General features: G+C 64.7%; 36 protein-coding genes, 3 tRNA genes and 2 pseudogenes. 19 read left to right on the plus strand and 22 right to left on the minus strand.

Annotated features, from left to right (window positions below; genetic code table 11):
* From G6034_RS20515 to rpmH, 12 genes and pseudogenes are all read right to left on the minus strand, one after another.
* Window positions 1-248, minus strand: a pseudogene (locus tag G6034_RS20515) (hypothetical protein); the annotation flags it as partial.
* Window positions 249-344: 96 nt separating this feature from the next.
* Window positions 345-464 (minus strand): annotated as a pseudogene (locus G6034_RS20520) (IS110 family transposase); the annotation flags it as partial.
* A gap of 188 nt (window positions 465-652) precedes the next feature.
* On the minus strand, window positions 653-910 hold the full coding sequence (locus tag G6034_RS16995) for a hypothetical protein (RefSeq protein ID WP_176636301.1): 258 nt from the start codon (window positions 908-910) through the stop codon (window positions 653-655).
* Between the two features lie 13 nt (window positions 911-923).
* Window positions 924-2,084 carry an integrase catalytic domain-containing protein gene (locus G6034_RS17000; RefSeq protein WP_176636302.1) on the minus strand — a complete coding sequence of 387 codons (1,161 nt, stop codon included), beginning with the start codon at window positions 2,082-2,084 and terminating at the stop codon, window positions 924-926.
* Between the two features lie 3,194 nt (window positions 2,085-5,278).
* Window positions 5,279-6,301 (minus strand): ParB/RepB/Spo0J family partition protein, encoded by a 1,023-nt coding sequence (locus G6034_RS17005; RefSeq protein ID WP_176636331.1) that lies wholly within the window; start codon window positions 6,299-6,301, stop codon window positions 5,279-5,281.
* A gap of 103 nt (window positions 6,302-6,404) precedes the next feature.
* Window positions 6,405-7,478: a ParA family protein gene (locus tag G6034_RS17010; protein ID WP_343038133.1), complete on the minus strand. Its 1,074-nt coding sequence runs from the start codon at window positions 7,476-7,478 to the stop codon at window positions 6,405-6,407.
* A 74-nt stretch (window positions 7,479-7,552) separates the two neighbouring features.
* Window positions 7,553-8,191, minus strand: coding sequence for a 16S rRNA (guanine(527)-N(7))-methyltransferase RsmG (gene rsmG / locus G6034_RS17015; protein ID WP_176636304.1), 639 nt, complete (start codon window positions 8,189-8,191; stop codon window positions 7,553-7,555).
* Window positions 8,192-8,273: 82 nt separating this feature from the next.
* The gene (locus tag G6034_RS17020) at window positions 8,274-8,804 is read right to left on the minus strand and encodes a Jag family protein (protein WP_176636305.1); all 531 of its coding nucleotides are present in this window, start codon (window positions 8,802-8,804) and stop codon (window positions 8,274-8,276) included.
* Window positions 8,804-9,766, minus strand: coding sequence for a membrane protein insertase YidC (gene yidC / locus G6034_RS17025; protein WP_176636306.1), 963 nt, complete (start codon window positions 9,764-9,766; stop codon window positions 8,804-8,806). Before yidC ends, G6034_RS17020 begins: the two co-directional genes overlap by 1 nt.
* Window positions 9,767-9,775: 9 nt before the next feature.
* Window positions 9,776-10,186, minus strand: a complete 411-nt coding sequence (gene yidD / locus G6034_RS17030) for a membrane protein insertion efficiency factor YidD (RefSeq protein WP_425485540.1) — start codon at window positions 10,184-10,186, stop codon at window positions 9,776-9,778.
* 16 nt (window positions 10,187-10,202) lie between these two features.
* A complete protein-coding gene (gene rnpA / locus G6034_RS17035; protein WP_176636308.1) occupies window positions 10,203-10,613 on the minus strand; it encodes a ribonuclease P protein component in 411 nt (136 codons plus the stop codon).
* 56 nt (window positions 10,614-10,669) lie between these two features.
* Window positions 10,670-10,807, minus strand: a complete 138-nt coding sequence (gene rpmH, locus G6034_RS19960; protein ID WP_011776797.1) for a 50S ribosomal protein L34 — start codon at window positions 10,805-10,807, stop codon at window positions 10,670-10,672.
* 550 nt (window positions 10,808-11,357) lie between these two features.
* Between rpmH and dnaA the strand changes: the two genes are divergently transcribed.
* The 12 genes from dnaA to G6034_RS17095 all read left to right on the plus strand — a co-directional run bounded on the left by dnaA (window position 11,358) and on the right by G6034_RS17095 (window position 24,337).
* Window positions 11,358-12,794: a chromosomal replication initiator protein DnaA gene (gene dnaA / locus G6034_RS17045; protein WP_176636309.1), complete on the plus strand. Its 1,437-nt coding sequence runs from the start codon at window positions 11,358-11,360 to the stop codon at window positions 12,792-12,794.
* A 471-nt stretch (window positions 12,795-13,265) separates the two neighbouring features.
* Window positions 13,266-14,390: a DNA polymerase III subunit beta gene (gene dnaN / locus G6034_RS17050; RefSeq protein ID WP_176636310.1), complete on the plus strand. Its 1,125-nt coding sequence runs from the start codon at window positions 13,266-13,268 to the stop codon at window positions 14,388-14,390.
* A 47-nt stretch (window positions 14,391-14,437) separates the two neighbouring features.
* Window positions 14,438-15,325: a phosphogluconate dehydrogenase (NAD(+)-dependent, decarboxylating) gene (gnd, locus tag G6034_RS17055; protein WP_176636311.1), complete on the plus strand. Its 888-nt coding sequence runs from the start codon at window positions 14,438-14,440 to the stop codon at window positions 15,323-15,325.
* Window positions 15,326-15,368: 43 nt separating this feature from the next.
* Window positions 15,369-16,622: a DNA replication/repair protein RecF gene (gene recF / locus G6034_RS17060; protein WP_176636312.1), complete on the plus strand. Its 1,254-nt coding sequence runs from the start codon at window positions 15,369-15,371 to the stop codon at window positions 16,620-16,622.
* Window positions 16,612-17,205: a DciA family protein gene (locus G6034_RS17065; protein ID WP_425485541.1), complete on the plus strand. Its 594-nt coding sequence runs from the start codon at window positions 16,612-16,614 to the stop codon at window positions 17,203-17,205. Before recF ends, G6034_RS17065 begins: the two co-directional genes overlap by 11 nt.
* A 405-nt stretch (window positions 17,206-17,610) precedes the next feature.
* Window positions 17,611-19,644: a DNA topoisomerase (ATP-hydrolyzing) subunit B gene (gene gyrB / locus G6034_RS17070; protein WP_343038139.1), complete on the plus strand. Its 2,034-nt coding sequence runs from the start codon at window positions 17,611-17,613 to the stop codon at window positions 19,642-19,644.
* A gap of 75 nt (window positions 19,645-19,719) precedes the next feature.
* Window positions 19,720-22,374 (plus strand): DNA gyrase subunit A, encoded by a 2,655-nt coding sequence (gene gyrA / locus G6034_RS17075; protein ID WP_176636313.1) that lies wholly within the window; start codon window positions 19,720-19,722, stop codon window positions 22,372-22,374.
* Window positions 22,371-22,928, plus strand: a complete 558-nt coding sequence (locus G6034_RS17080) for a DUF3566 domain-containing protein (RefSeq protein WP_176636314.1) — start codon at window positions 22,371-22,373, stop codon at window positions 22,926-22,928. Before gyrA ends, G6034_RS17080 begins: the two co-directional genes overlap by 4 nt.
* 113 nt (window positions 22,929-23,041) lie before the next feature.
* Window positions 23,042-23,115: transfer RNA gene (locus tag G6034_RS17085), tRNA-Ile, on the plus strand.
* A 37-nt stretch (window positions 23,116-23,152) separates the two neighbouring features.
* On the plus strand, window positions 23,153-23,272 hold the full coding sequence (locus tag G6034_RS19595) for a DLW-39 family protein (RefSeq protein WP_343038135.1): 120 nt from the start codon (window positions 23,153-23,155) through the stop codon (window positions 23,270-23,272).
* A gap of 23 nt (window positions 23,273-23,295) precedes the next feature.
* Window positions 23,296-23,371, plus strand: a tRNA-Ala gene (locus tag G6034_RS17090).
* Window positions 23,372-23,467: 96 nt separating this feature from the next.
* Window positions 23,468-24,337, plus strand: coding sequence for an EamA family transporter (locus G6034_RS17095; RefSeq protein WP_176636315.1), 870 nt, complete (start codon window positions 23,468-23,470; stop codon window positions 24,335-24,337).
* A gap of 111 nt (window positions 24,338-24,448) precedes the next feature.
* Here G6034_RS17095 and G6034_RS17100 read toward each other — a convergent pair whose 3' ends face one another.
* Window positions 24,449-25,360: a hypothetical protein gene (locus G6034_RS17100; RefSeq protein ID WP_176636316.1), complete on the minus strand. Its 912-nt coding sequence runs from the start codon at window positions 25,358-25,360 to the stop codon at window positions 24,449-24,451.
* Window positions 25,361-25,500: 140 nt separating this feature from the next.
* On the opposite strand from G6034_RS17100, the gene G6034_RS17105 reads away from it, so the two are divergent.
* Both G6034_RS17105 and G6034_RS17110 read left to right on the plus strand, forming a co-directional pair.
* The gene (locus G6034_RS17105; protein WP_176636317.1) at window positions 25,501-26,043 is read left to right on the plus strand and encodes a peptidylprolyl isomerase; all 543 of its coding nucleotides are present in this window, start codon (window positions 25,501-25,503) and stop codon (window positions 26,041-26,043) included.
* 113 nt (window positions 26,044-26,156) lie between these two features.
* A complete protein-coding gene (locus G6034_RS17110) occupies window positions 26,157-27,017 on the plus strand; it encodes a rhomboid family intramembrane serine protease (RefSeq protein ID WP_176636318.1) in 861 nt (286 codons plus the stop codon).
* Between the two features lie 33 nt (window positions 27,018-27,050).
* Here G6034_RS17110 and G6034_RS17115 read toward each other — a convergent pair whose 3' ends face one another.
* Complete coding sequence (locus tag G6034_RS17115) at window positions 27,051-27,605, minus strand: flavin reductase family protein (protein ID WP_176636319.1); 555 nt, start codon at window positions 27,603-27,605, stop codon at window positions 27,051-27,053.
* 565 nt (window positions 27,606-28,170) lie between these two features.
* Here G6034_RS17115 and G6034_RS17120 point away from each other — a divergent pair.
* Window positions 28,171-30,825, plus strand: a complete 2,655-nt coding sequence (locus tag G6034_RS17120; protein WP_176636320.1) for a helix-turn-helix domain-containing protein — start codon at window positions 28,171-28,173, stop codon at window positions 30,823-30,825.
* Window positions 30,826-31,212: 387 nt separating this feature from the next.
* The gene (locus G6034_RS17125; RefSeq protein ID WP_176636321.1) at window positions 31,213-31,533 is read left to right on the plus strand and encodes a hypothetical protein; all 321 of its coding nucleotides are present in this window, start codon (window positions 31,213-31,215) and stop codon (window positions 31,531-31,533) included.
* Between the two features lie 3 nt (window positions 31,534-31,536).
* Here G6034_RS17125 and G6034_RS17130 read toward each other — a convergent pair whose 3' ends face one another.
* Window positions 31,537-31,791, minus strand: coding sequence for a cell division protein CrgA (locus G6034_RS17130; RefSeq protein ID WP_176636322.1), 255 nt, complete (start codon window positions 31,789-31,791; stop codon window positions 31,537-31,539).
* A gap of 233 nt (window positions 31,792-32,024) precedes the next feature.
* Between G6034_RS17130 and G6034_RS17135 the strand changes: the two genes are divergently transcribed.
* Together G6034_RS17135 and G6034_RS17145 are read left to right on the plus strand one after the other, a co-directional pair.
* A complete protein-coding gene (locus tag G6034_RS17135; RefSeq protein WP_176636334.1) occupies window positions 32,025-32,786 on the plus strand; it encodes a class E sortase in 762 nt (253 codons plus the stop codon).
* Between the two features lie 169 nt (window positions 32,787-32,955).
* Window positions 32,956-33,594, plus strand: coding sequence for an anthranilate synthase component II (locus G6034_RS17145; RefSeq protein WP_176636324.1), 639 nt, complete (start codon window positions 32,956-32,958; stop codon window positions 33,592-33,594).
* 12 nt (window positions 33,595-33,606) lie between these two features.
* Here G6034_RS17145 and pknB read toward each other — a convergent pair whose 3' ends face one another.
* The 7 genes from pknB to G6034_RS17180 are packed head-to-tail and all read right to left on the minus strand — an operon-like array spanning window position 33,607 to window position 43,163.
* A complete protein-coding gene (pknB, locus tag G6034_RS17150) occupies window positions 33,607-35,514 on the minus strand; it encodes a Stk1 family PASTA domain-containing Ser/Thr kinase (protein ID WP_176636325.1) in 1,908 nt (635 codons plus the stop codon).
* Between the two features lie 52 nt (window positions 35,515-35,566).
* Window positions 35,567-37,342, minus strand: coding sequence for a protein kinase domain-containing protein (locus G6034_RS17155; protein WP_176636326.1), 1,776 nt, complete (start codon window positions 37,340-37,342; stop codon window positions 35,567-35,569).
* Window positions 37,339-38,796, minus strand: a complete 1,458-nt coding sequence (locus tag G6034_RS17160; protein ID WP_176636327.1) for a peptidoglycan D,D-transpeptidase FtsI family protein — start codon at window positions 38,794-38,796, stop codon at window positions 37,339-37,341. The genes G6034_RS17155 and G6034_RS17160 overlap by 4 nt, the downstream gene beginning before the upstream one ends.
* Window positions 38,793-40,163, minus strand: a complete 1,371-nt coding sequence (locus tag G6034_RS17165) for an FtsW/RodA/SpoVE family cell cycle protein (RefSeq protein ID WP_176636328.1) — start codon at window positions 40,161-40,163, stop codon at window positions 38,793-38,795. The genes G6034_RS17160 and G6034_RS17165 overlap by 4 nt, the downstream gene beginning before the upstream one ends.
* Window positions 40,160-41,869 carry a PP2C family protein-serine/threonine phosphatase gene (locus G6034_RS17170; protein ID WP_176636329.1) on the minus strand — a complete coding sequence of 570 codons (1,710 nt, stop codon included), beginning with the start codon at window positions 41,867-41,869 and terminating at the stop codon, window positions 40,160-40,162. The genes G6034_RS17165 and G6034_RS17170 overlap by 4 nt, the downstream gene beginning before the upstream one ends.
* Window positions 41,870-41,871: 2 nt before the next feature.
* Window positions 41,872-42,357: an FHA domain-containing protein FhaB/FipA gene (locus G6034_RS17175; RefSeq protein ID WP_343038136.1), complete on the minus strand. Its 486-nt coding sequence runs from the start codon at window positions 42,355-42,357 to the stop codon at window positions 41,872-41,874.
* The gene (locus G6034_RS17180) at window positions 42,354-43,163 is read right to left on the minus strand and encodes an FHA domain-containing protein (RefSeq protein ID WP_176636330.1); all 810 of its coding nucleotides are present in this window, start codon (window positions 43,161-43,163) and stop codon (window positions 42,354-42,356) included. Before G6034_RS17180 ends, G6034_RS17175 begins: the two co-directional genes overlap by 4 nt.
* Window positions 43,164-43,562: 399 nt before the next feature.
* Here G6034_RS17180 and G6034_RS17185 point away from each other — a divergent pair.
* Window positions 43,563-43,645: transfer RNA gene (locus G6034_RS17185), tRNA-Leu, on the plus strand.
* Window positions 43,646-43,911 lie beyond the last annotated feature (266 nt).

Genomic DNA, 43,911 nt, shown 5'->3' on the forward strand with positions numbered 1-43,911 from the left:
AAACGGGTGTGGACCGGGCGGATGTCCGGTCCACACCCGTTTAACCCCTTCGCCCAGAGCGATCCTAAGCGCCAGATTTCGATACCCAGTCTTGCCGCTTTACGCCGCCAAACCCGTTCGAGCTGACAATCTCCCCGGCGTTCGACGTATTTTCCGATGGTTTCATCGAAACGCATGCGGGTCTTGGCGATGATGTCCAGGGCCCTGTTCAGGTGCCGGTCGCCGTGGCGGTCGTGTCGGTGGAGCATGGTGTTCCCGCAGGAGGCCGGGGGCGAATTGTTCGCCGAGCCCGGTCAGGCGTGCCCGGATCTGCTTGGCTCAGGCGGCCGCGGCGTCGATGGCACGGGGAACGCTTCGCCGCCGGTGCACGCCCCGGTCGCGTCGGCTGTGATGGCGTAGGTGTGGGTTCGTGCGTGGGTGTCCACACCGATGACGTAAGCGTACCCTTCCGCAACGATGGACATTGCGGAGATCCTCCATTCCATGACGCTGGTGAACAGGGCGGACGTGTCAACGGAAAGGCACTCGCGCAAAACACCAGGCCAGAGATTGGACGAGTCACACCGCAGCGGCCCTGCATCAAACCTGCCAGCGGGCTCCAGGCCCGCCAATGACCGTTAGAGAGGTTCGAGATGACGACGCCTCCACCGTTTCACGTGAAACTACGGGGCCGCGGGCTGGCCGCTTCCGACTCCATGGCAAGGACGGCAAAGGCAGCCCGGTGGACCCGCCCGAGCGGCTTGTCCGCCACCAGCCGCTCCAGGGACTCATGGCCCAGCGCATACCCACGCAGCGCCATGGACAGCCTGTGGCCCACCTTCCTGTCCCACGGCCTGTCCGGCTCGGCGGGTTCGATCCATTCCTGTTGCCTCAAATCAATGCCTCCGCCTAGCTCGATACGTTGTCTCATTTGATTTCCTCCGCTAGCCCTTGTTGTTCCAGCGGGTGTTGACGGGTGGTTTTGGTGGGGGCGCGTTCTTGTTCAGGGAGAGTTTTTCGAGTTCTCCGGTGAGGTGGAGGATGTCGCGTTGGAGGTGTGCCGGGCGGATGCGCTTGAACGCGGCGTTCATGGTGATGATCGGGCGCTTGCGGACCTGGGGGTCCTTGATGGCGCGCTGGTGCGGGGTTGCCGGGGCGTCGTAGTGCTTGATGACCTTGGCCCCGTAGCGTTGCTTCGTTGCCACTTTCTGCTGCGGGAGCAGGTAGTTGGTGAAGAGCCGGTCAAGCTCCCAGATCTCATTGAGTTTGGCCAGCTCGGCCGCAGTGTCGTAGCGGAGGTAGCCGACGAGCTGGCGGACCCGGGCCCAGTTCTTTTGCTCCACATGGGCGCCGTCGTTTTTGTTGTACGGCCGGGACCGGGTGAAGGTGATCTTGTGCTCGAGGCAGGACCGGTAGAGGTGCGCGTTGATGAACTCACTGCCATTGTCGCTGTCGATTCCAATGACGGGGAACGGGAAGACGGCCATGACGTATTGCAGGGCATCAAACACCCATTTTTCGGCCTTGTTCCGCACTGACCGGTTGACCGTCCAGCCCGTGGATATGTCCGTCACCGTCAAGGTGAAGCAATACTCGCCGGAGGCGTTCCCGCCGTCGTGGGCGATCAGGTCGATCTCGACAAAGCCGGGCACGGCATCGTTCCATTCGGCCCAGGTCCGCATCGGAATCTGGGACTTCACCAAGGATCCGGGCCTGGTGTGGGTCCGCCCGTCCGGGAGCATCGTGGATGCGCTCATCCGCACCAGCAAGGCGGCCTGGGCATCGGTGACCACAAGCTCCTTCTCGCGGCGCAGCAGTGGCACCAGGGCCGGCATCATCGGTGCCAGCGGCTTCCCCGCCGGGGCCCGCAGCACCGACCAGCATAAGACCAGCCCCGGGAGCAGGTCGGGCCCATACAACGGTCTCCTGCCCGTCCTGGGCCGCCGCGGCGGAGGGTTCAGCGCCTGCCGCAACGCCGCCCTGGCATGGTCCCGGTGCGAGCCCGTCAACTCGACCAGCTCATCCAGAATCCGGGCCTTCACCCCCCGCGGAGCCCGTTTGTATGACAGCGCCCGCTCCTTCACCACTGCCTGTCTTTGCGCCATCGTCAGCTCCATGAAAACGGGCATAGCCGGAATCCCGAAACCGACACTGACACCACGCCGCAGCGGAGCAAATCAAATGAGGCAACGAATCGAGCTACGCGGAGGCTTTCCATGAGTCAACGCGCCATTTGGTCCCGTGGATGATGCGCAGGTGGTCTCGCCCACGAACGCTATGTTCCGGTGCGCATTCCCCCGCCTTCCCCGCGTGGGGTTGCCACATGGCTTGACCGTCGTGGCGGGTGGCACCAACAGCCGCGTAGCCGGCCCAGCACATACCCGCGCGTTGAAGGACCACGGCGGGTACACAGCGACGCGAAGCATCCAGCCCGCGTCCGGCGCCACCCCCAGTCTTGCGCGTCGCACGGCGTCGTCCAGTCCCGAGTCGTCCGGCCCCGTCAGGAAGCGGAGCGCCTGAGCGGGCCCAAGGAATGGCCTGCCCGTCCGAGCGTCGACGGTGCCGCGTCATCGCTACGCTGCACCGAACCGCGATGCATTCCGGGTAGCGCAGGGCCGACGGCCTGCCGCCAAAGGCAGCGCCAGGGTCCAGGCACCTGGTCCCGCTAATCCACTCTCCCTCCAGCGTGGGCGTGTGGCCGTAGGGCACGGTTGGCGCCCCCCGTAATCCGCTGCCCAAGGCAGGCGCGCCGGGAGAGAGGCCGTACACGCGCCCGCGTCGCCCGTGGTGTCGTCGTAGAGGGCAAAGCGGGCCCCGGCCGATGCAGGCCCGTGACAGGCCTCCAGCGGTCCCGCATGGGTCCCAACCAGCCTGCCGCCGTCCAGCACGAGTTGGGAAACGAGTCCAACACGAAAGGATCGCACCTCGCCCTAAAATCTGCCGGTTCGGCGGCGAGCTGTATCAGGGTCCCTGGCAGCCCATGTCCGGTCACAAGACGCCGGGAGTGTCGGGGCCTGGTCCGTCCGGTCCGCCTGGTCCCCGACAAACACTGCCTCCGCCCCAGCGGACGGGGCGCGTCGACGGCCCTGCCCTGACTCTGTCCGTCGTGATCGCCTGGCCTGGGACATCCAGGACGCTGAGCGGCTCACCGAGGCATCCGTGGACGTCGGCGATTACGTCGAACGGGCCCGTGTCCTCGAGGAGGTCGTTGAGCGGCGGCTCGCGCTTGAACAATTCCGCCACGATATGTGCCCTGCCGCGAAGCACGTGGACCCTGCGGACGCCCTCCCGGCGAAGGAACCGGAACGGCCGGTACAGCTGGTGAGGCCGCCGGCGCGCCACGCGTGCATCAAGCATCCACCCTCTGCGCTGGCCGTTCCTTGGCAGGCGCACGGCGTAGCTCACGTCCAGCACCACCGCAGCAGGGAGCACGTCATGCTCCCGGGACAACTTCACCAGGGCCCGCCGTGAGTCCGCCTGCTCGTTCGTGGCATGGATGACAGTGAACAGCCCGGCGTCGAGCGGGTGGCTCCGACAAGGGCCGGAAGGCGGTGGCCTGGAATGCCACGCTCAACCTTGATCATGCCCTCCTGAAGAGTGCCAGTTGTGTGGGCCATCCCAGCCTTGGATACTTGGCGCCCACTCCATGGAACTCGACGGCATACCCATCGTCGACGGACATTTCCTGGGCCCAGTCCATAAATTCCTGCCAAGGCCAATCAATCTGGTGGTCCCCGTGCCGCCGCGCCCACCTGCCGCAGCTGCGGACATAGAGGTTTGTTCTCCGCTTTGGGCGTCGTCACGATGACTGAAGCCGGAGCGGCCTGCCCCGAGACATTCGCCTGCAGCACGGGGAGAGGTTCGGGCTTCACGTGATTCTCCACCCCCATGAGGACCATTGCGTCCTTGCCTGTGATTTTGTCATCCTGAAACCTCACCAAACTCCGAATGAGATGTGTCCGTTGACGTGGGGGCTCGACCGGGGCGGATCTACCGTCCCGTCCGGGGCAAGCTGCTTCGAAGAGCTTGCCTGCCAGGTCCTGCCCGCCCGTGACCGGCACGATGGTACGCGAGCTGGCCGGGGCGGTCTGAGTCCCCGCCAGGCGCATCCCAGCCGTGCAGCGGTGCTTGATCCCTCCCGATGGAAGACATGCGCCCCGCCATCGCTTGTCTATGGCATCTTCATCCTGGCAGGGTGTTTGTGGAGCAGGTAGCCACGATCGGTGGCATTGGATCACGTGTGCGTGATGGTGAGGAGCAACGTGTCTCCCCCACGGCAGAATGATCGGCTTGATGCCTTCACGACCTCCGCCCCGCCGGGCCTACGCGGACTGTCTGTGTACAAGCCTTGGGCCAGCTGCCCTTCATGTTTCACGTGAAACCCCCGCGGCAGGTCTCGTGCCACCCCCTGACATGTTTCACGTGAAACGAAGAGCAGAACGTGCTTGGCACCGGGCACCCACCCCGCGGCCACAACCGCCATTTGTGACGGCCTATATCTGGGCTGCTGCATAAGGGCAAAACAGGGCCGGGGCCCGTCCGAGTCAGGGAGGCGCACGGTCCGGGCGGAAGTCCCGCGCAGCACGGGACCACATCTGCCGTAGCTGCCCCACCCAGGCGTCACCGCGCACCTGGCGATACCTTGATGTCTCGAGATGGAGACCTCGGCTATCGTCTCTTTCCACGGCAATCTCTCACAGGAATCCCTGACGAGAGCGATTGGAGGGGTCGGGGCTGCCCACCTAAGGCAATTACTCCGATGTGATGCCGGACCGCGTGGGCGGTGTTGCAATGGCTTCGCTCGGTGCTGTTCCAGTGTGGCCGGTTACTGCTCTGGGGTCGGGTAGAGGTTGAGGCGACCAATATCGGCGCCGAGGATTCTCTGCCGGCCGGAGCGCGGGAAAGGGACCGGGAAGGCGCCGACGGAGGACATCGACAGACTGTTGCCCGGTGTGCACGGCGCCGACTCGCCGCCCAAACGGCAGCTATTGTCCACCCATCAGGGGGCCGTTGGTTGCCGTGGGCCCGGAATCGCGCCCAGCTACCGGCGACTCAGACGGCTGGCCCAAAAGTTGAGCCTTGTCAGGGATCAATGGTGACTCTTTCGCCTGACCCGTGCACCTGTCTCCGCGCCTCGGGAACTATTCTCCGCGCTTCTCAGACGGCCTATGCGGCTCCGTCGAATCCCCGGCGCTTCTCCATGCATCCCTCTGTTGTCCCTGGACCACCCGAGGCGCTCCAGCCCCCTCACCGGGAGTTGGGGTTTGCGAACGGCACTCGCGGCCGCCTTCACCAGGTCCTAGTTCGAACCCGGGCTCAAGACATCCATGATCCTGTTGAGGTCCTCCACCGAAGCAAACTCAATGCTGACCTTGCCCTTCCGTGCACCCAGCGAGATCTTCACATTGGTATCGAGCCGGTCGGACAAGGAGCTGGCGAGGAAATCAAGACGCTCATGCCGCGGGCTGGGCGCTGCCAACCGCGACTTGTGGTCCTGAACCGGGGCTTGATACAACTGCACGGCCTCTTCAGTGGCGCGAACGGACATCCCCTCGGATACGATCTTCTGCGCAAGCTGCTCCATGGCCTCGGCTCCGGGCAGCGAAAGCAGCGCCCGGGCATGCCCTGCGGAAAGCACGCCCGCGGCTACGCGCCGCTGCACAACCGGGGGGAGCTTCAACAGGCGCAGGGTGTTGGAGACCTGGGGGCGGGAGCGGCCAATCCTGTCAGCAAGCTGTTCATGCGTAGTGCTGAAGTCCTCCAGGAGCTGCTGGTAGGCGGCGGCCTCCTCCAAGGGGTTCAGCTGGCTGCGGTGCAGGTTTTCCAGAAGTGCGTCCCGCAACAGGTTGTCGTCGGTTGTTTCCCGCACGATGACGGGGATCGTCGCAAGTCCTGCAGCCTGGGAGGCGCGCCAACGGCGTTCACCCATGACAAGTTCATAGGGCTGGTCGCCGGTCTCGGTCGATTTGCGGACCACAATCGGCTGCAGGATGCCGATTTCCTTGACGGAGTGGACCAGTTCGGCCATCTCGTCCTCGTCGAAGACCGTGCGGGGCTGCTTGCGGTTGGGGTGGATCTCCCCGACCGGAAGCTCCATGAAACGGGCGCCAGGCACTTCGACCAATTCGGGTTCAGGGGCAGGCGATGCTGTGGCCTTGTTGGCAGCCGTGCGCGCGGAAGGCGGCGTCTTTCGTCCCTTTGGCTCCGGAAAAAACAGGTCCACGGGCCGGCTTGGCAGGGATGAAGATCCAGAGTCGTCCTGGGTCGAGTTGGGAATCAAGGCCCCTAAGCCGCGACCAAGGCCCCTACGCTTGTCGGTCATCGATTTTTCCTCCATAGAACGAGCCCCGGCGGTTGCGGGCCTGGTGAATTGCGTGGTGAACGGAAAGGAACACATCTTGCCATCGTGTTCCCCCAGCAGAAGTCTAGCGTTCCGCGATCTCCGCCGCCGCCTCCAGGTACGACAACGCGCCGGTGGATGATGGATCGTAGGTCATCACGGTTTGCTGGTAGCTGGGAGCTTCGGAGATCCTGACGGACCGCGGTATGAGCGCCCGCAGGACCTGGTTTGGGAAATGCTCCCGTACATCGGCCGCGACATGGGCCGCCAGGTTTGTCCGCCCATCGTACATTGTGAGCAGGATCGTTGAAACGACCAAATCGGAGTTCAGGTGTTTTTGGATCATTTCGATATTTTTCAACAACTGACTCAGCCCCTCCAGCGCGTAATACTCGCACTGAATGGGGATCATGACCTCATTCGCCGCGCAAAAGGCGTTGACAGTCAAGAGTCCCAGGCTGGGTGGGCAGTCAATAAAGATGAAATCGAGGCGTTCCTCACCGTTTTCTTCGCGGTGCCTGACGTATTCGTCGATCGCGCGGCGCAACCGCTGTTCGCGCGCAACGAGCGAGACCAGCTCGATCTCAGCCCCGGCAAGATGGATGGTGGCCGGCGCGCAATACAGGTTTTCAATGTCAGGGCATTTTGCGACAACGTCGGCCAGCGTGAAGTCGTTGATGAGCACGTCGTAGATGCTGTCAATTTCGGCATGATGGGGCACGCCCAAGGCGGTGGAGGCGTTCCCCTGGGGATCGATGTCAATCACCAGGACCTGCAGTCCGGCCGATGCGAGGGCGGCCGCAATGTTCACCGTGGTCGTTGTCTTGCCGACGCCGCCCTTTTGGTTGGCGACCGTAAGAATCCGTGTCCGCCGGGGGCGGGGAAGCCTCCGCCCAAGAAGCCGCTCACGCCTTTTGGTTTCGTTCGCCAGCTGACTGGCGATGGGGCTGCTGTCGTCGAAGTCGTCCTCACTGGTGGCCCTCCCCGTCGGGGATGTTTCACGTGAAACATGGAAATTAGCCGTTTGGTCAACCCTTTTCGGTTGATTCGAGGTGTGTGAAACCATTCGCGTCCCGATGCTGCCCGTTGCATCTGCCCGTGCCGACCCCAACGACATAAAAGGCGGTATCCGTTGCGAAGCTGCTTCACTGCTCGTCACGCTGGCACTCTCACTTTCATTTGGCCGGGATTGCCAGTCACTAGCCTATCGGTTCATCCATGGCCTGCGGTGGATCAGCGGCGCTGCACCTTGACGCGGACCACCGTGGTGGGTTCCGCCAAGACACCTGCACCGGCAGTCAACACTTCGGTTTGGACCCCGCCAAGTTTCCTGATGACCTTGGCCGCCTTGGCGATCTCTTCCCCTGCGGTGCGCCCCTTGATGGCCAGCAGTTCTCCTCTGCCCCCGAGAAGGGGAATGGTCAGGGGTGCGAGGGTACTCAGCGCCGAGACCGCGCGGGCGGTCACCACCTCACATTCGACCTTGTCCACGGCCTGCTCAGCCCTGGCGCGGACTATCTCCACATTGTCCAGCCCGAGGTCGGCCACCACCTCCTCCAGCCATACCACCCGGCGCTCCAGCGGCTCGATCAAGGTCAGGTAGAGGTCGGTACGGGCGATGGCCAGACAGAGGCCGGGCAGGCCCGCGCCACTGCCCACATCGGCGACCTTGGCGCCGTCGACAATCAACTCGGCGACGACGGCACAGTTGAGCACGTGTCGGCTCCACAGTCGGGGAACCTCTCTGGGGCCGATCAGCCCGCGTTCGATTCCCGACGTGGCCAGGTGTTCCACATAGCGTTTGGCCAGTGCCAAGCGGGCGCCAAAAATTTGTTCGGCGGCGACGGCTTCTTCAGCACTCAGATCTGCCACTACAGGTGTCCCCTCGCAAGCGGTCCCGTTAACCTGCCCGAAGGCAGGTTAACGGGACCTTTGGTTGAAAAGCGTTTGAACTTTACTGCCCGGCCGTGACCACGATGTGGCGGCCGGGACCTTCGCCCTCGGACTCGGATTCCAGGCCGAGTTCGGCAATGGCATCGTGGACGATCTTCCGCTCGTAGGGCCCCATGGGTTCCAGCGCCACGGATGTGCTTCCAGCCTCGATTCGTTCGGCCGCATCCTTCGCCATCCGCGTCAGCTCGACAGCGCGCTGCTCGCGGTATCCGGCAATGTCCAGGACCAGGCGCGAACGGTTGTCCGTGGCCGACAGGACGCTGAGCCGGGTAAGTTCCTGGAGCGCGTCCAGCACTTCCCCGTCGCGCCCCACCAATTCCTGGAGGGCATCCGATTCCCCATCCGAGATGATGGAGATGTAGGTCCGCCCGTTCCGGACCTCAATGTCGATGTCGCCGTCAATGTCGGCGATGTCCAGCAGCTCTTCCAGGTAGTCCGCCGCGATGTCGCCCTCTTCCTCGAGGCGGCCGGCCCCGGAGGAATCGTCCTGGACATGCGTTTCTTCGGCGGCAATGTCAGTTTCAGCAGGCATTATTTCTTCTTCCTGTTCTTGCGTTGTGGCTGGCTGCGCTGGCCCTTGGGCTCCGGGACTTCTTCCACTTCAGGGACTATGGCCTTCTTCGAGGCCCCCAGCAGCGGAAGGCCCTTGGCCTCGCGGCGCTTCTGGTACTCCTTATACGCGGGAGAGCCGGGCGTGGGCATGCGTCGGATGACGAAGAACTGCTGTCCCATGGTCCAGATGTTGGTGGTGGTCCAGTAAATCAGCACACCGATGGGGAAGTTCACGCCGCCAATTCCGAAGACCAGCGGCAGCACGTACAGCATCATCTTCTGCTGCTTCATGAACGGCCCCTGCATGGCCTCTTCGGACATGTTCTTGGACATGATCTGCTTCTGCGTGATGAACTGCGACGCAATCATGGCAATGATCATGATCAGGGACAGCACCACCACGGCAACGGAAAGGTCTCCGCCCTGGAGCTGGGGCAGGAAGGCCGCCGAGAGCGGGGCCCCAAAGATGGTGGCGTGGTCAAACTGCGCCACCTGGGCGTGGCTCATCCCGCCAATCCCCTTGCTTTCGGCATTGGCCTTGGCCACGCCTGAAAGCACCCGGAAGAGGGAGAAGAAGAACGGCATTTGGATCAGCATGGGCAGGCAGGCCGAGAACGGGTTGGTGCCGTGCTCCTTGTAGAGCGCCATTTGTTCCTGCGCCATCGCCTGGCGGGAAAGCTGGTCGGTCTTGCCCTTGTATTTGGCCTGGAGCTTCTTCATGTCCGGCTGCAGCGCCTGCATCCCGCGCTGTGCCTTGATTTGCTTGACAAAGACGGGGATGAGTGCGGCCCGGATCACGAGCACCAGGCCGATGATGGAAAGGGTCCAGGTGATGCCGGATGCTGCGGGCAGCCCGATGAAGGTCAGGGCGTCATGGAACAGCACCATGATCATTGACACGAGCCACTCGAAGGGCGTCAGAATCGTCTGGAGGAAATCCATATTTCTTTTCTATTCTCCTGAAGCCGTCGGGCGGCTTGGTGTCTCCGCCTGAACCGCCAGAAAGTAGTCGGGATGGTTCAGTTGGACAATGAGGGGGACCGCGGACGGATCATCCCAGTGGACGTGAGCCGGGGCGGGCACCGGATCGAGGCCGCCGGCATTCCAGGGATGGCACCGCAGGATGCGGCGTGCCGCGTACCAGCTGCCCTTGACTGCGCCATGAACGGTTACCGCCTCCAGGGCGTAGGCCGAACATGATGGAAAAAACCGGCACACCTGCCCGTAAGCGGGTGAGATGAAGCGCCGGTAGGTTTTCAGGACAGCAATCAGGATGTTGCCGGGAAGGTGCCACAGGAACAGCCCGGCAACGGACAGCTGATCGAGTGTGCGACGTTCAAGGCTGGCTTGTGTCACAGGCACCTCCTCCTTCAATCCGTCAGGCCTCGTCCACTGCGGCAGCGGTGTCCGGCCGGCCGGCGTCAACCGGCGGTTCCACAGTTTGTCCCGGTATCCGGGAAACAACCTTGGAAAATGCCCTTTGGTAATCATTGACAAGTTCCCCCCAGGAGGCTGTGGCGGCGGGGGCCAGGGCCCTCACCACAACGTTTACCCCATGGGGATGGCGGCGAACAGTCTCAACGGCTATTTCCCTTAGTCTCCTCTTAACGAGGTTTCGGGTCACAGCGTTCCCAATGGCCTTCGACACGATGAACCCCACCTGGCTGGGCTCGTCGGGCAAAGTTGACACCACATATAAGACTACGTTCCGGCGTCCGCAACGGACGCCGGAACGTACAGTATGTGAGAAGGCAGCGGATGTCCGCATTCTGTTTCTGGTGGCCAGCACCCTGCGATCAACCGCTGCTTCCCTAAGGCTCGACGGATCGTCAAGCAGTTATTGGTTTAGGCCGACAGCTCGACGCGACCCTTGCCACGGCGGGCGGCCAAAATGGCGCGTCCGGCGCGGGTGCGCATGCGAAGGCGGAAGCCGTGCTTCTTGGCACGACGGCGGTTGTTCGGCTGAAAAGTCCGCTTGCTCACGGTGATTACTCCAAGACAATCTAAAGATGCGCCTTGCCCGAAGCTAAGTAAAGGGAAGAACAGGCCGACGCTAAGTTTGTGGATGCCCGCCATTTCCTCCTTCGTTCAAGGAGTCGCGCCGGAGCGCAAAGCAGACACATGGGACTTCACAACGTTAGGTCATGGCAGCACTGCTAGTCAAACCGCCGACGCTTCCTGGGCTTCTGTTTTGCGCGCCACTTCCCGGAGAGTGCTGGTGCAGCAGCCGGCGCCTGTGCACCGCCCCGTGGATAACCCGTGGATAAACTGTGCGGACAGGGGTCCCCTGCGCCCACCCGTGTGACATTTATCCACAACCCCTTTTCCTCGCTATCTTCTGGCCTTTTCATCCCTTAGGCTAGGCCCGTGGCAGGTTATCCACGGCTGTGAATAACTCTGTGGATGACGATGCCTGGTTCATCCCCTCCGGGGCCGGAAGCAACCGGCAGTGTAAGGGAAGTCACGCAGGCACGATTGCGCAAATACGAGATTCCGGCGGCACGACCCGCCGGCAGTGAAGGTGGAACAGTCAATGAGCACTGAGGAAATCAATGACGTTGGTAGTTCCTGGCGCCGGGTCATCCGCATTCTGGAACAGGATGAACGGGTGTCACCGCGGCAGCGGGGCTTCGTTGTCCTCACGCAGCCGCAGGGGCTCATTGGAAACACACTGCTGGTGGCCGTCCCCAACGAACTGACCCGTGAGGTCCTGCAGACACAGCTCAACAAGGCCTTGGTTGACGCGCTGCGGCAGGTTTTTCCCGACGAAATCAGCTGTGCATTCAGTGTCAACGCCGACTTGGTTCCCCCTGCCAAGGAGGACGAGGCGGTCCCGGCACCCGCACCCGTCCGGCCCGAGCGGATTGAACGCAACGAGCCTGGCGAAATCGCCTCAAAACCGTCGCCGATGCTCCCCAGCACGTCCCAGGAATTCGGCCGCCTCAATCCGAAATACATCTTTGACTCCTTTGTGATCGGAGCGTCCAACCGCTTCGCCCATGCGGCCGCAGTGGCCGTGGCCGAAGCACCGGCCAAGGCGTACAACCCGCTGTTCATCTACGGCGACTCGGGACTGGGCAAGACCCACCTCCTCCATGCCATTGGCCACTACGCCCGCCGCCTCTACACGGGCATCCGCGTCCGGTACGTCAATTCGGAGGAGTTCACCAACGACTTCATCAACTCCATCCGCGACGATGAAGGTGCCAGCTTCAAGCAGCTGTACAGGAACGTAGACATCCTCTTGATCGATGACATCCAGTTTTTGGCCAACAAGGATGCCACCCAGGAGGAGTTCTTCCACACCTTCAACGCGCTGCATAACCACAACAAGCAGGTGGTCATCACCTCGGACCTGCCACCCAAGCGGCTGCAGGGCTTTGAGGAACGCATGCGCTCACGGTTTGAATGGGGCCTGCTCACGGACGTCCAGCCGCCGGAACTGGAAACCCGCATTGCGATCCTGCGCAAGAAGGCCATCGGCGAGGGGCTCTCCGCCCCCGACGACGCACTCGAGTACATTGCCTCCAAGATCTCCACCAACATCCGCGAGCTTGAAGGGGCACTGATCCGAGTGACTGCGTTCGCCAGCCTGAACCGCCAACCGGTGGACGTGGGCCTGGCTGAAATGGTCCTCAAGGACTTGATCACCGACGACGGCGCCCAGGAGATCACGTCGACGTCGATCCTGGGGCAGACGGCAGCCTACTTCAACATTTCCATGGAAGAACTGTGCAGCAAGTCCCGCACCCGGACGCTGGTTACCGCCCGCCAGATTGCCATGTACCTGTGCCGTGAGTTGACGGACATGTCCCTGCCCAAGATCGGCCAGGAATTCGGCGGCCGCGACCACACCACGGTGATCCACGCCGACCGCAAGATCCGGGAGCTCATGGCAGAGCGTCGGGCCATCTACAACCAGGTGACCGAACTGACCAACAAGATCAAGCAGCAGCAGCGGGAAGGGTGAGGACCGCTGCGCGGGCGCAAGAATCTTCACTAATTAACAGCTGTGGATAAGCCTGTGGATAGTTAAGTGCACAACCAGCATTTCCCTGCGCATAACTACCCTGCCCCCTGTGGATCCCTTAGTAGGTGCGGAAAGTTCTCCACCGCCGCCCACAGCCGCAAGCGGGCTGGCCCCACACCTTGTGCACAGGGCACATTCCCGGAATCGCGCAGCCCAGGCAGGTTACCCACAGTATCCACAGGACTTACTAACACTACGAATCCTAAGAATTCTTCGTTTCAAACAACATTTTCCTTTCCCTTCCCCAGACCGGCAGGACGGGCTCCGGGCAATGTCCGCCTCGGCTGGTCAAGGGGCTAAGCTGTCTGCAAGCATGTAATTTCACAATGGCAACACCGGCGCCCATCCAGCCCGTCCTTTGCCACCACCGGCACCACACACTTTTCGCATGATGAAAGGCGGCACCCTTCCGTGAAGTTCCGAGTCGAACGGGATGTTCTGACCGAAGCAGTCAGCTGGGCCGCACGTTCCTTGTCACCCAGGCCGCCCGTGCCGGTGCTGTCCGGGCTACTTCTCAAGGCGGAAGCAGGGACCCTCAGCCTGGCCAGCTTTGACTACGAAATTTCAGCCCGGCTGGAAATTGCCGCGGACATTGCCGAGGAAGGCACCATCCTGGTCTCCGGCCGCCTGCTGGCGGACATCTGCCGCAGCCTGCCTACCGCTCCGGTAGACGTTGAAACCGACGCTTCCAAGGTGACACTGACCTGCCGGAGCAGCCGGTTCCACCTGGCCACCATGCCCGTCAACGACTACCCGGAACTGCCGGCCCTGCCCGAACTGAGCGGGACCATAGACGGCGAAGCCTTCGCCCAGGCCGTGTCCCAGGTCATCATTGCCTCGAGCAGGGACGACACCCTCCCCATCCTGACCGGCGTCAAGATGGAAATTGAAGGCGATCTCATCACCTTGCTCGCCACCGACCGCTACCGGCTCGCCTTGCGGGAAGTCCGTTGGCACCCGACCACGCCCGGAATCTCCACAGGTGTCCTGGTCAAGGCCAAGACCCTTAGCGAAGTCGCAAAGACGCTGGGTGGTTCGGGAAACATCAACATCGCGTTGTCGGACAACAGCGAATTGATTGGTTTTGAAAGCGGCGGCCGCCGCACCACGTCCCTGCTGGTCGATGGCGACTACCCCAAGATCCGTTCGCTCTTCCCGGAAAACACCCCGATTCACGCGACGGTGGAAACCACCTCGCTGGCCGAGGCGGTCCGCCGGGTGTCCCTCGTTGCGGAACGGAACACTCCGGTCCGCCTGATGTTCAGCGACGGCCAACTGACCTTGGATGCCGGAACCGGCGAGGACGCGCAGGCCTCGGAAAACCTTGAAGCCTCCCTGGTCGGTGAAGACATCACGGTGGCCTTTAATCCCCACTACCTCAGCGAGGGCCTGAACGCGTTTGACAGCAAATACGTCCGGTTCTCCTTTACCTCCGCCCCCAAACCGGCGATGCTCACGGCCCAGGACGACCTTGACGGGGAAAACAGCGATGACTACCGCTACCTTGTCATGCCCGTGAGGCTGCCAAACCAATAGCGGTCCCGCTTTCGTTCCATCCCACCCAAGCAGAAAAGAGAAACGCCGTGCACGTCGGACTTGTCGGACTGGGAAAAATGGGCTTCAACATGCGGGCACGCCTGCGCGCGGCGGGCATTGAGGTCACCGGCTATGACCGCAACGCCGATGTGACGGACGTCCCCGACCTTGCCGGCCTGGTTGCCGCCGTCCCGGCGCCGCGGCTTGTCTGGGTCATGGTGCCCTCAGGGGAGATTACAGATTCAGTCATCACCGAACTGGCCGGGCACATGGACGCCGGAGACCTCATTGTTGACGGCGGCAACTCGCGCTTTACCGAGGACCAGCGGCACCGGGCCCAGCTGGCCGAGAAGTTGATAGGCTTCATGGACGTCGGCGTGTCCGGCGGTGTCTGGGGACTGAAGAACGGCTACGGCCTGATGGCCGGCGGCTCGGACGAGCATGTGGCGTGGGCCATGCCCATCCTTGATGTGCTGCGTCCGGAGGGGGACCGCGCGGACAGCTTCGTCCACGTGGGTGACGTAGGTGCCGGGCACTACGCCAAGATGGTGCACAACGGCATCGAATACGGTCTCATGCAGGCCTACGCCGAAGGCTACGAACTGCTGTCCAAGAAGGAGATCATCAAGGACCTTCCCGGGACCTTCCGCGCCTGGCAGAAGGGCACCGTGGTCCGTTCGTGGCTGCTGGACCTGATGGTCAAGGCCCTGGACGAAGACCCGGGCCTGGTATCGATTGACGACTTCGTTGAAGACTCCGGCGAGGGGCGCTGGACAGTGGAAGAGGCCATCGCCAGCGCCGTGCCTGCCCCGGCCATCACGGCAGCGCTTTTTGCCCGCTTCTCCTCCCGTGAGGACAACTCCCCGGCCATGAGGATGGTCTCGGCCCTGCGCCACCAGTTTGGCGGCCACGCCACCAAACCGGCAGGCTCCTGAACCTCGCCTTCACAACAAGCACCTGCGAAGCCAAGCCGTACCCGTGTTCCTTGAACATCTTTCCCTGACCGATTTCCGCAGCTATGCGCAGGTCGACCTAGACCTTTCCCCCGGGGTCACCGTCCTGGTCGGTTCCAACGGGCTCGGCAAGACGAACCTGGTGGAGGCCATCGGCTACCTGTCCAGCCTTTCCTCGCACCGTGTCAGCTCCGACAGTCCGCTGCTGCGGTTGGGGACTGATCGGGCCCTGATCCGGGCCCAGCTGGTGAGGGGCTCCCAAAAGCTCGTGGTGGAGGTGGAAATCAATGCCGCCCGGGCCAATCGGGCCCGCATCAACAGGGCCAATCCGATCCGGGCCAGGGACGTGCTGGGACTGTGCCGCAGCGTGCTCTTTGCCCCGGAGGACCTGGCGCTGGTCAAGGGGGACCCGGCCAACCGGCGTCGTTTCCTGGACGAGCTGCTGGTGGTCCTGACGCCACAACACGCAGCCACCCGGCAGGACTACGACAAAGTCCTCAAGCAGCGCAACGCCCTCTTGAAGTCCGCGCGGGCGGCACACTTTTCCCGCAGCGGCGTCACCGTGAGCCAGCTGGCCACCCTTGAGGTATGGGACGCGCACCTGGCGGCGGCCGCCGCGAACCTCCTGGCGGCCAGGCTTGAACTGCTCACCATGCTGCGCCCGCACATGGCCGAGGCCTATGCCCGATTGACCGACGGCTCCAAGGTGTTGCGGGCCGCCTACCGCAGCAGTCTGGAGACGTCCCCGGATCCGGGGGACACGTACGACGCCGGCCCCCCCGACGCCGCTGTCCTTTTCCGGGCTCCTTCCGGCAGCGGGGAGGAGGAACTGTCGCTGTGCAGCGTGGCAGAGCTCACCGCGAGGTATGTCGCTGCCCTGGCTGCTGCCCGCACCCGGGAACTGGAACGGGGCATGTCCCTGGTGGGGCCGCACCGCGACGAACTGGAACTGCTCCTGGGCGACGCGCCAGCGCGCGGATACGCTTCACACGGTGAGTCATGGTCGGTGGCGCTGTCCCTGAGGCTGGCGTCCTTCCACGTTCTGGGCGAGGATTCCCACATTCCGGGCAACCAGCCCATCCTCATCCTTGACGACGTGTTTGCCGAACTCGATGCGCAGCGCCGCAGGAAGCTGGCTGCCATGGTGGGCAGTGCCGAACAGGTCCTGGTGACGGCCGCCGTGGCCGCGGACATTCCCGAGGAACTGGCGGGCGCGCAGGTGCGGGTCATTCCCGGCGGCGTCCTTCCCTTGGGGGAAGGTGGTTCCGGTGGTGAATGACCCCTCCGGCGACAGCCGCGGGGGCGACGCAGGGGACGGGTGGCAACGCCGGCTGGGGCCGCCGGCCGCGGACCATGTCACCGAGGTGGATGCCGCGCAGGCCGCACTGAACCGGATGCGGACCATCGCCAAGAGCCGCGGTGAATTGCGGATTCCGCGCAGCCGCCTGGGGGCGAAGACCGTGCCCAAGGCTAAGCGCGCGCCCTTTCTGGACGCGCCGGGCGGCGGGCGCGACCCACAGGGCCTGGGGCGTGTGGTGAGCCGGCTGGTATCCGACCGCGGCTGGAGTTCACCCCTGGCAGTCGGATCGGTCATGGCTCAGTGGGACACCCTGGTAGGGGCGGACATCGCCGCCCACTGCCGTCCGGAAAGCTTCGAGGTCACCACCTTGCACGTCCGTTGTGATTCCACGAGCTGGGCCACGCAGTTGAGGCTCCTCTCGTCGTCGCTCCTGGCCAAGTTTGACGCCGAGCTGGGCGCCGGCGTCGTGACCAGGATCCTTGTCCTGGGGCCGGCCGCCCCCAATTGGCGCAAGGGCTTCCGCAGCGTCAAGGGACGCGGCCCGCGCGACACCTACGGTTAGGGGCTCCGGCCCGGTCCCAACCGCCGGCACGGAATTGCCAGTTGCGCTGCAGGGCGTTTTAAACCCCCTTGGGCGTATGTCCCCTCATCCGGGGGCGAATGATTCGATTCCAGGGCGCATCTCGAGCGTCCCAGGGCATGTTTGTGCCCGGTTGAGTGCTGGCGCAAGGTAGAATTGGACGCAGGACCGCCTCTCCGCGGCGCCACGGCACGTCCTGTGGCTCCCGTTGGAGCGGTAAAGACCAGCCTTCCAGGGGAAATTACGTGTACGGCCAATCGTTTCCGTGCCCTGCCTCCCGGCGGCAATCCAGCGAACTATCTAAAGGGGTCGAACGCGCCTGTGACTGAGAACAATCCGGAAAACCCGGGCAACGCCAATAGTGCGGTCGTGGAGGATGCCGCCACTGTGGTTGCCGTCGACGTCCAGGCGTCCCCGGACAACAACAAGCCCCACTACGATGCCAGCGACATCACCGTGCTCGAAGGTCTGGAAGCAGTCCGGAAGCGCCCCGGCATGTACATCGGCTCCACGGGCCTGCGCGGGCTCCACCACCTGGTCTATGAAGTGGTGGATAACTCGGTCGATGAGGCCCTGGCCGGATATTGTGACCACATCGAAGTCACGCTGACCGCCGACGGCGGCGTCCGTGTCGTGGACGACGGCCGCGGCATTCCGGTGGACATACACCCCACCGAACACAAGCCCACGGTCGAGGTGGTCATGACCATCCTGCATGCCGGTGGCAAGTTTGGCGGCAGCGGCTATGCGGTTTCCGGCGGACTGCACGGCGTGGGCATCTCAGTGGTGAACGCGCTGTCCCGCCGGGTCGACACCGAGATCCGGCGCAAGGGCCATGTGTGGCGCATGCGCTTCGCCGACGGCGGCAAGCCCCAGGGCACGCTGGTCAAGGGTGAGACAACCACCGAGACCGGGACCACGCAGACGTTTTACCCGGACCCGGAAATCTTCGAATCCGTCGAGTTCGACTTTGAAACCCTCCGCGCCCGCTTCCAGCAGATGGCCTTCCTGAACAAGGGCCTGAAGATCACGCTCACCGACGAGCGCGTGCCGGACGTGGTCGACGAGGACCCCGACCTGGATGCCATCCCCGAGGGCAAGGACGTGGCCACCGGCAGGCGCGAGGTGGTCTACAGGTATGTTGACGGACTGCTGGACTATGTCAAGTACCTCAACTCCTCCAAGAAGTATGAGCCGGTCCATGAAGACGTCATTGCCTTTGAGGTGGAGGACACCACCCGACACATGGCGGTGGAACTGGCCCTTCAGTGGACCACCTCCTTCTCCGAAAGCGTCCACACCTACGCCAACACCATCAATACCCACGAGGGCGGAACGCACGAAGAGGGCTTCCGCGCCGCCATGACCTCCTTGATCAACCGCTACGCGCGGGAAAAGGGCATCATCAAGGAAAAGGATGACAACCTCACGGGCGACGACATCCGTGAAGGCCTCACGGCCGTGATTTCCGTCAAACTTTCCGAACCGCAGTTCGAGGGCCAGACCAAGACCAAACTGGGCAACTCCGAGGTCAAGGGCTTTGTCCAGCGCGTGGTGACGGATGGACTGGGCGACTGGCTCGAACGCAATCCCGGCCCTTCCCGCGACATCATCCGCAAGGCCATCCAGGCGTCGCAGGCCCGCATGGCCGCGCGCAAGGCGCGTGAAAACACGCGACGCAAGGGGCTGCTGGAATCCGGTGGCATGCCAGGAAAGCTCAAGGACTGCCAGTCCAAGGACCCGGCCCTGTCCGAGATCTACATCGTGGAGGGTGACTCCGCCGGTGGCTCGGCAGTCCGCGGCCGGAACCCAACCACGCAGGCCATCCTGCCGCTGCGGGGCAAGATTCTCAACGTGGAGCGGGCGCGCCTCGACCGGGCCCTGGGCAACGCCGAGGTCCAGGCCATGATCACGGCATTTGGCGCCGGCATCGGCGAGGACTTTGATGTCGACAAGGCCCGGTACCACAAGATTGTGCTCATGGCCGACGCCGATGTTGACGGCCAGCACATCACCACCTTGCTGCTGACGCTGCTGTTCCGCTACATGCGCCCCTTGATCGAGAGCGGCTACGTGTATCTCGCGCAGCCGCCGCTGTACCGGATCAAATGGTCCAACGCGCCGCACGACTACGTCTACAGCGACAAGGAACGTGACGCCGCACTTGTGGCAGGGGCCGCGGCAGGCCGCCGCATTCCCAAGGACAACGGCATCCAGCGGTACAAGGGACTGGGTGAGATGGACTACTCCGAGCTGTGGGACACCACCATGGATCCGGCCCACCGCACCCTGCTCCAGGTCACCATGGACGACGCCGCCGAGGCCGACCAGATCTTCTCCATCCTCATGGGCGAAGATGTTGAATCGCGACGAAACTTTATTCAGCAAAACGCCAAGGACGTCCGGTTCCTCGATATTTAGGCTCACGGGAACCCGGCGTTCCCGCACGCGAATATTACGATCCAGGCATATGTTGGGAATGGAATTTAAAAGACTATGAGTGATGAAACCCCCGAAAATCCGGGCCTTGGGAACGACGAAGGTTCCTCTGACGGCGTTCTGACGGGCGAGGTCCGCAGCGACCACGACAAGGTTGAACAGATCGACCTGCAGGACGAGATGAAGCGGTCGTACCTGGACTACGCCATGGCCGTCATTGTGGGCCGCGCGCTTCCCGACGTCCGGGACGGACTCAAGCCCGTCCACCGCCGCGTGCTCTACGCCATGTTCGACGGCGGATACCGACCGGAACGCTCCTTCAACAAGTGCGCGCGCGTGGTGGGCGAGGTCATGGGCCAGTACCACCCGCACGGAGACTCCGCCATCTATGACGCCCTGGTCCGCCTGATCCAGGACTGGACGATGCGCTACCCGCTGGCGTTGGGGCAGGGCAACTTTGGCTCACCCGGAAACGACGGCGCGGCAGCCCCCCGTTACACGGAAACAAAGATGGCCCCGCTGGCCATGGAAATGGTCCGGGACATCGACGAGGATACCGTCGACTTCCAGGACAACTACGACGGCAAGAACCAGGAACCGACCATCCTGCCGTCCCGCTTCCCCAACCTGCTGGTCAACGGCTCCTCCGGCATCGCCGTGGGCATGGCCACCAACATCCCGCCGCACAACCTGCGCGAGGTGTCCGAGGGCGTCCAGTGGTTCCTGGCCAACCCGACCGTCGGCCGCGAGGAACTCCTGGAAGCCCTCATCGCACGGATCAAGGGGCCGGACTTCCCCACCGGAGCGCAGATCCTGGGCCGCAAGGGCATCGAGGACGCCTACCGCACGGGCCGCGGCTCCATCACCATGCGGGCCGTGGTCAACGTCGAGGAGATCCAGGGGCGCACCTGCTTGGTTGTCACCGAGCTGCCGTACCAGGCCAACCCGGACAACCTTGCCATCAAGATTGCCGAACTCGTCAAGGACGGCAAGATCTCCGGCATCGCCGACCTGCGTGACGAAACGTCCGGGCGCACGGGCCAGCGCCTCGTCGTCGTCCTTAAGCGCGACGCCGTGGCCAAGGTGGTGCTCAACAACCTCTACAAGCACACTCAGCTGCAGGAAAACTTCAGCGCGAACATGCTGGCCATCGTGGACGGCGTGCCGCGCACCCTGCCCCTGGACGCGTTCATCCGCCACTGGGTCACCCACCAGATGGACGTCATTGTCCGCCGCACGCGGTTCCGCCTGCGGAAGGCGGAAGAGGAAGCACACATTCAGCGGGCCCTGTTGAAGGCGCTCGACGCCCTCGACGAGGTAATCGCGCTGATCCGCCGCTCCTCCACCTCGGAGGAAGCCCGCGACGGATTGATGGCGCTGCTGGAGATCGACGAGATCCAGGCCAAGGCCATCCTCGACATGCAGCTGCGCAAGCTCGCCGCCCTGGAACACCAGAAGATCCAGGACCGCGCCGATGTGCTGGAAACGATGATCACCGAGTTCAACAGGATCCTGGCCGACCCTGAGGTCCAGCGCGGCATTGTCAGCGACGAACTTGCCGAAATCACCGCCCGCTTCGGCGACGACCGCCGCACCGAGATCATGATGGGCTACGACCCCAACATGAGCATGGAAGACCTCATCCCGGAAGAGGAGATGGTGGTCACCATCACCCGCGGGGGCTACGTCAAGCGGACGCGCAGCGACAACTACCGCACGCAGCACCGCGGCGGCAAGGGTGTCAAGGGGGCGCAGCTGCGCGGCGACGACGTCGTGGAGCACTTCTTTGTGACCACCACGCACCACTGGCTGCTGTTCTTCACCAACCTGGGCCGCGTCTACCGCGCCAAGGCGTATGAGCTGGCCGAGGCCGGGCGCGACGCCAAGGGCCAGCACGTCGCGAACCTGCTGGCGTTCCAGCCCGACGAAAAAATTGCCCAGGTCATGGAGCTCAAGGACTACCAGCAGTCGCCCTATCTGGTGCTGGCCACCCGCAACGGCCTGGTCAAGAAGACCCGCCTGGAGGACTATGACACCAACCGTTCGGCCGGCGTCATCGCCATCAACCTGCGCGACGACGACGAACTGGTTTCCGCCCAGCTGGTCTCCGACACGGACGATCTCCTGCTGGTTTCCCGCAAGGGGCAGTCCATCAGGTTCACGGCCACCGACGAGGCGCTGCGTCCCATGGGCCGGGCAACCTCCGGCGTCACCGGCATGAAGTTCCGCGACCGGGACGAGCTGCTGGCCGCCAATGTGGTCACTGACGACTCCTTCGTGTTCATCGTGACCGAGGGCGGCTATGCCAAGCGGACGGCCGTGGAGGAATACCGCCTGCAGGGCCGCGGCGGGCTGGGCATCAAGGTTGCCAAGCTGGTCGAGGACCGCGGGGACCTGGTGGGGGCCCTGATCGTCCGCGAAGACGACGAAGTCCTGGTGGTGATGAGCGGCGGCAAGATTGTCCGCTCCAACGTCTCCGAGGTTCCGGCCAAGGGCCGTGACACCATGGGCGTCATCTTTGCCAAGCCCGACAAGAACGACCGGATCATCGAAGTGGCGCGCAACAGCGAACGAGGCCTTGAGCATGACGAGGACCTGGAAGACGCCGAAAACGGGGCTGACGTGGCGGCCGGCGGCGCTTTTGAAGCAAACGTCCAGACTGATGAAGTACCGTTAAGCGACCATGACGCATCAAATGGAGGTACCGATTGAGCACGAATAACCCGAATCCGCGGCCAGGTACCGCCCCGCGGGTAAGTGCACCGGCCCGCCCCGCGCAGCGTCCCGGAACGGTGGGTGCGTCGAAATCCGCACCCACGGCAAGCAAATCCGCGCCCTCCGCCGCCAAGCGGCCGGCACCGGCACGGCCGCCGCTCGTCAAGCCGGCGCCCAAGGCCAAGGCGCGACGCGCGCGACTGCTGGTCAGCAAGGTCGAGCCGTGGTCCGTGCTGAAAATGGCGTTTCTGCTGTCCGTTGCCCTGGGCATCATCACCGTCGTTGCGGCCATTGTGCTCTGGTCCGTCCTGGACGTGATCGGCCTCTTTGACAAGGTCAACGCCCTCATGACGGACATCCAGGGCTCCGAAGGCGGTTCGGCCTTCGACCTGATGAAGTTTGCCTCCCTCGGCCAGGTGGCCTCCTACTCGACCATCATTGCCGTCGTCAATGTGGTGCTCTTGACCACGCTGTCAATGTTGTCCGCAGTGCTCTACAACATCTCCGCCACGCTGGTGGGCGGCATCGGCGTAACCCTCACCGATGACTAGAAATCCCTTGAAATCCTTGGACCGGCGGGCCCGAATACAACCCGGACCCGCCGATTTGGGACTTTGGGATTGTGTGGGGTAAAGTTTTGTCTCGGCCCGATGCGGGCCAGAGGGGGCGTATAGCTCAGGCGGTTAGAGCGCTTCGCTGATAACGAAGAGGTCCCAGGTTCAAGTCCTGGTACGCCCACGGAGCAAACCCGGTTCTTGCGTAAGGCAGGTGCGATGTGAAGAAGTTGCTGGTGGTCATGGCAGCTCTTGGTGCCGCGGCCTTTCTGAACAAGAAGTGGCAGGATTCCAAGGTTGCGAAAGCGGCCTGGAGCAAGGCGACAGACACGGTCAACTAGCCTCCACACATGAACCACCCCATGGGGGCATGGCGCAATTGGTAGCGCACCTGCTTTGCAAGCAGGGGGTTCGGGGTTCGAGTCCCCGTGCCTCCACCATGGAAGAACACCCCGGCCCGCGCGGCCGGGGTGTTTTTGCTTTCAGCACCCTCGGCCCCGGCGGGATGCCGCCCGCCCATGACCTAGTGTTGAGTCGTGATCTTGATCCTGGCCGTAGTCGGCATTTTGGGTGTTTCGGCTTCGGGGCCCATCATGGCCGCCACGGCCGCACCGGCACTGACCATCGCCTTTTGGCGCAATGCCATAGGTGCCGCGGCCATGGGCACGCCCGTGCTGCTGCGCAATCGGGCGGCCCTCAAGGGGCTGACACGCGCGGAGCTGAAATGGTCCGGCATTGCCGCCGCCGCCCTGGCCCTTCACTTTGCGTGTTTTGTCACCTCGGTGAAGCTGACCAGCGTTGCCGCCGCAACGGCCCTGGTATGCCTGCAGGCGGCCTGGATTGCGCTGTTCCAGTGGACGCGCGGACGCCGCCCCGCCCGGGCCATCATCCTGGGCCTGGGCGTCTCGCTGCTTGGGGTGGTGGCCATTACCGGATTCGACGTGGGAGTGTCCTCCGCGGCACTGACCGGCGACGTCCTGGCCCTGGCGGGCGGCGCGCTGGCCGCCATTTACACCCTGGCCGGCTCCAAGGCCCGCAAGAGCATGTCCACCACCTTGTACACGGGGCTTTGCTACTCCATGGCCTCGGTGCTGCTGCTGGCCATGTGCCTGGCGGCCCGCCAGCCCTTGATCCATCTGCCCCCCGAAGCTTGGTGGGGGATCATCGCCGTGACCGTGGCGGCCCAGCTCCTGGGCCACACCATCTTCAACCACCTGCTCGCCACCATTTCCCCCTTGGTGGTGTCCATGATGATCCTGCTGGAAATTCCCGGGGCGGCGCTGCTGGCGGGATATTTCCTCGGCGAGACGCTGCCCGCCGGCACCTATGCCGGACTGGCGCTCATCATCGCCGGACTGGCCGTGGTGGTCCTGCAGCAGGGCCGGGGCGGCATCAAGGCACAATAGATTCAAGGCACAATAGATTCAAGGCACAATACGAAGGGGCCCGGACCGGAACCGGCCGCGGACCCCTTCATGCCGCGGCGCCCCACAGGCGCGGCTGCGGCCGTCGATGCTTTATTTGTTGGGATCCTTGGGCTTCGGGGCCGCGTGCCTGCCCTCATCCGAGGCCGCCGGATTGGCGTCCTCCGTCGTTGCATTCACCTGGCCGTCCACGGCAGCGTCCGGGCTGGCAACGTCCTGGACAACGGCGTCGGCCGCGGGGACGGGGGCGGGGACCTCGGCGTCCTGCGCCGGCACAATTGCCGGGGCGGCAGGCGCGGCGGGTGCCACGGACACGGGCGTCTTCCACGGATCAGGCACCGGCTTGGAGGCCTTCCAGGCGGCAACGCCGGCAGCCGTCGCGGCAGCAAGGACACCGAGCACGATCCAGCCCTTGCCGCCCTTCTTCCGGCTCCTGCGGAGTTCCGCGGCGGCTGACTTCGCCGCCTTGGCCGCAACCTTTTCGGCGCGCTTGACCGCCTTCCTGCCCCCGCCGAGCCTGGCCGCCACAACGCGGGCCTGCTCAGGCGCCTTGGACGTTTCCAGGGCAGCGGCCACGGAATTTGCCGCGTCGCCAAGCTTCTCGGAGAATTTCGGAATGAATTCGCCCACCACCTTGTCGCGGGCCGCCGCCAGGGCCGGGGTGGCATTGTCCAAGGCAACATGGAGGCGTGGGGCGGCCTCGTCCACCGCGTCGGAAATCCTGGGGGCCAGCCGTTCCAGGCCTTCCTGGAGCCGGGGGGCGACGGCTGCGACGCCGTCGGCGGTGTACTGGGCGGCCCTGCGGATCCCGTCCTGGACCTTGGGCGAGGCCGTTTCAATGCCCTTTTCGATGCGGGGCGCCGCCCATCCCCAGGCCGCTTCCACGCGGGGCGCGGTCCATTCCTTTGCGGTCTCCACACGGGGGCCGGCCCACTCGCGGGCGTTGTCCACCCCGGCGTTCAGCGAGCCTTCCAGGCCATGGGTAAAGCGATCCACTGTCTTCACGTTTTCCTCCAGGTGTCGTCCGTCTTTCTTTGTTAGCCTACGTCGGTCGGTGTCCGCGTGCTATCCCCCGGCAGTTCGCCCGGCGCGGAATGCAGGCACCCGGGAGGAAAATTGCCAGTTTGGCGTGGCAGAATGGCGCCATGACTGCTACCCCAACCGCAAAAGCAACCATCAGCACGAGCCTGGGCGACATCGAGGTATTGCTCTTTGGCAACCACGCGCCCAAGACCGTCAAAAACTTTGTGGGCCTGGCCACCGGTGAAATCGAATGGACCCACCCCGCCACCAATGAAAAGTCCAACGCCCCCCTGTACAACGGGACTATTTTCCACCGCATCATCAAGGACTTCATGATCCAGGCCGGCGATCCCCTGGGCCGCGGCGTGGGCGGGCCCGGCTACCAGTTCGACGATGAAATCCACCCCGAACTGAACTTTAACGAGCCGTACAAGCTGGCCATGGCCAACGCCGGCCTCCAGGGCGGGCGCGGCACGAACGGCTCGCAGTTCTTCATCACCACCATCCCCACCGGCTGGCTCCAGGGCAAGCACACCATCTTCGGCGAAGTGGTGGACGCGGGATCCAAGGCCGTTGTTGACGCCATTGAAAGCGTAGCCACGGGTCCCGGCGACAAGCCGCGCGAGGACGTTGTCATCAACTCCATCACGGTGGAGAACGTCTAAGCACTCCTTCGAATCATCCGGCCGCCGGCGGCACGGCTTGCAGGGCCCGCGCGCCCTGCGGTCCTACCGCCGGCGGCCACTAACTTTTCCATCCCGTTACGAGGATCCAAGCCATGAGCCTTCCGCTTCCGGGCGCCGGTGCCCCAGCCGGCGCCCCAGTCTGCCCCCGCCACCCCGACAGGGTCTCCTATGTGAGCTGCCAGCGGTGCGGACGGCCCACGTGCCCGGAATGCCAGCGCAGCGCCGCCGTCGGCGTGCAGTGCGTGGACTGCGTGCGCGAAACCGCCAGGAACATGCCGGCGCGACGGACCATCTTTGGCGGCGCCGTGCGGACGGGCCGTCCCGTGGTCACGCTCACCATGATGGCCATCTGCGTTGCGGCCTATGTGCTGGACCTGGTCATCCCGAACGGCCTCGTCTTCCGGATGTTCGCGTATGCGCCCTTCTATACGGAGAGCGAACCGTGGCGCATGGTCACCTCGGCGTTCCTGCACTCCACGAACATCATGCACATTGCCTTTAACATGTACGCGCTCTGGATTCTGGGCCAGGCCCTGGAACCGGCGTTCGGCCGCGCCCGCTTTGTGGCCATTTATTTCATCAGCGCCCTGGCGGGTTCGGTTGGCGTCCTGTTGATGACCCCCATCGACACGACCGTGGTGGGTGCGTCGGGCGCCATCTTTGGCTTGTTTGGGGCATTGTTCGTGGTGCAGCGCAAGCGCGGCGGCGACCTCCGAGCCATCATCGTCCTGTTGGTCATCAACGCGGCCCTGGGCTTTTTCATCCCCGGCATCGCCTGGCAGGCACATCTCGGCGGACTCGTGGCCGGCGCATTGTGCGCCGCAGTCGTTGCCTACGCACCCGTCAAGAACCGCAACATCATCCAGTGGGGCGGCATGGCCACCGTCGTATTGATCATGGTGGGGCTGACCCTGTACAAGGTGTCGACGTTCCCTGCCTTCACCATCGGCTGACGTCGGGCCCGCATTCGGCGGTCCGGTCCGGGGCTACTGCGGCTGGATGCTCCGGTAGTCCCCGGCATAGTGCAGCAGCGGCGACATGGCCGGCTGCCGAACGGTGGCGCTGCCCATGGAAACCACCTGTCCGATCACCAGCAGGTGGGTCGCCTCCTCGTGCACAGCCGTGGTTGCCAACTCAAAATAGGCCAGACCGCCGTCCAGGACGGCACAGCCCGTTGCCGGTCCGCGCCGGAACGGCACCTGCGACAACAGGCCCTCGATCGGCGCACCCGGGCTCGCGAGCCAATTTGCCTGCCTGCGCTGGCCGGCCGCAAGCAGCGTCAGCGCCCATTGGCCCGACGCGGCAACGGCCTGGGCAATCCTTGACCCCTCGTAGAGGCTGACCAGCATTGTCGGAGGGTCGTAGGACACTGACAGGTAGGCGCTCACCGTCGCGGCGTAGTCGCGCTTCCGCCACACAGTGCTGACAACCCCCACTCCGGCCGCCTGCTCCGCGCTGAGACGGCGGTATTCGTCGATGTCGGCCTGGCCCGGCTCCTGGGGGGAAAACTGTTGGGATTCGAGCGGGCCGGTGATTTCCATGGTTCCATCGTCCCACGCATCCGGACTTGTCCACAGGACTGTCCACACATGGGCATAACTTACAGAGCTGTAGTTCTAGTAACTGAAAATCCATCGAACAAGGCTTTTCCACAGCGTTATTCACAATGGGTATAAGTTACACACATGTAATTCCACAGCTGTGGATTACTTTGCGGCGGGAAATTTGTGCAGCGTGAGACCCACCTTGCCCAAGGTTATCCACTTCTGTGGATAACCTTGTGAACAACTGCCGAGACCACAGTTTTCGAAGACCGCCTGTGGACAGCCTGCGAAAGTTGTCAACGCCGGTGGATAAGTGTTCTACGGCTTGTGGAAAGATACCCACACTGTGGATAAGTATGGGGACAAGGTGTGAACAACGATGCCTTGTCGATGGACACATGGCGGTAATGTCAGTCACAACCCCTAACATGTCGACTAATAGGTGGCTCGTCCATAGAATAAGGGCGGGGCATGCGGCGGGACTTTGAGAATGATTCAGCCGCATATGGGGACTGCCGTTTCCGGAGCACGCTGCGGACATGGTGCAGGAGGGGGGAAACGCATGGCGCGCCGGGCTGACGTGGATGACATTGTTGCGCAACTCAAGGACCGCTCGTCAAGGGGCGTCCTCATCGTAGGACCGCACGGCGCAGGCAAGACCTGGATGCTGGGACGGGTCATGGAGGCCCTGGACCCCGGCTGCACCACCATCAGGCTGTCCCCCAGCCAGGCCCTGTCCTCCGTGCCTTTTGGGGCAGTCAACGCCCGGATCGGGCAGGACCTGATTCGCAGCAGTGACTTTTACGCCGTGTTGCAGGGCCTGATGGACCAGGTCGAGGCGGCCGTGGCGACCGGCAACAGGGTGTTCCTTCTCGTGGACAACGGCGAATACCTGGACGGCCAAAGCGCGGCCGTCATCACCCAGGTGGTCATGTCCACCGAGGCCAAGCTGATCCTGGTGGACCACCCGGGCGGCCACCGCACCCACCTGCGTGAACTATGGCGCGACGGCTACCTGGCCCGCTTCGAGCTGGCCCCGCTGAAGTCCGCGGACGTCCAAAAATTCATCGGGGACGTCCTGGGCGGCACCGTGTCCATTGCCGCTGCCGACTACCTCTCCAGCAGGTCCGCCGGGAACCCGCTGGTCCTCAAGGGGCTGGTTTCCGGCGCCCTGGAAGAGGGGACCCTGCAGCAGGTGGACGGGGTCTGGGTGCTTGACCATCCGGGCGACCACCTCGGCACCGAATCACGCGATTTCCTCCAGATGGACCTTGACCAGCTGGAGCCGGACTCCCGGCGGATGATTGAAATTCTGGCACTGGCCGGCCCGCTCCCGTTGGACGTGCTGCTGGATCTGACGGGCACGGACACCATCGACGACATCCAGCAGCGGGATCTGGTGAGCATCTCTCCCGGCGCGACCCTCATGATGGGACTCTCCCGACCCGCCACGGCCGGACCCATCCGGCACATGGTGCCCATTGGACGGAGCCGCCGCCTCCTTGCCGACGTGTCCAACGTGCTTGTTCCCGGCCCGGATGCCGGAGCGGACATGGTCATCAACTTCACGCGGTGGACGCTCGACTGTGGGCTGCCGGTTGAGGACGGCCGAATCGTCGCTGCGGCTGCCATGGCCAACCAGCACCTGCGGCTCAACGACGCCATGCAGTTCAGCAGCCTGCATGTCTCCGCCCAGCATTCGGCGGCCCTTCTGGCGCAGCGGTCCATCGCGCACCTCAACCACAACTGGGTGGACCAGGCGCGCACGCTGGCCGCCAAGAGCCTGGAGCTGGCACGCACGGCCGACGCCGGAGCTGCCGCCCTCCGGGCCGTCCACCTCGCCTACTTTGCCGACCGCGAGTACGAGTCCCACTTTGCTGCCGGGCTTGCCACCTATGAGGGCAGGTTCGGCCCGGTGGCCCTGGGCCCGGAGGCGGACCGGCCCGCGATTGACGTCATGATTTTGCAGGCGACGAAGGAATTGACCTTGGGCAACGCCGCCGAGGCGTCCAGGCGCCTCGGCGGGCTGTTGGCGCATCCCCTGTGTGCCAACCGCATTGACCAGACCCTCCTGAAGTCCATGATGTGCGAGATTCTCGCCACCACCGGGCGTCTGACATCGGCCACCAGGCTCGCCCGCGAGGTCATTGCCGAGCTGCAAAGCGACGACGGGTTCCCACGGCCGGACATCGCCCTGTTGGCCTATGCCCGCGCAGTGGCGGCCTTCATTTACGACGGGAACTGGGAACTGGTCAGGGAGTCCCTGGATCCCTCCGTGTTCATCAACCCCGACCTGATGCTGTTCGCCGGAGGACTCCGCGACCTGGGCGCGGCCATGGCGCGGAGCAAGCTCGGACACATCGACGAGGCACTGGCATCCCTGCGTCCCGCAGTCGCCGCGCTTATCGACTACGACCCCTGGCTGGTCCTCCCCACGGCCCTGGGGCTGTTCGCATACTGCCTGGCGCTGCGGGGCGATGCTCCCGGGGCCAGGGAGCGGCTCGAGCAGTTCCACGCCGTGGAACGCCGTGGCAGCAGGTTCTACCAGCTGGAGGGCACGGCCTTTGCGGCCGCCGCGGCCGCCATGGCCGGGAATCCGCAGGACGGCACCCGCCGGCTGAAGGAACTCCGGGCAGATTGCCAGGCCCTGGGCTATGCGGGAACGGAACTGACCGTGCTGACGCTCCTGGTCCGCATCGGTGACACCTCGGAGGCCGGCCGTCTGGCCGAAGTCGCCGACATCCTTGAATCCGGTTACAGGGACTTTTACCGCCAATGGGCCCACGCCCTCCTCTCGGGTGACCCTGATGCCCTGGACCTGGCCAGCACCACCGCCATGGGACACGGCTTCGAGTTGATTGCCGCCGAGCTCGCCACGCTTGCCCAACGGGGCTACGCGGACGATGGCAAGGTACAAAACAGCCGGAAGACCGGCACCAGGGCCATTTCCATGCGGGACAAACTGCCCGGACTGGTGTCACCCGTCTTCAAGTCCAACGACCTCCCGCAAATGACGCGGCGCGAACTTGAGATTGCACAACTCGTCGCCGAGGGGGAATCCAACAATTCCATCGCCGAGCAGCTGGGAGTGTCACTGCGCACCGTCGAGGGACACCTCTACCGGACCTTTATCAAGCTGGACCTTCAGTCCAGGGAACAACTCGCGGCCCTGGTGCGGGAAAGCCAAAGGGCCGACGCGGGCGCAACCGCACGCTAGCGGGTAGCGGCCCGCGGGCTAGAGTGGCTGGTCCTCCAAAAATAGAGTGGACACCACTCGAGATCGCAGCCCCGGCGGTCCCTAGCCTTAAGGAGCACGCCCCGCCAGGCGTGCGGCCTGTCGGCTGGCCGGACCAACCTCCGGACACTGGCGGGGACCAGACTCTCCAATGCCACCGTGCAAAGGGGAAAGCGTGGCAGCCAAGTCCCCCAGCTGGCTGCCACAGGGCAGCAGGCAAAAGCCCCCGCCTCCCCCGCGGGGGCTTTTGTCCGCCCGTGCACCCTGTGCCCGAACGGCGTGTGCAGCCTAGACTGAAAATACACAGGCCATGAGCCAGGCCGCCGGCCTCGGCAGCCGCAAGGAAACCGTGGGAAGTTGGGTGGAGCAATGTTCGGGAACGAATCAGGCGGGCAGGCGCGTGATGGCAGCGGGAACGAGCCGGAGGAGGACCGGGGACGCTACGTTGAAGGCGTTTACGGCAAGGCGGGATCGGAGCCCGGCCACCACGCCGCGGATGGCCAGGGCCAGTACGTCGAGGGTGACTATGGCCGCACCGGTTCTGAAGGCGCAGACCCGGACGACGCCAGCGGGAGGTACGTGGAAGCGGACTACGGCAGCGCCGGCGACGTCCCGGGGCACGGGACCGCCGAGCCCAGGGGCGACTATGTCAGCGGCGACTACGGCGACGCCGGTGAGGTGGAGGAGTAGGCCCTAGCTGCGCCAGCGGGTGGTCATCATGAAGCCCGCAAGGGCAATGGCAAAGCCGATGCCGATGTTCCAGTTATTGATGTTCGGAATCGGGAATTTGCCGTCAGAGATGTAGTAGGTGATGATCCAGAACAGGCCCACGAGCATCAAGGTCACCATGACCGGAAGGAACCATGCCGCGTTTGGCTGCTGTGCCTTGGAAGACGACGTTTGGGCAGGACCCTTGGTGGGGCGGCGGCGCGGTTTGGACTCGGGCACTGTGGCACTCCTCGACGTGGGTGTTCAGGCAGCTGACTCGCTGTTGCTTGGACGGCTGCCCAAGCCAGCGGTGTGCCGGGAAAGTTCTTCCGCGGCGCTGAACTGCCGGTATTGTTGACGTAATTCTAGCTGCAATTGCCGAACCGCGGATTGCACCGGCCCAGCCGTCGCCTGACAAGTCGCCCGACAAGTCGCCTGACAACCCGACAAGGAGTGTCCACCGCGTGGTCCGTATGCCAGAACATGCCGGGCCGGCGCGGAGCGTCGTCCGGACCGTGGTCCAGGTGGCGGGGGAACTGCTGGTCACGGCCGGGCTGGTCTTGTTGTTGTTTGTGGTGTGGGAGTTGTGGTGGACCAACATCGACGCCGACAACGCCCAGCAGCGCGCCGTCGCCACGTTTGTGCGTGACGCCAGCGGCCCCGTGGCGCCCGTGGCCGCGCCGGGCCCGGCGTCCGGGGACCATGGGGCGCCCGTGGTGGCGGCGGAGGTTAACACCCCGGGGACTGTGTTGGGCGTGGTGTACATTCCCCGGTTCGGCAAGGACTACAACAGGCCCCTGGTGGACGGCACGGCGCCGGAGCAGCTCAACACGCTGGGACTTGGCAGGTACGAATCCTCGGCCATGCCGGGGGCCGTCGGAAACTTCGCCATCGCCGGCCACCGGCAGACGCACGGAGCCGTGTTGGATGCCATCCACACGCTCGTCCCGGGAGACAGGATCTACGTCCAAACCAGGGCCGGCTACTACACCTACGTTTTCCGCAATAATGAGATTGTGCTGCCCACCCAAACCGACGTCCTCCTGCCCGTGCCCACCCGGCCCGGCGCCAGGCCCACTGAGCGGTTCCTGACCATGACCAGCTGCAACCCCCGGTTCGGATCCGCCGAAAGGATCATTGCCTACTCCGTCATGGAAGCCTGGCGGCCTGCAAGCGCCGGCCCGCCCGCGGCCATCGCAAGCCTCGTGGCCGCCACCCGGGCGAAGGGGCGGTAGCCGTGTACGGATGGATCTTTCGCCGCCTGCCGGGGCCCCTGTGGTGCCGCATTCTCACTTCCGCCCTGCTCATCGCCGCGGCCGTCCTGCTCCTGATGCAGTTCGTCTTCCCGTGGTTGAACCAATTCAACCCGCTCAACGATTCAACGATTGGTGGTAGTTCCCAGCCATGACCACACGCATTTTGGTGATCGACAATTACGACAGCTTCGTTTACACCCTGGTGGGGTATCTCCAGCAGCTTGGCGCCGAAACCACAGTTGTCAGGAACGACGACGTCACCATGGCTGAGGCTGTTGAGCTCGCCACGGCGCGTGACGGGGTCCTGGTTTCCCCCGGGCCCGGCACGCCGGCCGAGGCCGGCATCTGCATCGAGCTGATCCGCTGGTGCGGTGAAAACGCCAAGCCGATGTTCGGCGTCTGCCTTGGCCACCAGGCCCTCGCGGAGGCCTACGGCGGGGTGGTCACCCACGCCGAACAGCTCATGCACGGAAAGACCAGCAGCGTCTTCCACCATGGCAGCGGCCTTTTCGCCGGGCTGGCCAGCCCCGTCACGGCCACCCGCTACCATTCGCTGGCCGCGGTCCGGGAGAGCATTCCGGAGGTGCTGGAAGTGACGGCTGAAACGGCGGACGGCGTGGTCATGGGCCTGGCCCACAAATCGGCGCCCCTGTGTGGTGTGCAGTTCCATCCGGAATCGGTCCTGACCGAGGGCGGCTACCAAATGGTCGGGAACTGGCTTGAAACCGTCGGATTGAAGGGTGCTGCCGCGCACGCGGCAACCCTCAGCCCCCTCATCAACAACTGACCGGCACCCGCCTCAGTGCCCCCGGGGCGTTGGCGGCGTCGTGGGCTGCCTGCCCTTCTTGGGCGGGGTGGGCGTTGGCGTCGGTTTCTCCGGGGCCTTGGCAAGGGTGACCGTGATGAGGGTCCTCTGCGGCACCTCGGTGCCGGCACTCTCCGACTGCCCCGTGACCATTCCGGGTGCCACGGCCGTGTTGGTCTGGTATTCAAAGGTGGCCTGAAGCAGCGGGGATGCCTTGTGGAGGGCGTCCCTGACGGCCTGCTGCACCTTGGCCGGGTCCGCGGTCAGGTCGAACAGGGACGGCATGGCCACCTCCCCGGTAGAGATTTTCAGGGTGATCCTCTGCCCCACCGGTACGGTTTCACCCGGCTTGGGGTCCGTGGTCACCACCAGGTTCGCCTGGATGGTCGGATCGTCAACAAAGTCGTTGGGCTCGAAGACCAGGTTGAGGGTGGACAGCTCCGCCCGGACCTCGGACTCCGTCCGTCCCGCCAGGTCCGTCGGGATCTTGACCTCCGAGGGCCCCTTGGACACGAGCAGCACGATGGAGGAGTGCACGGACAGCAGGCCCCCGCTGGGGGGGTCCGTCCCGATCACGTCGCCGGCCGCGACGGACTGCGAATATTCCGTCGTGGGCTTCGGGTCTAGCCCGGCCTCCAGCAGCTTGGTGGTCGCGTCGATCTCATTCATTTTGGCCACGTCCGGGATGCTCACCTGCACCGGAGGGGGCGGCTTGGCGTTCAGCAGGTTCCAGCCAATGTACCCCCCGCCGGCCAAAATCATCGCCAGGAACACGAACAGCGTCAGCACCCAGGCCCGGCGGCGGCGCCTGACACCGCGGTCGGGTTCCTCGGGCCCTTCGGAGGCACCGCCGTCGTCGGTCGTCAGGGCGCCTCCCGCCAAAACCTTCGCCATGGCGCGGGTGGCCGGGCCGCCGTCGTCGTACCCTCCCGCGGCGGCCACGGCCACCGGCGAGGCAGCCAGGGGCCGGGGGACCGGGGCGGCCACGGCGTCCAGGGGGTCCGTGACGGCGGGGACCACGGGGGAGGCCAGCGTGACCCCCGTCCGGGCGGCCCGGAGCGCCCGCCGGAAGGACGCGGCATCCTGGAAGCGGTCCTTGCGGTCCTTCTGCAGCGCCTTCAGCAGGACACTGTCCAACGCCGGGGACACCTCCGGCTTGAACGAGCTCGGCGGCGGAGGAAGCTCCCGCACGTGCTGGTAAGCCACGGAGACGGGCGAATCGCCCGTGAACGGCGGCCGCCCGGCCAGCATTTCGTAAAACAGGCAGCCCGCCGAATACAGGTCGCTGCGGGCGTCCACGGACTCGCCCCGCGCCTGTTCCGGCGACAGGTACTGGGCGGTGCCCATGACCGTCTGGGTCTGGGTCATGGTGGCGGCCGAGTCGGAGAGGGTGCGGGCGATGCCAAAGTCCATGACCTTCACGCCGCCGGGATGGCCCTCGGCATCCTCCACCACCATGACGTTGGCCGGCTTGATGTCCCGGTGGACGATTCCCGCGCGGTGGCTGTATTCCAGCGCGGAGAGGACACCCAGCGTGAAGTCGATCGCCTGGTCCATGGTGATCGAGTCCGCACGCACCAGGTCCCGCAAGGTCTTGCGGCTCACGTACTCCATGACGATGTAGGGCAGCTTGGCGCCGTCGCCGAGGGGATCGCCGCTAAAGTGTTCCCCGGTGTCATAGACGGCGACAATCGAGGGGTGGTTGAGCCCCGCCACAGCCTGGGCCTCCCGCCGGAAACGGGCCTTCAGCTGTGCATCCCGGGCCACGTCGCCGCGCAGCAGCTTGATGGCCACGGTGCGGCCCAGCCGCAGGTCGCGGGCCATGTACACATCCGCCATGCCACCGCGGCCCAGCAGTTCGCCAATCTCGTACCGTCCACTGACGACGCGGGGAACATTCATGGTGTCAGTGTCCTTTCACTTGCTTGGCGGTTCGGGCGGGGTGGCGGTGCTGTTATTTCGTGGGGGTCGCGGTCGGCGGGTTGGGCGGCGCCGTTGGCGCCGCCGGCCCGGTTGACACGTAGTAGGTCACGATCGACCCCTTGGCGGCCTGTGAACCGGCCGTGGGAACAACCCGGGCCACGGTGCCGGCGGGAACAGTGTCCGAGGCTTCCTCGGCCCGGGCGGGCAGGAAGCCGGCGTCCGTCAGGGCCTGGTCATAGGCGTCGGCCTTCTGTCCGCGGAAGGAGGGCACGGTGGCCATTTCCGGTCCCTTGGATACGGTGACGGTGACTTCGGTGCCCGGGGCCAGCGGGCCCGTGGGCGACAGCTCCGCGACGTCGCCGGCGGCAACGTCCGCATTGAAGACATCGTCCCCGCGCTTGACCTTCAGCCCCCGCTGTTCCAGCGTCGTCCGCACGGCGTCGAAGGGTTTCCCCAGGAATTCGGCGGCGGAAATGAGCACCGTCGCCGGAGCCGCGGTGGTGGGTTCCTGCGTCGGTGTCTCGGAAGGCGTTTCGGACGGCGTCGTGGCGGGCGCGGAGCTCACCGTGGGGGCTGCGGACTTCGTGGCCGCCGGGGTGCCGTCGAAAACTCCGAGGCTTTGCAGCAGCAGCGCCGCAACGGCAAACAGCAGGAGGGCGATCAAGGCGACCGCCGGCCACGTCCACGGACTGCGGCCGCGCTTGACGGGCTCGTCGGACGTTTCCTCGGAATCAAGATCGCCCATCAGCGAATTCTCGTCCGGGTCATCATGCCAGGCGCGTTCGGCGCCGAGTGCCTCCGCGCGGGTGGCGGCGGCCCCGGCGGCGACTCCCGCGCCCACCAGGGGAAGCGCCGTCGTGCTTGGCTCCGACACGCTGCCCACCACGGAGGTGGGGGCCGTGGCGTTGATGTCAACGGGCGCCGTGATGGGGCCCGTGGTGGCCTCGAACAGGAGCATGCCCGGCACGGCCGCGTGTGCAGCCGTGATGTTGCCGGTCCGGATCGCCTCGGCGGCCTCGGCGAGTTTCAGGGCGTTGGCGGGCCGGTTGGCCGGGTCCTTGGCCAGCATGGACATCAACAGCGCGCGGACCGGTGTGGGCAGGGTGTCCGGGAGCGGCGGCGGGGCGTCGTTGACCTGCGCCAGGGCGATGGCAATCTGCGACTCGCCGGAGAACGGCCGGTGGCCGGTGATGCACTCGTATCCGATGATCCCGAGTGAATAGATGTCACTGGAGCCGGTGGCCACCTGTCCGGTGGCCTGCTCGGGGGCCAGGTACTGGGCCGTGCCCATGACCTGGCCGGTCTGGGTCAGCGGCACCTGGTCGGCCAGGCGCGCGATGCCGAAGTCGGTGATTTTCACCCGGCCTTCCGGGGTGATGAGCAGGTTGCCGGGCTTGACGTCGCGGTGCACCAGACCCTGGGCGTGCGCCACGGACAGGGCGCGCGCGGTCTGGGCGATCATGGACAGCGTCCAATCGGCGGACAGCACGTGTTCGCGTTCGATCAAGGCGGAGAGCGGCTCCCCGGGAACCAGTTCCATGACCAGGTACGCCGAGCCGTCCTCCTCACCGTAGTCAAAGACGTTGGCGATCCCCACATGGTTCAACAGTGCCGTGTGCTTGGCCTCGGCACGAAAGCGGGCCCTGAAGCCGGGATCCCCCGTGTATTCGTCCTTGAGGATTTTGATCGCGACAATGCGGCCCAGGACCAGGTCCTGCGCCTTCCAAACTTCGCCCATGCCGCCGATGGCAATGCGTGAGGTGAGTTGGAATCTGCCGCCTAAGGTGATTCCTGAAGTAGGCCTCACTTTTTCAACACCGCCTTGAAGAGTTTGCTTGCGTTGGGACTTGTCAGTGCCGCGCCGGTCGGCACGTCAACATTGGGCATCATGATGGTGACCACGTACTGCGGATCATTGGCCGGCGCGAAGCCGGTGAACCATGCATTGTTCAAACCAGTATTGCCGACTTCCGCGGTACCGGTTTTGCCGGCCACCTGCACGCCGGGAACGGCGGCCGCACCTGCAATGCCGTTGTCGACGACGCTGACCATCCAGTCCCTGATCTGGTGGGCGATCTCCGGCGTGGTGGACTGCCGCAGGACTTCCGGCTTCAAGGTTTCCACCGTCTTCAGGTCAGGTGTCCGCACGGTCTGGACCAGGTTGGGCTTCATCTGCTTGCCGTCATTGGCAATGGCCGCCGTCATCATGGCGATTTGCAGCGGAGTTGCCGTCACGTCCTGCTGGCCGATCGCGCTGCGGGCCAGGGCCGGGCCGTCCAGTTTGCCCGACGAGCCGGGGAACTGGCTGCCCGTGACGGCATCCGGGAAGGTCAGGGACTTGTCGTTGAAGCCGAACTTGTCCGCCTGCGCCGTGATGGCATCCTGTCCCAGGTCCAGGGCGATGCTGGCAAACGGCGTGTTGCACGAATTCTCGAGGGCAAAGGTGAAGCTGGCCTTGTCCTGCGTGTCGCACTGGCCGTACAGGTAGTTGGGCAGCGTATAGGCGATCCCGGGAAACTTCATGGCCGCCGGATTGGGCAGCACGCTGTCCTTGTTGTACTTCCCGGACGCGAGTGCGGCCGCCGTGTCGACCAGCTTGAAGACCGAGCCGGGCGCGTACGTCTGCTTGTACGCCGCCGAACCAAACAGGTCGATGCCGGGCACATTGACCAGCTTTGCGTATGCCGCGTCGACGGACGCCTGGTCGTGGCTGGCCATGAGGTTGGTGTCGTAGGACGGTTTGGAAACCATGGCAACGATGGCGCCCGTCTTGGGGTTCATGACCACGATGGAGCCGGCGACGCCGTCGGGGATCATGTCGTAGGCCATCTTTTGAATGGCCGGATCGATGGTCAGCGCCACCGACTGCCCCTGCGGCCGGACACCGGTGAAGGCCTGTGAAATCCGGTCGAACAAGGCCTCGTTGGTCGTGCCGGCCAGCTCGTCGCGCATGGCGGACTCCAACCCGTACTGGCCGGCGTACTTGCTGAAGAAGCCGGTCAGGCCCGCATAGAGCAGGGGGTCGTTGTACTTGCGCTGATACTTGCAGTCCGAATCCGTGGCCACGGATTCGGCAATGGGATGCCCGCCCACCAGAATGGGGCCGCGGTCGCTGCAGAACGTCTTCAACAGCTGGCGGTTGTTGCTGGGGTTGGCGTTGAGCGAATCGGCGTCGAAGAACTGCACATAGGAGATGGAGCCGAAGAGCAGAACGAACAGCGCGATGGCCACGATCCAGGAATTTCGAATGGCCTGGTTCATGATGCGGGCACCTCCTTCCGGGACTGGTCATCGGGCTTGGCGGCCGACTCGGCCGGCCTCCGGGCGGCATTGGAAATCTTCAGTAGCAACGCGACGATGATCCAGTTGGCCAGCAGGGAGGAACCGCCGGCCGCAAGGAACGGCGTTGTCAATCCGGTCAGCGGGATGAGCCGGGTGACGCCGCCGATGATGACGAAGCACTGCAGCGCAAAGGCAAACGACAGCCCCACGGCCAGCAGCTTGCCAAAGGAATCCCGGGTGCCCAGCGCCGCACGGAAGCCGCGCCCAATCAGCAGGGCATAGAGGCACACGACGGCGAACAGGCCCACCAGCCCGAGTTCCTCGCCAATGCTGGCGATGATCATGTCGCTGTTGGCCAGGGGGACGCTGTCCGGGGAACCTTCGCCCAGGCCCGTTCCCAGCAGCCCGCCGTTGGCCATGCCAAACAGGCCCTCAACCACCTGGAAGCTGCCGCCATTGGCCCCGATGTACTGGGGATCCAGCGCGTGGATCCAGGTGTCGATCCGGCGGGTCACGTGCGGGAAGATGCTGTACGCGGCATACCCTCCCACCGCCATCAGCACCAGCCCGATGAAGACCCAGCTGATGCGGCTGGTGGCCACGTAGATCATGACCATGAACAGGCCGAAGAACAGGATCGACGTGCCCAGGTCGTGCTGGAACACCAGCACCCCCACGCTGGCAATCCACGCGACAATCATGGGCCCGAGGTCGCGAATCCTCGGCAACTGCAGGCGGCCCAGCCTCTTGCCGGCCAGAAGGATCAGGTCCCTGTTGGAGGAAAGATACCCGGCAAAGAATATGGCCAGGGTGATCTTGGCAATCTCGCCGGGCTGGAAGCTGAAGGGCCCAAGCTTGATCCAGACGGTGGCCCCGTTCACGTCGCCGGCCGAGATGCCCGGAACCAGCGGCAGGATCAGCAGGAAGGCGGAGAGTGCCAGGGAAATGTAGGTGTACCGGCGCAAGACGCGGTGGTCCTTGAGCAGCCAGAGCACCGACACCGCGGCGGCCACCGCCAGACCCGTCCAGAGCCACTGGCGCTGCCCGGCGGTGTCCCCCGTGACAATGTCCAGACGGTGGATTACTGCCAGCCCCAGACCATTGAGCGCCACCGTGACGGGCAAGATCACCGGGTCCGCATATTTTGCGCGGAACCGCAGTGTTACGTGGACGGCCAGTGACAGGCCGGCCAGCACGGCTGCCTGGGTGTAGAAGTCGTTGTCAAAGGTCCGGCCCAGATTGAGATTGACAAGGGCGTTGGCCATGACGCCCATGCCCAGGGCCAGGACCAGCAAAAGCAGTTCAATGTTGCGGCGCGGCTTGGCAACAGTCATCAGTTGGCTCATTGTCCACCTCCGGGGGTGCATGTGGGGGCGGCTGACGGCGTGGCCGAAGTCGGGGACGCCGCCGGCGCCGCGCCGGACGGTTTCACGGCGCCGCGGGACGGCTTCGGCGTGGCTGTTGCCTTCGCAGTGGCCTTCGGCGTCGCCTTGGACGTGGGAGCCGTACCGCCCGGCGTGCCGAAGGGGGAACGGGTGGCCGGAACCAGCGCGCAGGGCGGGGTGCTGGTGCCGGTTCCCAGTTGCAGGTCGCTGATGATTTGCTCCGCGGCGCCGAGCGAGGCGGCCGGGAGTGTCTGGGCCACCAGCTGCTGGGAATATTCCGGCAGGGACGTGACGGACACGGTGGTCTCGCGCTGCAGATGGGACAGGCGAATCGGGCCCAGGTTTTGGGACACCCCCTGGAAGATGGCCACGTTGCCGTGGGAGACCCCCACGAAATACTGGGTTTGCGTCCACGCGAAGGCAGCCCAGGCCCCGGCGACGATGGCAATGGCTGCCAAACCGCCCACAATCGAAAACAGCCAGCGCCGGTAGCGGGCGCGGGGCAGGGACTGCTCGGTCTCGTCCTCCGACAGCGCAGCCTCGACCGGCTTGTGGGTCAGGACGGTCGCAGCCCGCTGCGTGGCGGGATGGCGGGCCAGCTGGGGGATCTTCCCTTCGGCATTAGCCGTGAGGGCGGCCCCCACGAGTTCGTGGGGGCGTTGCGACAGTTCAAGGCGCACCACGGCGGCGCGAATGTGGGCGTCGAGTCCCTCCGACGCGTCATCTCCGCCGTCATCGCCGGTTGCTGCGGCCGCATCGGGACCGGCTGGCGAGTCAGCAACCGGGGACGACGTCGCGCCCGGTGCGCCGCCGCCGTTCCCGCCGCCGGCAGGCACCGGGGAGAGGGAGGGAAGGTCCTGCTCGTCGGGGACGGTGCCGGGAGCATCGTTGCCCGCTATGGTGTCCAGCGCCGCGGTGGTGGTGTCCTCCGGGGTGGCCTCGGCCACGTCGAAGACCACCACGGTGACGTTGTCCGGGGAGCCGGCGGCCAGGGTCAGGTCAATGAGGGTTTCGGCGCAGTGCGCCAGGTTGCTGGTGTGCCGGACCACTTCCTCCACCGTCTCGTGGCGGACAAAGTTCAGTCCGTCGGAGCACAGCAGCCAGCGCTCACCGGGTTCGGCGTCGAAGTATTTCAAGTCCAGTTCCGGGGAGGCATCCACGTCGCCCAGGACCCGCATCAGTACGTTCTTGTGGGGATGGACCTCGGCCTCGGCCTCGGTCATCCGGCCTTCGTCAATCATGCGCTGCACGAAGGTGTGGTCGGCACTCATCTGCTCGAAGACGCCGTTCTTGAGCCGGTACGCCCGCGAGTCACCAATGTGGGCGTAGGCCAGGCGCCGCCCGGACAGCAGGAGTGCGGTCACAGTGGTGCCCATGCCGGCCAGCTTGGGATTGACGTGGACCAGCTCCGAGAGGAGGGAATTGGCCGTCTGGATTTCGTCGGCCAGGTGGGTGCCGGGGTCGTCCCCTGCATATCCATCGCGGTCCAGGTGGATCAGGTCCAGCACCGTCGAGGCGCTGGCAACGTCGCCTCCCGCGTGCCCGCCCATGCCATCTGCAACCACGGCGAGGTGTCTGCCTGCATACGCGGAGTCGTCATTCTTCGCCCGGACCAGGCCCATGTGCGACCTTGCCGCAAAGCGCAGGATCAACGGGTGTTCGGTCATCCCTACGGCCTCAATTCGATGACCGTTTTGCCGATCCGAACCGGGACGCCAAGTTCAACGGGCAGTGCCCGCGTCAATTGCGTGCCGCCGAGGTATGTGCCGTTGGTGGAGCCCAGGTCCTCAATGAACCAGCGCGTGCCCTGCGGAAACAGCCTGGCGTGGCGGCCCGAGGCGTAGTCGTCCTCGAGCACCAGCGTGGCTTCCTGGGCCCGCCCCAAGAGGATGGGGGTGCCGGAGAGCTCCAGCGTGGTTCCCGTCAGTGGCCCTTCAGTCACCACGAGCTCGCGCGCCTGCGCCTTCGCGGGGGCGGGCTGTTCGACCAGTTCAGGATGCCTGCGGGCCTGGCGTGCCGTGGGGGCGCCCACCTTGGCCTTCCGGCCGATCACCAGGTCCCGGCGCATGGCAGCCACAACGCTGAAGACCATGACCCACATCAGGATCAGGAAGCCGAACCGCAAAATGGTGACTGTCAGGCTGAGATCATTCACGGGCGGCCGCCATTCCGTGCCGGCAGGATGCGGAAGGTGATCTCTGTCCGGCCCATGGTGATGGTTGTTCCGTCGGTCAGCTCGGCGCTGCCGTGCACCCTGTTGCCATTGACGTAGCTGCCGTTGGTGGATCCAAGGTCGACGGCGGTGCTGACGCCTCCGCGGGTGCGGATCTCCAGGTGCTTCCGGGAGACTCCCGTGTCGTCAATGAGAATGTCCGCCTCGGACGACCGGCCCAAAGTGATGGAGCTGGCATTAAGTGAGTACCGCTGGCCATCTATGTCCAGTACGGGCCGGCCCGCGGGCACGGCTTTCCGCGGAGCCGGTTCCTGGCGCTTGTACATGGGAGCGGGCGGCTGCCTCGGCTGGACGGGGGCGCGTGCCGGGGCTGCCGGCGGCGGGGCCGGGCGCTGCGTCGCGGGGCTGGAGGGCTGGTTTTCCTTCTCGGTGGCGGAGGCCACCTCGAAATTGCCTGCCCGCAACTCTGCCTCGTGGTTAAACGTGACGCGGACCGGGCCCTGCAATACATAACCCTGGCTGCGTGAGTGGTTGATGACAACATCGCAGAGCTCCTCGGCGAGGGCCACGCCCCAGGAGCGCGCTCGTTCAAAGTCGGTGTCGCCCAGCTGGATGTTGAACACATTGGGCGCCAAGGTGCGGCCGGCGTCGAGAGTCATGGCCTTGTCATCAAGTTCACGGCGAAGGGCGCTGGCAACCTCTACGGGCTGCAGGGCCTTCGAACCCCGGGAGAAGGCGCCGCGAACTGCCTTTTCAATGCCTCTTTCAACATTGTCGAACAGTCCCATGCTGTCTCCTCCTTTCGTTTGGGTGTGGCACGTGGCGGCCACCGGCAATCTTCGGTCCCGTGGCTGTCCCTGCACGGCATGAAAACATGCGTTAAGGAACAGTCGCCCGCACGTGGGGCAACGATCCACATCGTCGATACTACTGGGCGCGGCTTGGAATGACCTTATTGAGGGCCTTGTTTGGGCTGGAATTCCTACCCGGGGATGAGTCCGCGCACCATGCCCTGGCGCCGGGCAAAACCGCGGGTTCAAGGGGCGGCCGGACGGTTTGGTGGGCGGCGCCGGACGTCAACACGCCGCCCTGCATCCGGCCGTTTAGGAATTTGGCAAGCTGTCCTATATGCTTGATCTCGCTGTTCCACTGAAACCCGTAAGGGAAACGGTGGAAACCGGCAAAACGCGCGAGTGGCGGAACGGCAGACGCGCTGGCTTCAGGTGCCAGTGTCCGAAAGGGCGTGGGGGTTCAAATCCCCCCTCGCGCACGTTGATGAACGAAGGTCCCTGACAGAACCAAGTGGTTCTGTCAGGGACCTTTTCGTTTAACCAGTCCCTGGCCTGGGTCTCCGGTGGCTGCCGGCCTGCCGCCCAAGTGTCTGATGCCCACCCGTCTTGTGCCTATTCAATCCCTTGTCGGCTGTCGGCTGTCGGCTGTCGGCTGTCTGCGCATCCGCGGTCCGGGGAAAGGCCGCCCTGCAACCCGGCAGCCATCTGTTGCCCAACCCGGGACAAGCGGACCCCCGGTCGATTT

Origin of the sequence: Arthrobacter wenxiniae (genome assembly GCF_013376105.1) — a bacterium.
GTDB lineage: Bacteria > Actinomycetota > Actinomycetes > Actinomycetales > Micrococcaceae > Specibacter > Specibacter wenxiniae.

Coding starts and splice junctions, on each gene's coding strand:
- G6034_RS16995 (WP_176636301.1), bottom strand. CDS start 910: ATGAGACAACGTATCGAGCTAGGCGGAGGCATTGATTTGAGGCAACAG.
- G6034_RS17000 (WP_176636302.1), bottom strand. CDS start 2,084: ATGGCGCAAAGACAGGCAGTGGTGAAGGAGCGGGCGCTGTCATACAAA.
- G6034_RS17005 (WP_176636331.1), bottom strand. CDS start 6,301: ATGACCGACAAGCGTAGGGGCCTTGGTCGCGGCTTAGGGGCCTTGATT.
- G6034_RS17020 (WP_176636305.1), bottom strand. CDS start 8,804: ATGCCTGCTGAAACTGACATTGCCGCCGAAGAAACGCATGTCCAGGAC.
- yidC (WP_176636306.1), bottom strand. CDS start 9,766: ATGGATTTCCTCCAGACGATTCTGACGCCCTTCGAGTGGCTCGTGTCA.
- dnaA (WP_176636309.1), top strand. CDS start 11,358: ATGAGCACTGAGGAAATCAATGACGTTGGTAGTTCCTGGCGCCGGGTC.
- gyrA (WP_176636313.1), top strand. CDS start 19,720: ATGAGTGATGAAACCCCCGAAAATCCGGGCCTTGGGAACGACGAAGGT.
- G6034_RS17105 (WP_176636317.1), top strand. CDS start 25,501: ATGACTGCTACCCCAACCGCAAAAGCAACCATCAGCACGAGCCTGGGC.
- G6034_RS17110 (WP_176636318.1), top strand. CDS start 26,157: ATGAGCCTTCCGCTTCCGGGCGCCGGTGCCCCAGCCGGCGCCCCAGTC.
- G6034_RS17115 (WP_176636319.1), bottom strand. CDS start 27,605: ATGGAAATCACCGGCCCGCTCGAATCCCAACAGTTTTCCCCCCAGGAG.
- G6034_RS17120 (WP_176636320.1), top strand. CDS start 28,171: ATGGCGCGCCGGGCTGACGTGGATGACATTGTTGCGCAACTCAAGGAC.
- G6034_RS17125 (WP_176636321.1), top strand. CDS start 31,213: ATGTTCGGGAACGAATCAGGCGGGCAGGCGCGTGATGGCAGCGGGAAC.
- G6034_RS17135 (WP_176636334.1), top strand. CDS start 32,025: ATGCCAGAACATGCCGGGCCGGCGCGGAGCGTCGTCCGGACCGTGGTC.
- G6034_RS17145 (WP_176636324.1), top strand. CDS start 32,956: ATGACCACACGCATTTTGGTGATCGACAATTACGACAGCTTCGTTTAC.
- pknB (WP_176636325.1), bottom strand. CDS start 35,514: ATGAATGTTCCCCGCGTCGTCAGTGGACGGTACGAGATTGGCGAACTG.
- G6034_RS17160 (WP_176636327.1), bottom strand. CDS start 38,796: ATGAACCAGGCCATTCGAAATTCCTGGATCGTGGCCATCGCGCTGTTC.
- G6034_RS17165 (WP_176636328.1), bottom strand. CDS start 40,163: ATGAGCCAACTGATGACTGTTGCCAAGCCGCGCCGCAACATTGAACTG.
- G6034_RS17170 (WP_176636329.1), bottom strand. CDS start 41,869: ATGACCGAACACCCGTTGATCCTGCGCTTTGCGGCAAGGTCGCACATG.
- G6034_RS17180 (WP_176636330.1), bottom strand. CDS start 43,163: ATGGGACTGTTCGACAATGTTGAAAGAGGCATTGAAAAGGCAGTTCGC.